This window comes from Paenibacillus jiangxiensis, from assembly GCF_046098255.1.
GTDB classification, from domain to species: domain Bacteria; phylum Bacillota; class Bacilli; order Paenibacillales; family Paenibacillaceae; genus Paenibacillus; species Paenibacillus jiagnxiensis.
Window position 1 is genome coordinate 57672 of sequence record NZ_JBJURI010000023.1, and the last position, 57671, is coordinate 115342.

The following is a 57671-nucleotide window of genomic DNA, read 5'->3' on the forward strand; positions in this document are numbered from 1 at the left end:
GCACCATTATCCGTACTGTTCCCGCATGCGGCTGTCGTAAGCGCCAGCAGTGAGACCGAACCGATCAGCACTGTCGATTTCATTTTGTTTAACCATTTCATATTGCAGCCCCCGTTTCTGAATTTGATTGCAATCTGACACTAAATGACCTTTTTTATATCATCAGAAGCTTACAATCAAATTATATATGTTATATTTTTTCCGCTACATCCCACAAAACATCAATTATATCCTAATTTATTGAACTTAATTTCAGATATCAGGTATGATATCATGAAAATGAGTTATGAAAGTTTACATTTATCACTTTCGATGGTAAACGCTTACAACGCGATGTAAAAGAAATACCGCTCACAAACGGCATTCCATATTAAGTTCAGCCTGCAGGCTGCTGCCGATTCCCCAAACCATATATTGCCTTGCTGCAGGCCATACCCTCAAGCCAATTGCTTTACTGCGGTTCGTTTAAAATATAATCCACCAATTCGTCCAGCGGAACGGTCGCCAGCGCGATGGCCGTATCCGTCACACCGTAATAGATATATAGCAGTCCGTCTTTAACAACATTGCCCGTTGGGAAAACGACGTTCGGGATCTGATAACCGAATTTCTCGTAATAGGTTTCCGGCTCCATAATGAAGTTGCGGGTTCTGGCAATGATGATTTCGGGATTTTCCAGATCAAGCAGCATCGCCCCTACGCGGTAAACCGTATTTTCATCCACGCCATGGTACAGCACGAGCCAGCCTTTGTCCGTACGTACCGGAGGTGTGGAACCGCCAATTTTCTTGAATTCCCAGCTTTCATTTTCGGCTTTCGCCAGCAGTTTCGGTTTGTCCCAATGGATCAGATCGTCCGAATACGTGATCCACATGGCGGCCTTCTCCGTGCCGTATTCATCCCCGATGTACTCTTCCGGACGGCGCAGCAGAGCGAATCTGCCGTTAATCTTTTCCGGGAACAAAATATTGTCACGATCATTAATATCAAGCTCGGTTGTGTCACACAGGTAATCCCAATGAATCAGGTCTTTGGAAGTCGCAATACTTGAACGAGTCAACCAATGACCGGGATCTTCGCCCCAGCCGTCCGGATATTCAGGAATGGATCTTTCCGGTACTCCCGCTCCGGTCGGGTAATAGCTCATGGCACACGGACGCAGCGCATAATTCAGATAGAAGGTGTCATCGATTTTAACAATCCGCGGGTCCTGCACACTGCCGTAAGGAAAGCCCAGCTCATCCGGCGTGAGGATCGGCTCATCCTTAACATGTGTAAAATGAACGCCGTCTTCACTTTCCAGTAAACCAAGATAATTTTTGCACGGAGTCAGCGAGCCCGCCGTACGTTCAATCATGTAAAACTTGCCGTTATCGATGATGACGGCGGGATTGAATACGGTTACTTTTCTCCATTCGAACAAGCCTGGCACAACAATCGGATTTTCCGGATGTCTCGTGATTTTCATGAAAAGCCTCCTAATCAAAAGCTGTTTTCGTGTGTAAACCTATACATTGACCTAATTATAGCCTTGGATCAAGCGCCATAATATCCGATAAAGTTTAGAAAACATCCGAAAGAATTGTGTTGATTTCCGATCCTCTATAAAACGCTTTCAATTTTTAGTGCTTGTGGAAATCATTAAGAAAAAACACCCTGTCAGTTTGCCTGACAGGATGCCAGAGTTGAATATTAATTCTGTTAGCGCTTTGAGATGAACAGAGCGTTTGCTTCCCCATTTATTTTAGAAGCCAAGATATCCTTAAAAGCACGTGCAATTTCTTTCCCCTGTTTGAAGTTAAATGTAGATGGATCACCAAACATATTTGTGAATTTTTTCTTGAATATTGTCCTTATTATTATCAGATCTAACGGGAAATTGGCTGTTAAATAAAATTCTGCAGCACTCTGAGCCTGGTCTAAACCTCCAAACCGGGATTCAACAAATCTGGATATTCTGTTACTCAGATTGGATGTATCCGAATAGTAATCCTTTATTACCTTATTAATCTTCAATTCCGCATTGTTCATCAGGATATCCGATATATTGATCGCATCGGCATCCGCCAATAAATCAGTTATCCCAAACGTACCTTTATCTTCTGCTGAGCCAATTAAATCTAATGCTGCTTCATAGACAGAAGAATAAAGTCCCCGCTCAACCGTAGCGGTAGCGTCACCAGCCGAGGTTAATAAATCACCAGCCCAATTTGCAAGATCTCTAAGCTTACGATTTTTAGCTCCCCTTCTAGTATGAGCGTTTATTGAGACCATTAAATGAGGAACATCAGCTTCAAAACCTGTCATGATGTCATATAAATTTTCTAATTTAACAGAAGGATATTTTTCGTTAATGAAGTCTACAAAACCATCATCAATAGGCCCAGCAGCAATATCCCACAACACCCCGTCATATCGCTTGCTTCTATATAATTGTTGAATAAGTTGATTGGCTTGATAAATATCATTAGAGGCATAATCCATTGCTTCTTTGTATACAACATCTAGTTGTTGAAAGAAAACAGTATTTTGAAATGAAGGATTTTGAGAAACAGTTATGCTCATCACCTCATTCATTAGATCCGTCCTCTTTCTTATTCATTGAAATAATATGGAATAATAAAATATTACTGGAAAATTATAACCAAGTAAATAGGACAATGCTACAAACAAAAAGGCATCCAAGTGAGTTATCCTCACCAGGATGCCAGTGTGAAATTATAGATACAAATTATTGCTGCTCAGTATCTGCCTCTTTGTTAAGATTTTTCTTCGGAACGCCGTCCAGCCCGTATTCTTCATCATAAGCTTCAAATATCTTTCTTGCGATTGGGCCGGCGCTGTAGGCACCAAAGCCGCCTTCAGGCACGACGACCGCTACAGCCAGCTTCGGATTGTTGCGCGGTGCGAAAGCGATAAACACCCCGTTATCTTTCAACTGGCCGCCGACGCTCTGCTGCGATGTGCCTGTTTTCCGCGCAAAATCATACGGAAAGCCGTTAAACGCAGGTACATCCGTAGCCATCCCGCTCAGTATTTCATTCCAGTAAGCGGACGGAAAATCCACCTCGTTCAGTACCTTGGGCTTGAACGTTTTCACGACATTGCCTTCATCGTCCTTGATCTGGCTGACCATATGAGGCTCCATCCGTTTGCCCTTTGTTGCCAGCATAGCTGTATACTGAGCAAGTTGCATGGTCGTATATTTCCCCTGCTGACCGAAAGAGGCATAGGCCAATTTGGAGAGGGCTGTCTCGGTACCACCAATATACTCTAGCCTACCCAGGAATTCACTTGGTAAATCTACACCAGTAGATACTCCCAGGCCGAATTCCTTCATGTATTTATCCCAGACTGCAACACCTTGGTCCAATTCCGAATTCGTACGATACTTGTTATAAAGTCTCTCGCCGATCATATCCACCATGAACGCATTGGAGGAGTGCCTGATCGCGGAAGCCGGGTCCAACCCACCATAAACGTGACCTGAGGAGTTGCGCACCCGTGAGGAATCATTTCTGCCGAATGTAGCATAACCTCTATCCTGATAATAGGTCGTGGTCGTAATCAGATTTTCCTCCAAGCCGATCAGTACAGAGAGCGGCTTGATCGTTGAACCAAGCAGAACAACGGATTCCGGATGCTCTCCCGGCTGTCCCGAAGGGAATGAACGGATCGTACCGTTTAAATATATATTCTGGATTTTCTTGTAATTCGCTGTACTTATACTTCCTGAACTCCAGTAGTTGGTGTCATAGTCTGGCATGCTAGCCATTGCCACCACATTGCCGGTATCCACTTCCATGGCTACAGCAAAACCGGTTTTGGCATAGGGATGCGTTCTGCCCGAAACCGCGTGAGAGTGTAACCAGCTCAGTTGGTCCATGATCGCTTGCTCGGTCTTCACCTGTACATTTTTGTTAATCGTAGAATATACGTTATAACCTTTGACCGGAGGTGTTACAGATTCTACACCCTGCGGCATGTTACGTGGATCGACAGGCACTGTTTTGTAGCCGTTTTTGCCTCGCAATTCTTCCTGATATTGATACTCCAGACCGTCGAAGCCAACCGCTTCATTTTCCAGATATACAGTTCCCGGATTATTTTCGGCAGAGTTCGTTTTCTGAATCTCTTGATACTTCTTGAGGGACTTTGCCTGCCGGGCGCTGCTGTAGTTCTTCACATAACCGACAGCCTGCACCGCAACGGTATCCGGGTCATAGTGCCGCACGCTTTCTTCAACGACCTCGACGCCGGGGAACTCGTCCTTATGCTGCAGAAAATAAGCTATCTCTTTTTCGCTCAGATCCGCCTTGATCAGGCGCGGCGTAAAGCCGTTGGCTTTGCGGTAATTGCGGTCCATCGCTTCCAGAATCATATCCGGGGTAAGCTTCTCCGCCTTCGGGTCACCATATTGGTTAAACCGGTTGGCCAGCTTCTTCGCCATCTGCTCAAGCTCGGGAAGCAGCTTTTTATCCGAATCCCGCAGGCTTTCCGCGCTGTCGCTGTAATTTTTGTCCAATGTAATATACAAGGACTGAATGGGGGTAGAATAGGCCAGCTTATTCTCTCCCGTAGCGTCATAAATCGTTCCTCTGATAGGAGGGAGCGGTACGCTCTTGGTAATGCTGCCGGTCTCTTCTTCCTTTAACTGGGGACCTTCTACAAACTGCAGGATGGCCAGTCTTACAATAATGACGGTGAAAATAAGAAACGAACTGAAAAAGAAAAGGTTGATCCGGAAGCTGAACCGTTTACGGCCTTCGGCTTCGCTGTGCTTTTCCTGTTCGCCGTTTATCTGTCTCATACGGCTCCGATCTCTCCTTTTTCAGGATAATAACGCTGAATATTCTAACATAATTTGCTTAAGCTAACCTGAAAGGCAGCTTAAATCAGCCTATCTTCGATATGGGTCTGGGCAAAATTCGGGGGATTGAACCAATCTCCGCTTTGCGCCCAGGTCGGATCCAGCGGCACCCACTTCTTCTGCTCCGCGAGATATACCTCGTTCCAGGCATGGGGTCCGTATCCGCCCTGGCCATTGTAACCCAGTCCGGTGACCACTTTAACATCAAGGTTCTGGGAACGGGCCATTACCGCATATAAGCGCGCATAATCAATACATACACCCTTGCGGGTATCATACGTATCCTGTGGCGTCTGCTCATGCCACTCACCGCGCTGCTCATAAGCTTCGACCTTGCCATAATCATACGAAACTCTCGTGCCCACCCAATCATACAGCCGGCGGGCCTTCTCCTCGTCGCTGGTAGCTCCGCTTGTAATCTGCGCGGCGGCCGCCCCGATATCATTGGGGATGCTGCGGTCGATGATTTCGTATCTGCGCTGCAGAATCCCGCTGAGCTCCTGCTCCGCCGCCCGGGTAATGACAGGCAGCTTGTCCTTGACCAGTCCGCCGGTAAGCGGGGCGATGACCGTCTGTGCCCCTTCCCTGTACACCGGGGAAGCCTGCACGTAGCTGCTGAAGCTGCTTTCCGGGTACAGGCTAACACCGATAAAGAGCACCGCAATGATCATAATGGCCCGTACACTTCCGATGAGGGCGCCGATTACGGCTCCAGCCAGCCTGCTGAAGAAGCCTGTTCTGCTCCGTTCAGGGTCTGAAATCACCGCCCTGCGTCTGCCCATCAGGACTGCATACAGCAGATTCAGCACAAAGCGGACGATCAAATAGCTCAAAAGGAACAATGCGGCAAAACGCAAAAGCGGAAAGATCTGCACTAGATGAAGCGCCGTATACCACAGCTGCTCGGCAGTGCTCAATTCCCGCTTCGGCATTTCCTCAGCAAAGACGGCAAGCCGCTGCTGAACAATCGGAGAGAGCCATGCAGCCAATCCCAATGAGCCCACAACAGCGGCGGCGGCAAGGATGCCGTCGACAAACAAATCAAACAGCGCTCCCGCCGATCTGGACGCGCCGCGCCACCATCCCTGTATAAACGACAACAGCACGATGGCGATTAAAGCCACCGTAATCCCATTCAACCGGAGAATGCTCTCCAGCCACTGACTATCCATTGCTTTCCTCCTCGGTTTGCCTCACTACTGCGCCGCCGAGCGGTTCTTCGCGCTTTGCACGTAATCGGCGACGGCTTCCGTGACACTCCACTCGCCAAGCGACACTCCCCGGAACGATACCTTCACTTTATCGCTGCCGGCTTGTCCCGTTACTTCAATATTGCTGCTCGACACGGTGTAGGTACCGTCATCGTTTGCTTTATACTGCGCGTCCTTCGCTTCTTTCACCATCATATTCAAGGCCTCGGTCCGTACCGTATCGACAGCCTCGTTGCGGACATTTGTCACTACTTCACTGATCTGTTCAATGGATATGCCGCTATAGATCAGCAGAGCTGCTACTATGACAGCCGCAATCAGCCACTTAACCAGCGTCTTCACCAGGTTCAGCACCGCGAACAGCACGATCAGGGCTATCAGAATGATCAGCCAGTTCTGTTTTAGAAACTCCATCCAGACATTTGCATCCATTTTTATAAACACTCCGCTTCCTGCTGCAATCCGGCGTACTGCCGGTATGGTCGGCCACGGTCTATTAAACGGCCGATAAGTAATTATACATGATTTTATGAGGCTATGTCAGCCGCGCTCCGTCCTTGCGAAATATACGGTCTATGTTTGTCCGCTCAGGCGTAAGATGTACAACGGGCAACTTGTGCCAAGCTATCTGTGAGAGAGGGGTATTCGGCATGAAAACAGCGCTGTGGCTGTATCTGTTTCTGTTCATTGCTTTTTTCGATCTTCACGCCCAGTATCCGATGCTTACTCCCTATGCCATATCCTTAGGCGCTGCGCCTACATTTATTGGCTGGATGATGGGTATCTATTCACTGACACATCTGCCGGGCAACCTGCTGGCTGGCCCCGGTGTAGACCGCCATGGCAGCAGGCGATATATTATGATGAGCCTTGTGGCTGCAGGAGTTATACTGATCTTTCAGGCTTTCATCCAATCCCCTTGGGAGCTGCTGGTACTGCGGGCCCTCAGCGGATTTGTGCTTGCATTCCTGTCCCCCGCCTGTCTGACGATGCTTGCGCGGCTGTCCAATGATCCTGTCACACAAGGGAAATATATGTCTGGGCATGGTGTTATACATACCTCCGCGTCGGTGATTTCTCCGGCGGCCGGCGCATTCATTGTCGCCAGCTTCGGATTCAGGACAACCTTCGGGTCGCTGGGGCTTATCCTCATTGCTACCGGAATCATGGCTTATTTCTCGCTTCCCAAGTCCAGACCCGCCACCGCAGTGGCCGCTGAACCAGCGGGTGCGGAGACAGGGCGTACTGTTCCCGACTGGCGCTACTTCCTGCCGCCCTTCGTCATTGCCTGCGCCCAGGGAATTTTGTTCTATGAACTGCCGCTCCACGGGGCGGGCAGCGCCTCCATCATGTCAACGGGTATTCTGTTTTCAATTATCAGCCTTGGGGCTCTGCTCACGCTCAGCATGCTCTTTCTAAATCGCTATTCACCGATCCGCCGGCTCATCATCGGCATATTTCTGATGGCCCTCTGCTTCTATTTGATGGCGGTAACTGAAGCGCCTCTCGGTCTTCTGCTGTTTCTGCTTGGCACCACCAAAGGCGTTATATTTCCGGCAATGGCATCATTGTTCATCACCCTGGGCGGCTCGCATCTGGGCAGAACCTTTTCGCTGCAATCCATTGTGACCTCCATCGGCTCATTTATCGGCCCGGTCTTGGCAGGTCAGATGCACGGCTATTTATCGCCTTTTTTTGCCGCCTTCCTGATTCTTATGATCGGACTTGCATTTACTCCCTTGCGGCGGATTCCCCAGCCTGTCTCCGTCCCATCCGCCAAAAAAGCCGCCTAACAAAATGCTATAATAACAATTATTAAAAGCTGCCCGGTAAGCGGTTGTAAATTGCATTAACGGCGTCAAATTACGTAAACCATCCTGGTAGCAGGCAAACATAAAGAGCCACAGGCCGAGAACAAGAGTAATTTGCTCCTGTTCTCGGCCTTTCTTGCCAGTTAGAAATCGCAAGGGAGTGGCGATTTCTACTTTCCATTTTATATTATTAGGCCAGCCAGAAGCTTTCGCTTGGCCTCATTTTCTAAGTTGAAGTATGCGCAGAGCAGCGGAGAGAACGAAGCAATTCCGGAAAAGCGATAGCGTTCGCCTTTGACCCCAAATTTCTTCCTCATGAAGAATAATTCATCGAAATTTGGGGTTAACAGCGATTGTAGGAATGCTTCGTTCTCGGAGCGTCTCAGAACATATAATATCAGGCCATTGAGAACCCTCTTGGCAAGCCTCTTTTTTTGCTTTTGCATGATCCCCAGCTTTGTTGCTACACTACAAATATATAACCATTCATCATTTCCCGGGGAATCACGACAAGCTACTTACTTGAGGGGGGTGTGCCTGATGCCTGTCACCATTATCGTCGAGGGTAAAAACGACCGCAGCAAGCTGCGCAGACTGCTGGATCCCGAAGTACGCATTTTATGCACCTTCGGCACACTGAACACGATGAAGCTGGACTCCCTGCGCAAGCAGGCCAAGCACGATGAGGTTTATTTATTTATGGATAACGACAGCTCGGGCAAAAAAATCCGCGGCCTGCTGCGCGATTCCTTCCCCGACGCCCTCCATATCTATACAAGGAAAGGTTATGCGGGGGTCGAGGGAACGCCTGACGAGTATCTGATCGCCCAGCTTGAGAAAGCCGGGCTGGATGAATTTATCCTGTATCCTGAACCGTCTCCATTGGGAGAAGCCATCGACGACGAGCGCACAAAAAAAGAGTTCCGCTAAGCGGAACCCCTGCCGAAACTTATCAAATTTTATGAACCGTATTGAAAATCATCAGCAAAAAGCTGATCGTCAAATAATTAATGGAGAACAGGAACACTTTCTTGCCCCAGGCATCGTTATCGTTTGTTTTAAAGCCAACCACGGCAAAGATGAGCCATACCAGCGACAAGAGCAAAGTAACAACCATAAAGACCCAGCCTGTGTATCCGTAAACATACATCAAAATCGGAACCGGAATCAGCAGAACCAGGTAAGGGATACACTGCCATTTCGTGCGTTCCACGCCTTTAACCACCGGCAGCAGCGGAAATCCTGCAGCACGGTATTCCTCCACACGGCGGATCGCCAAGGCCCAGAAGTGCGGCGGCTGCCAAAGAAAGAGCAACGCGAACAGCAGCCAGGCTCCTGCATCAATCTTGCCGGACGCAGCCACATAACCGATAACGGGCGGCATTGCGCCGGAAATGCCGCCGATGGACGTGCTCCAGGTGGACGAGCGTTTCAGCCAAAGCGTATAAATAACAACGTACACGAACATGCCCAAAATGCCGAGCAGTCCCGCAAGCACGCCTGAGAATAAGAACAGGACCGCCAACCCGGCAATACCCAGAATTATTGCATAAGTAAGTACAGCAGCAGGCGTAAGACGTCCGGTTGGCAGGGAGCGGTTGCGCGTCCGCTCCATCTTCATATCCAGTTCACGGTCAAAATAGTTATTGAACACGCAGGAGGAAGCCATGACAAGCACGGTCCCCAGCATCGTAAGAATCATTTTAATATAATCAACATCCCACTGGGAGGCCAGCCAGAAGCCGCCAAAGGCAGCGACCAGATTTGTCCGCAATATACCCGGCTTGGTTATGGTAATATAATCCTTCCATGTCCCGGCCTCACTGCCGGGCGGCTTGGAAGATACCGTAACAGCAGCCGCATCCGAGGGAGCTTTGTATCCAAAGTCACTCATGTTAAGTTACTCCTCCTTTATATGATCAAGAAGAAAACGTCTACCGCAGTACTTTCAAAGGGGACAGAACGCGATATCCGGACGTTTCTCCGCGACTATAGAATGGCTCGAGTTCCACCAAAATTAATAATTCTATAATCTTCTGAACATCGGAGGAAGTCCGCCTCCGAATATAAATTTTATCACATCGTCATCCCTGAGAGTTTGACAAAGATCGTACATTTGCGCTTATCTCTTGGACTGATCTCATAAATATTGCCATGTCACCCGTTTTTCTATACCTGTTTTCCGAACCCGGTGTTTAAAAAAATGCAGCTGTACAATTATGTAAGCGCCCTCTTGACGTATTCATTCATCTGATTCACAATACGTGATAGACGCACAGCAAACAAAGAAAAAGCCGGAGCGATAACGCCCCGGACTTTCGTCCATTGGTGCTTTCAGGATTTAAAAGGATCCTGCTCGTGTCTGCTTGGTGGAACCTGTTAAATGAAACGTCCAGCAGATCCTTGAGTCCCGGCATTTCCTGCCAGGGAGGCTTCCGCTTGTTGAACCAGCCGTTTCGTGATGTATCCTCCAAGGGACCCGGCTTCGCGGGACACCATGTTGCCGTAGTAACCGTCTTGTGGGATTGTGATGCCCAGCTCTTGAGCCGCTTCAAATTTCAGTTGATCCAGAGCAGCACCAGATTGTTGGATAATCAATCCTCTTGAACGACGACGTCCTGCCATATTGGAATCTCCTTTCAGTCTTCTGGATGAGGTTCATTGCAAGCTTGCAAACTTATTATGGCTCTCACACATCAACTTATTCCCGTAAATAAAATATTTAAGGTTGGAGGTTTTTCCCATGAACAAGACATTGTCCTTGTGGTTTGCCGCTTCATCCATTTTGTTGCTGACCGCCGCCGCCATTTCCATCAGTCACTCCGCATGGCTTGCCCTCGGCCTGGGCCTTGCATCCGTGCTGAATATCGGCTGGGGTTTTGCAACCAAAGCGAGACAAAACCGCTCCTGATAGAGCCATGGCTCTATCAGGGCTTACCGGCTGTCTTCATCGGCTGTTTTATCCCTTTTCAGCCTTTCGGCATTAGAAATCCCATACGTTCTTTGACGGCAGCCAGTGTAACGGCTGCCGTTTCTCTTGCACGTTCGGCAGACCGTGCGAGAATGCGGTCCATCTCACCCGACTCGCGAATATCCCGGTAGCGCTGCTGCAGAGGCTCAAGAACGGAGACTACAGCCTCCGCCAGCTCTTTCTTGAATGCCCCATACATTTGACCCTCAAAACGCTTCTCCACCTCCGCCAGCGATAAGCCCGTGCATTGGCTGAAAATCGACATCAAGTTGCTGACCTCAGGTTTGGCCGCCGGATCATAGCGGACTTCACTGCCCGAGTCCGTTGTTGCGCGGCTTATTTTCTTGCGGATGACGGCTGGCTCATCCAGCAGCGCAATATAGCTTCCCGGATTCGGATTGCTTTTGCTCATCTTTTTGGAGGCGTCATCCAGCGACATCACGCGTGCCCCTACTTCAGGAATATAAGGCTCTGGTACGGTGAAACACTCTCCGTAGCGGTGATTAAAGCGCCCTGCCAGGTCGCGTGTCAGCTCAAGATGCTGCTTCTGGTCCTCACCTACCGGAACCAGGTCTGCATTATAAAGCAGAATATCGGCCGCCATAAGGGACGGATACACGAACAGACCGGCGCCTACAGATTCTTTTCCCTCTGCTTTATCTTTGAACTGAGTCATTCTTTCGAGCTCGCCCATAGACGTAAGCGTCGTCAGCAGCCAGCCCAGTTCAGCATGCTGCGGAACATGGGATTGCATAAAGACAGCCGATTTTTCAGGATCAATACCGGCAGCTACAAAGAGCGCAGCGACTGCAGCGGATTGCTCTCTAAGCAGTGCGGGCTCCTGCGGCACGGTAATAGCGTGAAGATCAACAATCATAAAATAGCAGCGATGATCCTCCTGCAGTTTAACAAAGTTTTTCATTGCTCCAATGTAATTACCCAGCGTCAGCTGTCCGCTGGGCTGAATCCCCGACAATACGGTTTTCATTGTGCTATTCCTCCTGCCATTTTCTTCTCAACATCCAACGAAGCCCCGAAACGCAAAAAAGCCCGCCATCCCCCAAAAGGGACGCGAGACCGTGGTACCACCCTTATTCACAGATGGTCAGCAACCTAAAACATCATCCATCTGCCTTAAGGTTCCTGTAACGGGGAACAGCCGTCCGGCATACTGGGGAGAAAACATCTCCGTTCCGCTCGGCACTCCAAGGTCCATTCGGCAGTCAGTCCACACCGGTTCGCATCAGCCACCGGCTTTCTGAAGTGTATCCCTGAATGCTTACTTGTCCTTATCACTGCATTGGCATCTTGTTTGTATTCATGATAATTCCGGAGGAGTTTATTGTCAAATCTCGATTTTGTACTTGCAGACGCAAAATCTGTTATCATAATATTGTACGGTGAAGAGCCGATTACAGTGGACAAAGGAGCATGGATATGAAACAAGTGACCAAAGGGCAATGGAACGGTTACGACACTTACATTTTACATAGCCGGGAACTGGAAGTCACGCTGCTACCGCGTTTGGGCAATAATGTTATCTCGATGCGGGATAATATAAACGGCCGGGAAATCCTGCGCAAGCCGGCCGAGGAGGATTTATCCTTTTATCTGCAAAAGCCGTATCACTTCGGTATTCCCATGCTGATTCCGCCGGGCAGGATCCGCGGAGGGCATTTTGTCTACGACCAAGTGGAGTACCAGTTCGACCGCAACACAGCCAACGACAATCATATCCATGGACTGCATCGCACCCAGGCCTGGTGTGTCAGTGACATTGAAGAAGACGATGATTCCTGCAGCATTACCACTGAGTTTTTAACCGACAATGATGAAAATTGGATGAGACAGTTTCCTGTTCCGCTTCGCCTTGAAATGGTGTTCCGTCTTGAAGGAAGCAGCTTCAGCCAGACCTTGAAGGTTGCACATCGGGGTGAAACGGCCGTTCCGTTCGGCATCGGCTACCATACATGGTTTCTGCTCGACGGGGAACCGGAGAGATGGTCGATCAAGCTGCCGGTTAATGGAATATATGCGATGGACGAACAGCTGCTGTCCACCGGTGAGGTGGAGGAGCTGGGGGCGCTCGCGCAGTTGCCGGAAGGAATATCCCTGAAGGGACTTAATCTTGATACGCCTCTGCGCGCCGCAAGCGGCCAGGCCGTTGCCCTACTTGCAAGGGATGACGGGTACAGCATTAAATACAGTGCGGACGAACAGTTCTTTAAGCATTGGGTTTTATATACGAAAGGGGAAGCAGATCAGTTTTTGTGCATCGAGCCGTACACCTGGCTGCCGGATGCTCCAAATCTGAAGCAAGGAAATGATTTTACAGGCCTGATTCGCCTGGAACCCGGGCAAACGATTGATCTGAATACTCGTCTTGAAATTGTTTTCCCCTAATTTACCTCTTTTTTTCTCCCTCCTTCGGCGGATATTTTCATAATCCCGTAGCATACTAACCTCACCACAGCCGAAGGAGGTGAGCATCATGTACGAAACGAATCAAGGCGGACGTCGTCGTCGCAGCAACAACCTGGTCGTACCTCAAGCTAATGCGTCGCTGGAGCAGTTGAAATATGAAGCAGCTCAGGAGCTGGGCATTACGATTCCACAGGACGGCTATTATGGTAATATGCCTTCCAGAGAAGCCGGTTCGCTCGGAGGTTACATCACGAAGCGTCTGGTACAAATCGCTGAGGCATCCATCGCAGGCCAATCCGGTAAAACCGGTCTGTAATCGTAAAATGAGATCATATGAAGAAAACAGGAAGCGGCCCTCTACAGGCCGCTTTCCTTGTTATGAGAAGAATTAAAAATTTAAGATGATTCCGTATTCGCTTCCTGATATGTATGGTGCTTAGGATAACGTATCATAAGATTAGCCATGTTATAATTGGATTCCATCGTGGTATCAACGACGATCATCCCCTGCCTGACCGCAAATTCGTACGAAATTTCCCCGTGCGTCCATTTCTGCTTCAGCTTCAGCGTCTCCAGCGCCATGCTGCGAAAGGACGAGCGCTGCTGCGCATTTAAGCCTGACCCCGGCACCTGCATACGGCCGCCCCTGCTTTCCACCGGATAATGGCGGATACCAAACTTACCAATCACGTTATTGCGGATTTGCAAAAACACAATTCCCGAATCCATACCCGATAATTCGTCATCCAACTCTCGAAAGACCATATCTACCTGTCTGGCCAGCGATAGCTGCTCCATCTTAATCATACAATACCTCCTTAAGTCTTATATAAAACCATTATTACTAGGTCTTATGTCTCATATTATATGTGAGTATCATGACCTATTCAATATACAACGACATAAATGGGAGTTTATCCCTAGACCACTCTCATATTTATACATGATTTGTGATTTTGGACATCAGATTGCCACATAAATCGACATAATTTGCTAAAGACGCCAATATTCCTGATGTTTCCCCATGAAAAAACAAACAGGGAAATCCCCTTAAATAGGGATCTCCCTGTCGTTTTATTCCGTCATGCTCAAAAATAACTCGATATCCTTCACAGCAAGTTCTGCCGCCCCGCGCCAGAAATCCGGTTTGGTCAAATCGCTTCCCAGATGCTTGCTTGCCAGATCTTCTACCGTCATACGGCCGGTGTCGCGCAGCAGTTCATCATATGCTTTGGCAAAATTGCCGCCGCTCTTCTGCGCATGGGCATAAATTCCCGCACTGAACATGTAGCCGAATGTGTAAGGGAAATTATAGAACGGCACATCCGTAATATAAAAATGCAGCTTGGACGCCCAGAAATGCGGATGTATCTCAGCCAGAACACCACAGTATGCTTCCATCTGCGCCTCGGCCATCAGTTCGCACAGCTGCTTCGCTCCTACGATGCCTGGCTTGCGCTGCTCATAAAACCGGGTCTCAAACAGAAAGCGTGCGTGAATATTCATAAAGAACGCGACGCTGCGTTGAATTTTATCCTCTAGCAGCGCCAGCTTCTCCTGCTCGCTTGCAGCTGCTTCTACCAGTGCGTCGGAGACGATGAGCTCAGCGAGTGTTGAAGCGGTCTCCGCCACATTCATGGCATAGTTCTGATTGAGCTCAGGAAGCTCATCCATGACATGCTGGTGATAGCCATGCCCCAATTCGTGGGCCAGGGTCGATACATTGCTTGCCGTGCCCGCATAGGTCATAAAGATACGGGTTTCTTTGCTTACAGGCAGCGAGGTACAGAATCCACCCGGACGCTTGCCGGGGCGGTCCTCCGCTTCAATCCAGCTTTTCTCAAAAGCCATCTCGGCAAAAGCGGCCATATCCGGACTGAATTTGGCAAATTGCTCAACAATGGTCGCAGCCGCCTCGTCATAGCTGATATGCTCCGAGGAGTCTCCAACGGGAGCTTCAATGTCATGCCAGGATAAGCGCTCGACACCCAGCAGCTTTGCTTTGCGCTCAAGGTATTTGACCAGCACAGGCTTGGTCTCCACAATAACCTGCCACATCATATCCAGCGTTTCTTTGGACATTCTGTTGATGCTGAGCGGCTCCTTGAGCACGTCGTTCCAGCCGCGGTTTTCATACAGCTTCAGCCTGAAGCCGCCCAGATGATTAAGGGTATCCGCGCAATAGTCCTCCACGTCCGTCCAGGCTTTTTCCCATTCGGCAAAAACCTTCTCCCTTATCGACCGTTCGGCATGATGAAGCTTGTTCGCGGCCTGTCCTGCGGACAGATGAACAACTTTTCCGTTCTCTTCCACAGGAATGGATACCTTGCTGACGATCGTGTCATAGAAGGCACCCCAGCCATGATATCCGTCGACAGCGAGATCAAGCGCAAGGCTCTCAAGCTCTGGTGCCATTTTCTCCCTGGCCTCTTCGCGGCTCTCATTCAGCACGAATGCAACCGGCTTAATGTTGTCTCTCTCCAGCCAGCGGGCCCATATGTCATCATCCGTCATGCGGAGAAGGTTCTGATAAACCGTGCGCGCTGTCTCCAGCAGAGCTCTGAGAGAACTGATGCGTGAGCTGAGCCGGACCGCTTCCTTGTCATCCTGGTTCTGTGCCCCCAGGCACTCGACAAAAGCGGTAGCCTGAGAGGCGCGGCTGCCACAATCCTGCAACAGTTCCAGTATTCCGTCCAGACGCTCGGTTTCCGGAAGCGTTTGTGGCGCTTTCGCGGCTTTCACCTCGGCGAGCAGTCTTTTGATATCGGCTTCCAGGGCATTCAAGTACTCAGCAAATGCAGGAGAGGAAGATCCCCCGCTGAAAATAGACTCCAGGTCCCATGTTTGCTGTAACGGAGTTTTCATCTTGTCTCCACCTTTCACAGAAATGGTTAAATGGTTGATAAAAGGACAGCCGGCATTTGAACTGCCCCCATATAAAGTGTATAACTAAGTAGAATAACCCCATGAGAAAAACCGGTATGTTCCCGATTATAAGTATGTAGGAGGTAAATTCATGAGACCTTTACAAATATCGCCCGAAACGGCCATCAAGCTGTCAGAGAAGCTCGGTGTGCCCATTGAAAATCTGATGCATATGCCGCAGCATATTCTGATGCAGAAGCTTGCGGAGCTAGCAAAGACAGAGTCGGAAGGCGACAGCGGCAAGAAAGAGGAATCATGATTCCGTTCGAACGCACCTGGCCTTACGATGTCGTCATGGGGGACGTATACGTTCAGGACTGTCCTTTCTGTGGTACGGATCACGTCCTGCTCCCCCTCAAGCCCCGCGAACTGAAGGAGATTCAGGAGGGCAAGAAAAAGCTGCTCGTCTTCCCCTGCTGTCACAGCAGAGTTACTCTGGTTGATTGTGACGGGGATTACCTGTTGGCCGATGTTCCGCTCCGGAATCAGCTGAAATGATGGCGGTGCAAGGAAACTTCAGTACCGGGACTAAACAGACAAGCTCCCGGTACCTACTTTTCCCTCGCCCGATGCAAACTGGGCGAAGCCTAATCAGGAAGGCTCCCGCATTTCGTCCGGAAGGCCGATATTTTTGGCCAGCATCTGTTCGCGCAGGACGCCCCATTGCTCACGGGAAGCCCTGATCATGGCTGCATCGATAATGCTCTTGTCGTTAATAACCCGCGAGAACCACCTCACGGCTTCGTGAAAATTGCCCGTTCTGCGGTGCAGCTCGCCGATCAGATACAGCAGCTTCGCATTGTTGCCCCCCACACCCTCAAGCTCATACACTTTGATATAGGATTCAAGGCTGAATGTCAGGAAGCGCATCTCCTCCGTCTCCATGGCTTCATACCGGTACAGCCACGCGATATGATGCAAAAGACTGGCAATGACACGTTCCTTTTCACCAATGACTTGCGCGCATAGCAGGGCCAGCTTGTAGGTCTCCAGCGCATTTTTCCATGTACGCTCGCCGCCATAATCCCTTTTCTCCCATCTGCTGCCGATCTTTTCGGCAAACTGTGTCCTTTGCGCATCATTAAGCTTGTCCGTCGAATGCTCCGTGGAAGCAAAGCCGCAGTTCGGACATATGCGGACTACATAATAGTCGGGATTTTCGTTTTTGTAATAACTGCAAAAATCGGAATCGGTGCGGACCGCCTTTTTCAGGCTGGGTCTGACTCTAGATGTCTTATACTCCTCCGAACAATACGCACAGTTCAGTTTGATCGTGTATAAAGCTTCCATTTCCAATGACTACATCCCTTTCCCGAAAACACCGTGATCAACCAGGGGTATTTACAAAATGATAGGCAGGCCCCGACAAACGCTCCAGCACAAATGTTCGAAAGGGCTCCTCCACACCAACTTCCTCAAGCGCTCCGGCCATGCATTCAAGCCAGGCGTCCGCTCTTTCCACCGTAATTGGAAAATTCATATGACGCGCCCGCATCATCGGGTGGCCGTATGCCTCGGAGAAAAGGGGAGGACCGCCGAAAAACTGGCTGAGAAACATATACTGCTTCTCCATCACGGGACGAATATCTTCCGGGAACAATGGAGCGAGCAGCGAATTTTTTTGAACCCGCGGATAAAAGGCTTCCACCAGGGCACGCACACCCTCCGCTCCGCCAAGGTTATCATAAATGGATAAGTTAGGATTCACATATCCGCCAACTTTCTTAATTAGAATCAAAAATGCAAGACGCTTATATTATAGCACTAAAAAACAAAAAAATGGCGCCGACAGCGCCATGATCTAGAAATATTAGTAACTCCGCCAATCCTCTTCACCGGGATGGACGAGAGAGGCACGAATGACATATACAAACGCACAAACCAGAATACCGGCAACGACACTCATCTTTATCACTCCATCCTCAAGAGTTTTATCGTTGGTTTCATTATTTTAACACACTAAAAACAAAAGTACAGCCATTGAACGGACTTCATCCGTCTTTTTTGTACTCTTTGTCCAGCCCGGATCATATGGTGAACTAGGCCCTTTTATTATGTCAAATCCATGGGCCCAAGGAGGGATTCCGTGCCTGTCTATCGGCAGTGGTCCGTTATCCTGCTCAGCGCTTCCCTGTTCATTACATGTTTACTTATGGCTCTTCACCCTCTGGCTACACTTCAGGCCGGTGTACGGGGGCTTGCCATTTGGTGGGATGTGCTGTTTCCATCTCTGTTTCCGTTCTTCGTTATATCGGAGCTGCTGCTCGGCTTTGGCATTGTACACGGAATCGGTACATTGTTGGACCCGCTGATGAAGCCTTTGTTTCGCGTACCAGGCTGCGGGGGGTTCGTAGCAGCCATCAGCTGTGCATCAGGTTATCCGATCGGAGCCAAGCTGACCGCCAAGCTGTGGCAGCAGAAGCTGCTGACCCGTGAAGAGGGCGAACGGCTGGTCGCTTTTACGACTTCTTCGGACCCCATATTTCTGATCGGAGCTGTGTCTGTCGGATTTTTCCACAATCCGTCCATCGCCGTAGTTATCGTCCTGTCCCACTACCTCGGGGCGCTTCTGATCGGCCTCCTAATGCGTTTCCATGCGCCCCACGCTCCGGCTTCTTCAAGTCCAAACGGAAAGGGACGAGCCGGGTGGCGCGAGGCTTTGCAGGCAATGCATCAGGCGCGCCTGGAGGATGGACGGTCTTTCGGAGAGATGCTGAGCGACTCCGTGAAATCTTCCCTGAAGCTTATTATTGTCGTCGGAGGCCTTGTCGTATTCTTTTGCGTGCTGCTTGAATCCCTGAGCCGCTCGGGGCTAATGCAATGGCTGTACAGATGTGCCGACATTGTATTGACAGGTTTGGGGATGCCTGCTGCTCTTGGGGATGCCATCGTTGGCGGAATTTTCGAAGTGACCTTGGGCGCAAGCTCGGCAGGTGCCGTGTCAGGCGTTCCGCTGGCCTACAAGGCTGCGGCAGCAGTCTTTGTGCTTTCATGGGGCGGCCTATCCGTTCATGCGCAGATCACCAGCATCCTGAACGATACGAATCTCCGTTACCCACCTTTTCTGCTGGCCCGCGCGGTTCACTCCGTGATCTCCCCCGTTTTGCTGCTTCTGATGTGGAAGCCGCTGATGGGAAATGGCGAAGCCGCCGCGGTGTTCTATTCCCTGTGGCCTGCTCCGGTCCAAGGCGGTTCAGCTCTTATAGCGTATTTGCCGTTTCTCTTTGTACTGGTGCTTTCTGTTCTCATTGTGCTTGCCCTGCTGGCGCGGATTTTCTTCAAGCCGATACAGCGGCCGGAATGATATCAGAGCTAATCTCATAGAAAAAACGCCGGTTCATGGATTGCATTTGCGTTCAATTGCAATTATGATCGATATATATACATGACAAAGGAGCTTTTCACCTTGAGATATTATGTTCTGGATCGCGGGGATAAGCGTTCCATTGAGCTGAGTCAACAGTTTCACCGTCTTGCGGAAGGTAAGGGTTTCAAGCTTGATGCGGAGTCTCCGGAGATCGTGGTTTCTATCGGCGGAGACGGCACCATGCTGCATGCGTTTCACACGTTCACGGACCAGATTCCGGACATTGCGTTTGTGGGTGTGCACACGGGACACCTCGGCTTTTACGCCGACTGGCGGGCGGACGAGCTCGAAGAACTGGTGGAGCTGATGAGTGTCAACGGGCCGGAGGGCTACGGCAATCCGCGAATTATGAAATACCCCCTCATTGAGCTGGAGATTCACAAGAAGTCGGGAAGCGCCTCCTTTATTGCTCTCAATGAGTTTACATTGAAGGGTGTGGACGGTACAGTTGTCGCCCAGGTTGATATTAACGACACCGCCTTTGAAATGTTCCGTGGCGACGGAATATGCATATCCACGCCATCCGGCAGTACGGCTTACAACAAGGCAGTGGGTGGAGCGGTGGTGCACCCGAGCATCGAAGCGCTCCAGTTGGGCGAGATCGCTTCCATCAACAACCGCGTCTTCCGGACGCTGGGCTCTTCATTGATGCTGCCCAAGCATCATCATTGTGACATTATCTCCCGGAAAGAGCAGCGGCTGCTGCTGACCGTGGACCATTTGAATATCCAGCTTGACGATTTGGTGTCCGTAAGGTGCCAAGTGGCGAAGGACAAGGTCAGCTTTGCCCGTTACCGTCCCTACCCTTTTTGGGATCGCGTCCGTAACTCATTTTTGAATTGATACTTAGCCTGAAGCACAAACAGCGGTTCCTGAAATCAGGAACCGCTGTCGCTTTTGGCGCCATTATGTTCTTGGGTTTGCCTTTCACTACGTTTCTCCTGCTGAGCCGGAGGGTTACCCTGCTCCTTTGCAAAGCGCGGCTGCCTTTCCCGCTGATCCGCATTCCGATCAAAACGGCTGACTTTTACCTCCCGCTGATCCTGGGACTCGCGGCCTGAGCGCGGCTTGCTTTTGTCCGGGCTTTGACGGTGTTCCCGCTGCCGCTTGAAGTCCCGCGGTTCTCGTTCGCGCCGCTCCCGATCGCGAGGCTGCCTCATATCACGGTGCTGGTGCTCACGCAGCCTTGGCTCCTCTGCATCGGTCCGCTGCACAGCGCCCTCTTCCTGAAGCTCCTGTTCACCTGTTCCGGCGGCATCCAGCGGTTCGGCATAAGCATTGGGCGCTCCCTGAACTCTATGAAGCACAAAATAAGCACAGCCAAAGTTGCAGTATTCATTGATGTAGTCTGACAGAACGCTGATGGAGGTATCCTTGTTCGCCTTGGGGTGCCCTTCCCGGTAAAAACCTTTTAGCCGGAGCTGGTTATAACCCCAATCTCCGATAATGTAATCATAACGGTCGAGCACTTCGCTGTACCGGTCCCGAAACGCCTCGGGATTCCATCCATTTTTATAGTCCTGTACAAGTTCGTATATTTTGCCGCCAATCTGAAACAAGGTCACATACCGCCTTTCCCCGATCAAGCCTGCGAAACGGCGCCTTCTTCCTTATGCTGAGCGGCCGATTTCACCTGCTCATGCGCATGGTAGGAGCTGCGTACCATCGGGCCGGATTCCACGTGGCTGAAGCCGCGCTTCAATCCTTCTTCCTTCAATTTCGCAAAATCCTCAGGAGGATAATATTTTTTCACATACAGATGCTTATCGGACGGCTGCAAATACTGACCGATCGTCATAATATCGCAGCCAACCGCCCGCAGATCATCCATCGCCTGCAGTATTTCATCCCATTCTTCGCCCACACCGAGCATAATACTTGATTTGGTAGGAATGGACGGCTGCATTTCCTTGGCACGCTGCAGCAACTCGAGGGAACGGCGATACTTGGCTTTGGCCCGCACGGTATCCGACAAGCGTTCGACGGTTTCAATATTGTGGTTCAAAATATCAGGCTTGGCATCCATTACGATTTGCAGAGATTCTCTGCTTCCCAGAAAGTCCGGGATCAACACCTCTACAGTGCACAGCGGAAGACGCTTGCGGATGGCCTTAACCGTTGCGGCGAAAATGGAAGCTCCGCCGTCCTTGAGATCGTCACGCGCTACGCTTGTCACGACACAGTGACGCAGGTTCATCTGCTCGGCCGCCTCTGCTACACGTTCCGGCTCCTGCAAATCAAGCTCGGTAGGCATCCCTGTGTTCACCGCGCAAAAACGGCAGGCCCGGGTGCAAATATCCCCCAATATCATAAATGTTGCTGTTCTGTTCGCCCAGCATTCGTAAATGTTAGGGCAGCGCGCCTCTTCACATACCGTATGCAGTGTCTTTGAACGCATCATGCTTTTAATTTCCTGATAGTTGTCCCCCGTAGTCAGCTTGATACGGATCCAATCGGGTTTAGGTTCTTTTACTTTTTTGGACAATGTCATGAACCTTCTTTCTAATGAGGTTACTGTCATTGCCCTATATTATAACATGAAAGCGATGGGAAAGCCTCCATTCTTTGTTTTTAAGCGAAGCCCCGCCATTTTGGATAAAATGCTTCTTTTAGGATAAATCTAATGAAAAGCACTGCCTGATCCATGAACCGCGGCAGTCCTATCAAAACGGGCAACAGGCCCGGCCGGAAGGAGGAGTGTGCTTTGCCTTTCAACCTGAACACAGATCGCGTGCCGCTGCTGCTGACGGTCCTGTTGGCCGGAATTTTGCTTTTTGTATGGACGGCCTCGCCTGCAGCGGGAGCGGTAGCCGCAGCACAGCCCGCTGCGGAGAAAGTGAGTGGAGAACGGCTTTACGACGCCAGGATCGCTCTGTACCGCCACATGCAGAAAGCAACAGGCGTTCCCTGGCAGCGCTTGGCGGCCATTGATCAATACGAGCGTACGCTTACCCTTGCCCATCCGAAGGACAGAAAGCATAACGAGCGGATCACGGGAATTTATATCAGTGAGATGGCCTGGTCCGGCTGGCTTAATCCCGATCATGGCGACAGCAATCCAGCCTCGATCGATTTTTTTGACGGCTACGGTCAGGACGGTTCAGGCGACGGCATAGCCAGCCGGGACAACGATAAGGATCTTCTGTACACCATGGCGTCCCATATCGCATCATTCGGAAAATCAGAGGATCACTTCAATATTGCTTTGTGGGAGTATTATCATAATCCCCGTGCTGTTCAGCGGATTCAACAGTTCACCAAGCTGTACCAGACGTTCGGCACCCTGGACCTCCACAAACACGCATTTCCCCTGCCGCTGGGCAGTGACTATTCCTATCGCAGCACGTGGGGAAGCGGGAGAAACTGGGGGGGTTACAGAATACACGAAGGAACGGATTTGTTCGCTGGATATGGCGTACCGGTCCGCAGCACCTGTTACGGAGTGATTGAAGTCAAAGGCTGGAATCCATTCGGCGGATGGAGGATCGGAATCCGGGATATTGATAACAGGTACCATTACTATGCTCACTTGCAAGGCTTCGAGAAAAACCTTCATAACGGGGATATCGTAAAGCCAGGCCAGACTATTGGCTGGGTAGGAAGTTCAGGATACGGCAAGCCCGGCACACAGGGCAAGTTCCCGCCCCACCTCCATTACGGGATATACCGGGACAGCGGCTTGACGGAATGGTCCTTTGATCCGTACCCGCTGCTCAGGAAATGGGAGCAGGAAGAGAAAAAAGCGTTAAAGGCCAATAAGAAGGCAGCCTCTTGAGGAGTCTGCCTTCTTTCATTTCAGACTAAGCACTGCAAAACAAAAGTCTTCTTACCGATAAACCAAGTACAAGCGTATATTTATGACCACATATTCAGGAGGATTACCGACAACATGAGAAACTGCAGCAGGAAATGGATCACCCTGACCATTGGAATGGCATTAACGTCCTTTAACGCCGGTACGGCCGGTGCAGCTTCTTCCCCATCAGAGCTGTATCAAGTGAAGCCAGGCGATATTTTGTGGAATATAGCCAAGGCCAACAACGTTACGGTGGTGGAGCTTAAGACGTGGAATCAATTGCAGGGAGACATGATTTACGCAGGTCAATCCCTGCGTATCCACGCCGCGGCAGCGGAGCAGACCGTCTCCATTGCACAAAACGCCCATAAAACCGAAGCCGAAGCCCCCAATACAGCGGCAATGGGCCATTTTACGGTACATAAGGTCAGCAAAGGAGAATCCCTCTTCCTGATCGCCCAAAAATACGGGCTTTCCATTTCCGTCCTGAAACAGGATAACGGACTGCAGAGCGATCTGATTTACGAAGGGCAGACCTTGAACATACGAACTGGCTCCCAAACAAGCTTTGCTGCAGTTGCTTCGAAACAGGCTAATCTCTCCAATAATGACTCAAATAATGAGACAACTGCTTCAGCAGCTCTCCCTTCTCTTTCACAGGGATCAGGCGGGACGCCGCAGGAAGAGGCAGATGTGCCTGTTTTCTGGGAAGACGGGCTGTTCCCTTTAGCCATGAATACGTACAGCTCTTTCAGCGATACGTGGGGCGATGCCCGCAAATTCGGCGGCGACCGCCATCACGAAGGAACGGATATTCTGGCTCCCCTGGGAACACCGGTCTATTCCGTAACGGACGGCGTGGTCACCAATTACGGCTGGAGCACCCTGGGAGGCTGGCGGTTGATGATCAAGACCGCGAATGGCTATTCGCTTTATTACGCGCATTTGAGCAAATATGCAGATAACGTTGCCAAAGGCTCTGTTGTGAAAAAAGGGCAAATGATCGGTTATGTAGGTAATACCGGCTATGGTCCGGAAGGGACCTCGGGACAGTTTGTCCCTCATCTTCACGTCGGCATCTACGATGCCAGCGGGGCGGTCAATCCCTTTAACTCCTTGAAATATTGGGAGATCCAGCTGAAGCAGCAGAATCAGAAATGGTAAAAGCAAAAAGGATCGCATAAGCTGCACAGCTTGGCGATCCTTTTATATGCAGATCACAGGTGTCGGCCCTTGCCATAAGGAATGCAAAGTGGTGTGCCGGAAATCGGGTCACTAAGAACCTCGCACTCTAATCGGAATACGTTACGTACAAGCTCCTTATTAATGATCTCTTCCGGTTTTCCCTGGTCATACACCTTACGATCATGAACAGCTATGATATGATGAGCATAACGACAAGCCAAATTTAAATCATGCAATACCATGACAATGGTTCGTTGATCGTTCTTATTTAGCTCAAACAGCAAATCCAGAATCTCGATTTGATGGGTCATATCCAGGTATGTGGTCGGTTCATCCAATAAGATAATATCCGTATCCTGCGCCAAAGTCATCGCAATCCAGGCTCTTTGCCGCTGGCCGCCGGACAGGGACTCTAAAAGCCTGTCAGCCAGGTCCGTCATGGCCGTAACCTCAAGTGCTCTCCGGACACTCTCCTCGTCCTTTTCAGACCACTGCTTCAACCATGTTTGATACGGATAACGGCCCTGCTTCACAAGCTGCAGGACAGTCAGACCTTCCGGAGCAGATGGACCTTGCGGTAAAATCGCAAGCTGCTTGGCCACCTCTTTGGTCGATTGTGCCTCAATTGCATTCCCGTTAAGAAAAACCTTACCCGTAGCAGGCTTCAATAGCCGGGCCAAAGAACGGAGCAGCGTTGATTTTCCACACCCGTTTCCTCCAATGAGCACAGTGATTTTGCCTTTGGGAATGGATAACTCCAGTTCGTCAATAATAATAGAGCCACCGTATGACAATGTTAGATCCTTCGTTTCCAATACATGCATAGCTTCCCCGTCCTCTGCTTACTCTTTATGAGTTTCTGCTTTTAAACAACAAGTAAATAAAATATGGAGCCCCGATCGCAGCTGTAAAAACACCCGTCGGTATTTCCAAAGGTGAAAATAGAGTTCTGCCAATTAAATCAGCAGCCATCACGAGTAATGCCCCTATCAGTGCAGCTGCGGGAATAAGCGCACCATAAGCTGAACCAACAAGCTTACGCGCGATATGAGGTGCGATTAATCCAACAAAGCCAATCCCGCCTGCAAACGCAACCGCCCCTCCCACCAAAGCAGTACAAAGAAGCAGCAAATAGAGTCTCTGACGTCCGACATTGCTTCCCAGTCCGGTTGCAAGAGAATCCCCCAGCTGCTGTACATTTAACTTGCGTGCAGCAATCCAGGTCACCAGGCTAATGACCGTGATCCAGGGAGCCAGTACGGCAATATCCCCCCAATTCGTTCCATTTACCGTACCAATCAGCCAAATATTCGCTTGACTGGCTGTGTGTATAGGGCTAAGAATCATAAAAAATGTCGTGACCGCCTGCATCAGTGCGGCAATGCCAATCCCGATCAGCACCAGCCGCAAGGGCACCACCTCTCCATGCTTATAAGAGAGCAGATAAACGATAAAGGCAGTTAATGTCGCGCCAATAAACGCACCGAGCGGCAGCCACTCAATACTGATCAGCAATGATCCGGTATCCCGATCGCTAAAAAAAGCCAGAAACAAGACCACCGCAGCGCCTGCTCCCCCTGTTACTCCAATAATTTCCGGTGAAGCCAGCGGATTACGTACAAGCCCCTGTAGAATACTGCCTGCTATAGCCAGACCAATACCAACAAACAATGCCATTAAAATACGGGGAAGACGAATGGATGTAACAACGAGTCTCTCCATGTCGTCCCCTCCGCCAAAAATAGCTTGTAGGACCCGAATAGGAGAAATATTCATATCCCCCATTCCTGTACTCAGCAAGAACAGAACGAATGTTAAAATGAGCAAACATACCGAAGTAAGAAGTGCTTTCTGATTCAGCAATAATGAAACGCCAGAACCGATTCGTAGAGCTATTTGCTTTTTCATTTTGTTAGGACTCCTCTACGAGCAATATAAATAAAAAACGGCGTTCCAATCACGGCTGTCATTACACCGACAGGAACCTCCTGCGGCATCAATATAAACCTCGCCCCTATATCGGCAGCCAGCAACAATATTGCACCAAATACCCCGCTGTAAGGAATAACCCATCTATAGTCTGTGCCCACAAATGCACGGGCAAAATGCGGGATAATGATGCCCACAAAGCCAATCGGTCCAGCAATTGCGACTGAACTTCCGGCCAACAGCACAACGATCAGCACCAGTGTCCCCCTCACAAGCTGCGTACGCTGACCTAATCCCCGTGACACATCATCACCAAGCAGTAAAAGATTTATTTTTCCTGCCATCAGCATCGAACCAAGCCAGGCGATGATCAGATAAGGAAGCACATGGATTAACGTTTCCAATTTACGTCCCTGCACAGAGCCCGCGAGCCAGAACAATACCTCGTCAAGCGCCGTCTCATTTAAGGTAAGAAGTCCTTGCGTCAATGATGAAAACACAGCTCCGATGGCAACCCCGGCAAGCGTCAATTTAATAGGAGTGAGTCCTTCCTTGCCGATGGAAGCGATCATGAACACCAGTGATGCGGCAAAAGCCGCGCCAAGGAAGGCGAGCCAGGAAAACACCTGAAGCGAATGAACTGAGAAAACAACAACAGCACAAACAATAAAAAAAGACGCTCCGGCGTTAATCCCCAATATCCCGGCCGAGGCGAGCGGATTTTTGGTCAATGCCTGCAATATTGCCCCTGCTATGGCAAGGCTTGCTCCTACGGCTGCCGCAATCAGAGCGCGCGGAATGCGGACATTCTGAACAATAATATGTTCGTTTGAACCATTAAATTTTGTAAAAGAGTCTATTACCGTACTTGGATTTGTATCTACATAACCGTATATGACACTTGCCGCCAGGCAACACATAAGTAAAAAGCCAAATAGTATTAATCCTGCCGTTTTCTTTGGTGTGGTTTGAAAAATCATGTTTATGTACCCTTTCTGCTCATTATTTTCAGTCTAGTAAAATTGAGATAATAGTCAATGAGAATTTTTATCAATAAAACAATTGACATATCTACTCTTCGAATTATATCATTCTTTTTGTAATTGAAAATCATTATCAGCGACGGGGGTTACATCATTGAAGAGGGTTTCTTGGGGTCTACTTATGCTGTGTCTTACCTTATCCCTGCTATTAAGCGCTTGCGGGACAAAGGAAGAGCCAAAGAATGAAGCTGCAGCAGCAACAAACGAAAAATACACGGTAGAGCATGCGATGGGCAAAACAGAGATAACAGGAACACCGCAGCGTATAGTTGTGTTAACCAATGAAGGCACAGAGGCTCTGCTTGCCATGGGGGTAACTCCGGTTGGGGCTGTGAAATCATGGACCGGGAATCCATGGTACGAACATATCCAGGATAAAATGAAAGATGCGAAGGTTGTTGGCACAGAATCCGAGGTAAACGTTGAGGCCATTGCGGCGTTACGGCCAGATCTGATTATCGGAACCAAAATGCGCCAGGAAAACATTTATGAGCAGCTGCAGGCGATTGCTCCTACAGTTTTCTCTGATACATTAAGGGGAGACTGGAAAGATAACTTCAAGTTATATGCAAAGGCTTTGAATAAAGAGCATGAAGGCAATAAAGTATTGGAAGATTATGATAAGCACGTAGCACAGGTGAAAGAAAAACTGGGCGACAAAGTAAATCAGGAAGTATCGGTTATTCGTTTCATGGCTGGAAAAACCCGAATTTATTATACAGATTCTTTCTCTGGTGTTATTTTGAACGAATTGGGATTTAAGCGTGCTGCACAGCAAGAAGCGCTCTTTACTGATGATAATAAACTGGGAAAACTTGCAATCGAGGTAGGAAAAGAAGTGATTCCTAAAATGGATGGGGATATCCTTTTTTACTTCACTTATGCTCCGGATGGAGATCAGGAAGCGCTGGCTACGGAATCAGAGTGGACAAACGATCCGCTTTGGCAAAATCTAAACGCCGTTAAAAACGGAAACGCCCATCAAGTTAGTGATGTCATTTGGAATACTGCTGGTGGCGTGCTTGCGGCCAATCAAATGCTGGACGAACTGGAGAAGATCGTCCTGAATAATTAAATGAGAAAACCCTTGGTTCATCGGGAATGAATCAAGGGTTTTCGTCTTTATCACATCAAACGCTGCCTTTCGCGAATTTCCCGCCAGGTGACCAAGCGAATATCTTCTTCCCGCAATACGCGGATAACCTCCTCGTCACGAAATACATCATATTCGAAACGGCGAATCTGCCATGTATCCGTAATTGCTTTTAATTCTCCGGTATCCAGTGAGGGATGAAAAACCAGCTCGGTCAGGCCGGGTTTTAACGTCTTAATGGCGCGAATTGCCGCTTCTTTCGTAAAAGCATATGAGACCTCTATCCCGGCAGACGGCGGGGAAAAGGGAAGCATCTCAAAGTGATCGAGTATGAACACGCCCTTCTTCTCCGCAAGCTTCACCAGCTCTTTATGCCGGGGATGCTGGGAGAACAGTCCGCTATACTTGGCATATCGCAGCGGGAGCCGATATGCCTCGCACAGATCAAGCAGAATTTCAGTGACATGATACATCGAGCCCATATGGTTGTCCATGTGGGTAATATCGACTCCCATCCGCAGAGCGAGTTCAATTTGTGCAATCGCTTCTTCTCTCATCTCTTCAGGATCGGCATTGGAGATAACCGTACTTGTATCTGCCGGAAAATATCCGAACTCATCCGTCAACGTTGATAACTGACTGTTAAGCGGCCCCCATTTGTAATGCTCCCATTCACTTGTAAGTGTAAGATGAATTCCCACATCCGCATTCGGGTGCTGTTTTACCAAATGGACAGCCTCAAGCGCCCAGGGACAAGTCACCATGAGACTTGACGAAGCAATGGCACCTTGTGCCAGCAGCATGCCTATAGCATGATTCGTTGAATGACACATGCCGAAATCATCTGCATTAATGATTAATAAACGCTCGTTGGACATTTCTGATCCTCCTTGCATACCGGAAAATTAAAACTATTCTATGCTACATTTAATTACGACACAACAAGCAGGTCAATCCCAGGATTAGCAAGAAAAAATCTGTGATATAATAATGATCTGCAAATATGAAACGGAAAAGAACAGCTTCAAAATGCACTCAAACTTTATGAAGAAGTATGACGGACTGTTGTCATACTTCTTTTTTTACAATGATATCAGTTACATCGAATTCGATTGCATAGATAAGGAGACGATATAAAATGAATTATCCTGTAAAAATGTATGAATATCACGTCTGGGCCAACCAAACGATCTTGGGCAGAATCAAGGAACTCCCGTCCTCTGTACTGAGTCAAGAAGTAAACAGCTCTTTTTCCACCATCGCCCATGCTCTAAGTCATATTTATGCGGTTGATAAGTCGTGGTATCTTGTTTTAACAGGCACTGGAATGCCAGAAGCGCTGCAAGCATGCATGCCGCTAAATAAGAGTACCTTGTATTCTGTGGATGAATACGCCAACTCCTTTGATGAGTTAGCTGAACAACACAGAGAATGGTTCCGCAGCCAACCCGATTTGGAGCAAACCATTCTGCTTGACAATCCATACGCCGGAATCCGTCAAACACGCTTATCGGAAATCGTGCTGCATGTGGTCAATCATGGGACCTATCACAGGGGTAATGTTTCCACAATGCTGCGTCAATTGGGCCATGCATCCACCATGAATGACTATGCACTTTTTTGGTATCAAGAGCCGGCGGGGTCCATTTAATCTCTGACGCCGCAAAATTATGCCGATGATATCCTGTGAGGTATTGTAGCGTGTCGCAATTTATTCGGAAAATAGTCACCTTTGCATGCTCTGCATATCTGGAAAGGAGAATGTACTTTTATCCATGGAAATTGAAAATCTCATCACAGCAAAATCGAGAGAAGATTTGGGGATTTGGCTGCAGGAGAATTGCAAGACTGAAAAATTTTGTTGGGTCATAGTTAGTATGACACCAACTCCCGATACGTTGTTATATTTGGACGTGGTCGAAGAAGCTTTATGCTTTGGATGGATCGATGGAGTCAAAAAGAAAATATCTGAAACCGGACTGGCGCAGAGACTGTCTCCCAGAAGCAAAAAAAGCTCCTGGACTGAACTGAATAAAGAACGTGTCCGCCGCCTCGAAAAGTTGGGGTTAATGCGTGAGGAAGGAAGAAAGGTACTTCCTGACATGGACCATGATTCTTTTAAAATAGATAGGGTTATAGAACAAAGACTTAAAGAGGATAGTCAAGTGTATGAGAATTTTTTGGCATTTCCGGATCTTTATCAAAGAGTGCGAATCGACACCATACAAAGCGTTAAAAATCAGCCGGAATTATTTAAGAGCAGATTAGACAAATTTATAGCGAACACGAAAGAAAATAAAATGTACGGTCAATGGCATGATCATGGACGCTTGCTGGATTATTAAGTCTCCAGAGAAGCATAAAGGAAACGGCAGTAACCGATTTCGGCAGCATTCTTCATAAGTTCAAGATTTAGCCAAGCTGCAAGTTGATGAAACGGTTTATCGGTGAAAGGCCATCTTGTTCGAAGACTGGAAAGGAATTCATCATGAGTATCAAGAATTTCCCATGACCCCGCTTTTCTTATAAACCAAATGGCAGCAAATCCTTGTATTACAAGGACTTACTGCCATTCGTATGTCTCATATTCATGTTATGTTGAATTTTTTCTGCCGCATGGCCTCGAACAGCAGCACCGTTGCAGCCATCGCGGCGTTCAGGGATTCAGCCTGCCCGGCCATCGGGATCAGAATGCTGTCATCCACCATGGCGGCGACAGCTTCCGAAACTCCCTGTCCCTCATTCCCAATTACCAGCCAAACAGGCTGCCTGAAATTGTAGGAGTAACAGGAATCGTTCGCCTGCAGTGACGTGCTGACCACACGAGCCCCTGCAGACTTAACCGATGCCAATACCTCAGTAAGCTCAGCCTCTACAACGGGCAGGTGGAACATCGAACCCATTGTGGAGCGTATCGTCTTTGGGTTATACAGATCCGCACAGCCATGGCCCAGCACAACTCCAACCGCCCCCGCCGCATCCGCGCTGCGGATAATCGTGCCGACATTGCCCGGATCCTGCACCCCGTCCAGCACAATCACCAAGCCGGTCTGCTGATGGAGAAGCTCGTCCGCCGGACGACTTTCCTTACGCACAACCGCAAATACAGACTGAGGCGTCTTCGTCTCCGTACATTTTGCAATCACCGCTGCGGAGACGGCTGTCCATTCGGGCTTACGGTCAGGCAACTGTGCATAACTGCCAAGCTCGTGTGGGATTCCCTTTTCCATATCATAAGCGATACATTCCACGTCAGCCCCTGACCGGAGCGCCTCTTGTACCAGATGTACACCTTCTACGATATATTTTCCCTGCCGTGTTCGATGCTTCTTCTCCAGCAGCTGCGCCCACTCTTTCACACGCGGATTGTTCGGGGAAATCAGTTCCATGCTTGTTTCATCCGTTCCTTGTTATTCATGGCTGATCGGCAAAAGCCTGCTCCAGCTTGTTCAGATTATCTTTGTGCCCCACTACGATAAGAACATCTCCCGACGCCAGACGTTCATCAGGACTCGGGGAAATGTTCATTTCTTGTCCCCGGCGGATGCCCATCACGTTGCATCCATAGCGTGCGCGGATATCCAGCTCCTTCAGGTTCTTGCCGAGCATGGCTTTGGGCGCTCTCATATCAAAAATGCTGTAATCCTTCGACAGCTCAATATAATCCAAAATATTTGGCGAAGTCAGGTGATGCGCCACTCGCAGTCCCATATCCCGTTCCGGATAAACAACCTTGTCTGCTCCTATTTTTTGCAGCACCTTGCCGTGCAATTCATTCTTGGCTTTTACAATCAGCACCGGAACGCCCATATCCTTCAGAATCAGTGTCGTCAAAATGCTTGCTTGTATATCTTCACCGATGGCGACCACTACAACATCAAAGTTGCGGATGCCGAGCGCACGCAAGGCGTCTTCATCGGTGGAATCGGCCGTCACAGCATGGGTTACCATTTCGGCAACTTCTTGGGTACGTTGTTCGTTGGAATCGATGGCCAGTACATCGTATCCCATTTCACCGAGGGCATTGGCCACACTGGAACCGAAACGTCCCATTCCAATGACCGCGTACTGTTTTTTAGCCATGTCTTATCCTCCCGAAAATGTCACATTTCTACCGTCCTAGTATAGCATAACAAGACCCGCGGAGGCATCAGCACGGGCTTGACAATCCTGTACATACATACTTGGGGCAACCTCAGGGAAAGCTGAGTATGGATTCATTTAAATCAGATCATCTCAGGAGGGACAACATGATGCCCATCACGCTTGATTTACGCCAAGCCATTATTCACAAGGTGCATGGAGAATCGGAAGAAGACCTGAGGCATATGATCGAAGGCTCCATTCATGGGCCGGAAGCAGCCCTTCCCGGGCTCGGAGCCGTATTTGAAATGATCTGGCCCAACCTGGATCAAGGCCGGCAGAACGAAATGGTTCATATTCTGCACGAGCATCTGAAGCAGGTAAACCCGCAACCCTTAAAATGAATCCCCACAGGAAAGCCGGAGTCTGCAGCCATTACAGACTCCGGCTTTTTCCGGCAGTTAAATCGTGTCTGGTTCCCCGCAACAGCGCTATTATGGCGCCGTCTCCAGAAACTTCGCAGTCGGATTTTTCTCCATTGCCGTTCTCATCGCATATTCATTTTCAAACAGCACGACATAATTCCCTTTCTTGTCTTTGACAAGCGTGGAGTTAATGCGGAATTTGCTTGGATCGATGTTATCGTCTATGATCCAGCGGGCAAACTGATATGGCATTCTTTGTAGTTGAACGTCCACTCCATATTCGCCTTTCATGCGGTATTCAAACACTTCAAACTGGAGCTGACCGACAACCCCCAATAGCGTATCGTCAAAGCTAACGGTGTTGAACACCTGAATGGTGCCTTCTTCCGTCAGCTGATCGATCCCTTTCTGATACTGCTTATGCTTCAGCGCATTTTTCACCGTTACCTTGGCAAAGATTTCCGGAGAGAAGGTCGGGAGCTCGTCGAACACAATCTCACTTGCTTGACTCAGGGAATCCCCGATGCGGAAGATGCCCGGATCGAACAAACCGATGATATCCCCCGGAAATGCTTCCTGCACAATATCCCGGTCCTGTGCCAGAAACTGCTGCGGCTGCGACAGCTTGATTTCTTTTCCTACCCGCATATGCTTGACGCTCATACCTCGCTGGAATTTTCCTGATACAATACGCAGAAAAGCGATCCGGTCACGGTGCGCCGGGTTCATATTAGCTTGGATTTTGAAAATGTATCCGCTGAACTTCTCATCCGTAGGCTCAATCAAACCGACGGTGCTCTTGCGAGGCTCCGGTTTTGGGGCAAGCTTCAGGAAGTTCTCCAGGAACGTCTGCACCCCGAAATTGTTAATAGCACTGCCAAAGAATACCGGTGTCAGCTCACCGCGCTGTACCTTTTCCATATCAAATGGATCGCCTGCCACATCCAGCAGCTCAAGATCCTGGCAAAGCTGGTCATGCAGAAACTCGCCGGCCATCTCCCGGATGACCGGGTCATTGTAATCGTCGACCTTTTGCACCTGAATGGTGGAGTGATCGTCCCCCTGGAACAATTCCACCTGATTCAGCGTACGGTCATATACACCGCACAGGTCGCGTCCGGTCCCGATGGGCCAGTTCATCGGCACAGAGCGGATGCCAAGCACCTGTTCCAGCTCTTCCATCAGATCGAACGGACTTCTTCCTTCCCGGTCAAGCTTGTTAATGAACGTAAAAATAGGAATGCCCCGTTTGGCACAGACCTGGAACAGCTTAATCGTTTGCGCCTCCACACCTTTGGCCACGTCAATCAGCATCACGGCGCTGTCCGCAGCCGTCAGGGTGCGGTATGTGTCTTCACTGAAGTCCTGGTGACCAGGCGTATCCAATATGTTTATCCGATGGCCTTTATAATCAAATTGCATCACTGAGGAGGTAACCGAGATTCCGCGCTGCTTCTCGATTTCCATCCAGTCACTGGTGGCATGCTTGCTGGCTTTACGGGCCTTGACCGTACCTGCTTCACGGATCGCTCCTCCGAACAGGAGCAGCTTCTCCGTCAAAGTTGTTTTTCCCGCATCGGGGTGGGATATAATCGCAAAAGTACGACGCTTGTCGACCTCTTGCTGGAGCTGGTTATCCATTGTTTTGCTCATTTCACATTTCCCTTCGTCGCATAATCGCTATCGCAATCTATTCAAAACCAGGTCGTTCTCATCCGCTTTTCCAAATATCAAATCGGCATTAAAACAACCCTCGCTTATTTAAGAAATCATTATGCTATTATAGCATAATCTGAACGCAAATCATCCCCACCCGCCAAAAGACGAATGGGGATGCGACTCTGGTCTATATCATGCTTCAGATCTGGCTCAGGTGCGTCTGACCGCCTTATTCCCGCCCGCCAACCTTCCACACAACATTGTCTTCCTCCTGGCCGTTGACCGGCCACCATTTGAAGCCATCCTGCTCAATCAGCCGGTACGCTCTCTCCGGACCCCAGGTTCCTGCAGGATAGGTCTCAAGAGTGTCTGGTGTCTCCTTCCACGCCTTGGCGATCCGGTCTACAAAAGCCCATGCCGTCGACACTTCATCCCAGCGGGTAAAGTAGGTGGAATCCCCCTCAACTGCATCCTGCAGCAGACGTTCATACGCCTCGGGTGAATTGATTCCCACCATGCAGCTTTGGCAGAAATCCATGGCCAGCGGTTCGATTTCCGTTTCGGAGCCAGGCTTCTTCGCATTGATCTTTACGTAAATGCCTTCCATCGGATTCACGCGAATGACCAGCAAATTGGGCTCCAGTTTGTACTTTTTGCCCAGATATACGTTATTAGGCATGCTCCTGAATTCCACAACAACTTCCGTTGTCTTTACCGGCAGACGCTTTCCTGTACGAATATAGAAGGGAACCCCCGCCCAGCGAAAATTGTCCACGAATACACGTGCGGCAAAATACGTCTCGGTATTGGATTCCGGATTCACCTTGTCCTCCTGGCGGTAACCAGGAAGCTCCTTGCCCCGGTAGGTGCCAGCCGTATACTGTCCGCGGACCACGTTTTGCTTGACGTCTTCATTGGAGGCAAACGGACGCAGGGAACGAAGCACCTTCACCTTCTCATCCCGGATATCCTCCGGAAGCAGGCGGCTAGGCGGCTCCATGGCGATCATGGTCAGCATCTGCAGCATATGGTTTTGCCCCATGTCGCGCAGCGCCCCTGAATGATCATAATACTCTCCGCGTTCTTCCACACCGACCGTTTCCCCAAGCGTAATTTGCACATTGGCGATATGTTTGTTATTCCATAAAGGTTCAAAAAATGCATTCGCAAAACGAATGACCTCAATATTCTGCACCATCTCTTTGCCAAGATAGTGGTCAATCCGGTAAATCTCTTCCTCGGCAAACACCTCGCGGATTTCCTGATTCAAACGCTCTGCCGACTCCAGATCATAGCCAAAAGGCTTCTCGATGACGAGACGGTTCCAGCCGGTCCCTTCGAGCATGCCGCCTTCATTCAGACTGCTCGACACACTGCCAAACAGCTCGGGTGCCAGAGCAAGGTAAAACAGACGGTTGCCTGGGATGCCGAATTTGGCCTCAATCGCTTCCGTTTGCTGCCGAAGCTCATGAAAGCCCTCCACATTGTTGATATCCAGCGATTTGTACTCAAAATGAGAGGCGAATCTCTCCCAATCGCCGCTGTCCGCCACTTTATAACGGCAAAATTCCTGAACTGAATCATATAAATCATTATGAAATTCCTCCGGCGAGCGCTGACGGCGCGCCACACCGATCACAGCAAAATCCTCTCTCAGCTTGCCTTCCCGGTACAGACTGTAAATTGCAGGATAAAGCTTGCGGCGGGCCAAATCGCCCGTCGCCCCGAAAATGAAAAACACTGCTCCCGGAGTTTGCACTTCATTCATCATTTGATTTTCAGCCATAGCTCCTCATTCTTTCTTTGAAAGTTTTGTGGTGATGACCAAAAGCTCTGACGGTTCAAGCAGTGAATTCGTGATTTGATCCAGTTTAGCATATTCTGGGATCGGCAGCTATCCTATCTTCTATTTTACCCAATCTCTGCGTGTTCAACCAACAAGAGATTTTGTCAACAGCTCATGACTAAAGTCACGAGCTTGTCTCCGCCTACTTCATGAAAAAAGCCGCCGGACCTCAGTACAATACACTGTGGGTCTTGGCGGCTGAATTTACTCGGCCAATCCGTTCTTGTATGCGTAGATGGCTGCCTGTGTGCGGTCCTCGACCCCAAGCTTGGCAAGCAGATTGGTCACATGGAATTTCACCGTTTTAATGCCAATGATCAGTTCATCCGCAATATCCTGATTGGATTTACCCTGGGCGAGGAGGCGCAGCACCTCCATCTCCCTTTCCGTCAAATCGGCATGGGCAGGCGCCTCTGCTTGAGGCCTGCGGAATCTGTCCATCATTTTGGAGGCCACCTGGGATTCCAGTACGGATTGTCCCCGGGCAGCTGCGCGAATGGCATCGGCGATTTCGGCGGCACGTGACGTTTTGAGCAGATAGCTGAATGCACCCGCTTCAATGACCGGATACATTTTTTCATCATCCAAATAACTTGTAAGCACAATGACCTTGCATTGCGGGTGCTGCTTCAGCACCTGGCGGGTCGCCTCGATGCCATCCATTCCATCCATGACCAGATCCATGAGTATCACGTCCGGCTGATATTCAGCCGCAAGCCGAATGCCTTCCTCGCCGCTGCCGGCTTCACCAACGACTTCGATTCCGTCCTCCGTGCCGAGCACCGCCGCCAAGCCGATCCGCACCATTTCATGGTCATCGACCAAAAGCACTTTGATTGGATTGTCCGTACCGTTATCCATCGTTCTCGTTCCTCCCGCTCTCTTCGTTCATGACAGGAACCGAAATTTCAATACGTGTTCCCTTTCCCGGTGCCGTAATATATTGAATTGCTCCGCCAACCTCATTGATCCGCTCCTGCATGGTGGATAATCCATAGGAAGCCTGCTTTTTGTCATCAAGCTCGAAGCCGACCCCGTTATCACGGATCATGACGCGAAGCAGTCCTGACCGCTGCTGTATACGGATCTCCATCCTCGCCGCCTTGGCGTGGCGAAGCGTATTCGACATGGCCTCCTGAATGATGCGGAACAAATGATTTTCAACACCCTTGACGAGACGAATTCCGCTGTCCATCTCAAAATCAATCTCCATCGGCACTTTCACCTGCAGCTCGTTGACCAGCTCCCTGATCCCCTGCTCCAGATGCTTGCCTTCCAGGTAAACAGGTCTTAAATGCAGCAGCAGCGCTCTCATCTCCGATTGGGCCACCGCCGACATTTCCTCGATGAGGGCCACCTGGCGCTGAGCTTTGGCAAAATCCTTCTCCAGTGTTCTGCCTACAGCCGTGGCGGTCATGGAGATAGCGAAAAGCTGCTGTGAAACCGCATCGTGAAGCTCTCTCGCCAGCCTCTGTCTTTCCTCTACTATAGCAGATATTCGGGCCTGTTCAGCAAGCTGTGCATTATTTGTGGATAAACGCTGTAGCGAGGATACCTGCTCCTCCCACTTTCTCCCGATTCGGCCCAACTGCTCGCCGAGCCTGCCGATTTCATCTGACCCGAGCCCAGGCAGCTCTCTGGATGGACTGCCCTTCTCCCACATCAGCAGCGTTTCACGCATCAGTTCCAGCCTTCTTTTCACCCGGTAGCTTTGATAGAATCCGAAGGTTGCACCCAGCCCTACCAGCAGAAATAATAAAGCAGCCCCGAACTGCACACCCGCTCTCCACTCGGAGATGGGCTTCATATATCCATATGTATTGGCCATGTACAGGAAGACAGCCCCCACAACAAGAGACAGGAGGACGCCTTCACCCATGCTGCGGGTGACCATATTGGATGTTTTACGATCATTCATATACGGCTCCTCCTGTTCCTAAATAAATTGAAAGCGTACGTCACCTGCCACATAAGACACGATAAACTTGACCTTATATTCGCTCTCCGCATAGTTGGGAGACTTCCATACCAAACGGTTCAGCACACCCACATCCATATCGCGGCCGAGCTGAATTTGTCCGAACACCACAACGGCCTCAACCTCAACCCCATAATATTCAGGAATCCAGAAATCAATATCCCCCAGAATTCCCTGCATGTAAAACACCGTCTCCCGTTCCTCCGGCAAGGCAAGCGAAAGATCCGCGTCCATCTCGCCCAGGACATGCCATATGCTTGCATTGCGGAGAGTCCAGGGCACTTCATCCCATTTATAGTTGGACATGAAGTTCTGCTTGAACATTGCGGTGCCGCGCGGCTGTATCCTGCGGGATCTATAATAGAAAACCCCAAGCGAAATCAGGGTAATGCCAATGAATAACACCAGATTGTCCAGCACAAGCAGCACGCCGCCAATCGCCGCCAGCATATATCCTTTCTTGAGACGGTCTTTTTGCATTTTATATACGCCTGCAAAGATAAGGATCAGTGCGACGATGGTGAAAAAGCCTATAAATTGATGAAACAGCACAAGCAGACCAATGACGATCAAAACCCAGCTTGCCAAAGTCGTCTTTCTTCTCTCCATGCCGCACCTCCTTTCTTTCAGGTAGGAAAAGCCATAACGGCGTTCATAAGAAACGGCCGCATGGCTTCTCCCGATCATATGGAACGCTCTTCAGAGCTCATTCCATACAGCATATCATATTGTTACAATATCGAGTAGCTCTTCTCAAGCCTTTGGTTTGTCACTGCTCTTTTGCAACTTGCTTTTTAACTGCTCGAGCTGCTCTTCCACCTTCAGCTGCTTCTCGGTATCCGCCGGATTCACATATTGACCGGTTCCGGGGCGGTAGGGTGCCCGCAATACATCGGCTTCCGCCTCCATCTGCATGATTTTTTCCTCCATACGGTGGAAGCCGAGTGAAGCGCTGCCGCTCTCAATGGTATTCACGCTGCTGATTTGCGACATCTGCTTTTTGGCTTTGGCCATTTGGGCACGGGACACGAGCTCGTTGCGCTTGTTGCGCATTTTGTAAAACTCGTCTTTCATGTCATGCAGCTGTTGAACAAGGGATTTTACCTGCTCCGAAGATTGGGCATGAAGCTCCCGGTATTCGTCCTTCTTTTGTTCAAAGTAAATTTTCTCTTCCAGCAGCTTGCGTGCTACTTCTTCCTGGCCGTTGCGAAGGGCGGCTTCCGCCTGCTTCTCACGCTCATTGATTCCACGCTCCGCTTCTTCAAGACGCTGCTTCATGCGGCGCTCATTCGCCATTTGCTTGGCTACCGTCACTTCGGCTTCATGGATTTCACTCTCCATGTCGCGCAGGTATTGATTCAGCATAACTATCGGATCTTCCACTTTATCCAGCACATCGTTGATCGAAGCTCTCGTCATATCCTTCATTCTTTTAAAGATTCCCATTATTTACGTTCTCCCTTCTCTAAATCCGCAATTTTTTTACGCAGTTCCGCCAATTCCTTTTTCATGGCTTTTTTTTCGATATCTTCCATCATAGAGTCCAGATCGCTGCCTTTGTTGCCAAAGGAAGTTTGCTGTTGCTGCTGGCCGTGACCGTTATGAAAGCCTTGACTATGACCGTAATTTTGCTGATGCTCTCTGCCATATGGACTCCCATACGGCCCGCTGCCATATCCCTGCTGAAATGAGCCGCTTGAATGCCCATAGCCATTATGTGGCGGATAAGGCTCTTTAGGAATTACGAGTGCAGCGATAAAGTAAATGAGAATCGTCGCTCCCCCGGTAAAAGGAATGCTGATCAACAGCAAAATCCTGATCCAGGTAGAATCGATGCCAATGACATCGGACAACCCACCGCTCACTCCCGTGATCATTCTGTCCCGGCTTGACCGGTATAACTTGGTCATCTTCGTCTACTCCTTTCTTTCGTTATTCAGCTTTTGCTTTAGTCTTGCCAGCTCCTGATCCAATATGGAGCCATTGGTCTGCCCGCTGTCGGCATACCCGGCCTCGGAACGGCGCAGCTCCCGCAGACTGTAGGTCTCTGCTTCAATATCTGCAACCTTGTTTTCCAGACGGTCAAACATCCGGGGAAGATTTCTTCCGCCGTATGTACCCGCGCGCTCGTTCATTTGACGCTGCAGATTCAACGTTTCCATACGTGCAACATAATATTGTCTTTTGCTGTATACGGTTTGATACTCTGTCCGCAGCTCTTCTAGCTGATACTCAAGCTCCTGAAGAGATTCTCTGCTCTGCCCCCAAAGCTCCGTATACTGCTGCGCTTTTTCTTCGTAGAGCATTTTCTCTTGCAGTGCCAGCTTGGCGACATGATCCTCGCCTGCTTTTAATGCCAGCAGCGCTTGTTCTTCCCTTTTGTTCTGCATGGCCAAGGCTTGATCCATCTGCAGCTTCATTTGTCTTGTGTGCACTGAATATTGCTGCTGCAGCTTCTCTGCTTCCGCAATATCCCTCCGTGTGGAGGAAAGAAACTGGTCAATCATTCGAACGGGGTCCTGGCTTTGTTCCAACGCATCATTGAAAGTGGCCACTGTAATATCCCGCATGCGACGAAATACACTCATTTGCTATGCTCCCTTCCTAACATTTAATATCTGCGTCCACGACCTCTTAAGAGCGCAATCCCGAAAATGATAAGCCCGATTGCAAGAAGCGGACCGATCAGCCAGGACAGCTTGCCGATAAGGATCAGCAGACCCAGGATCATAATGACCCAGCCTATCACTGTATTGCCGCTTCTGACTCCGTAGTACCCGAGCACGATCATAGCGATCGGGATCAGGTAACCGATAATCTCGTGCACCAGAAAACCGAATGCCGGGATCAAGTTGAGCAGAATTAAAGCACCTACTACGATAAGCAGGATGGCCAAACCTTTGTTTCTATCCATTCTCATTGATTGCTCACCGCCTTTCGTTGTCTCTCTCTTATGTCTTTATTCTATACGTGTCCCCCTCTCGTTAAAACGGACTGCGGGCGGTTTTTAAACCTAGCCTTAGGTCTGGGTATGCTCTGGACTGGAAAATATCCTTCAGAAAAAAATAAGCAACCATTCCCCGATGGATTACCGGGAAACAGTTGCTTCAATTGAACCTTCCGCGTAAGACCATTACACCTTGCACGTCAGACCGTCCCTTATCAATGCTTCTGATCACCCAGGATGGCGTAATAACCGGAAAGGGACCAAAATCGCGACCAGAAGGATTGCCGTTGCAGCTTGGCGGCAGTTACCCAGGACAAATCTTCAATTCGGACATCGACAGCCCCTGCCTGACGCCAAATCTCGGCAGCTTGATCAGGATGACTAATGTTGGAGAGAGGGGTCGCTTCTTTTGAAGTGAACGGCAAGCTCTCCTGATGCGATCTCCGGTCAATACCGAGAAACCGGCGCACAGCGGACTGCTGTCGGGACATGCGGTTTCTGTGATCCATACGCCGGGTGCTGTCAATCGCAGCTATCCGGCCGCCCGGGCCTGTCAGGCTGCACCAGCATTGCACCGCTTTCAGCGGATCGGGAAGCAGCCAGATCAAGTTGCGGCTGATGACAGCATCGACCTCTCCCTGTTCAATAGGAGGGTTAACCGCATCACCCAACCGCACTTCCGCATTAGGATAACGAGCCAGTCTTTCCTTCGCCAGTTCAGCACGGCTGGCCGCATACTCCACGGCAATCACTTCATAGCCCAACTTTGTCAGATGCTCTGCCATAATGCCGGTCCCGCTGCCCATATCGGCGACACGGCGAATGATGCGGCCCCCGGCCGGCTGATTCAGCAGCACAGGTATCAGTGAAAGCCAGATCGGGTGCTCCCTGAAGCCCGCGCTGCCCCCGAACCTCTTTTGTTCATTCAGCGTTTCGACTTTACCTCTTTGATTCCAGTAATGCTGAATTTCACTTTCCAATCCTTTCATAAAATACTGAAGACCTCCTTCTTTATTTAGGGCAATCTAGGGGCAAATCGATCAGCCTTTCCGTTTGGCGTTCATCCACAACAGGAACAAGAAATAAGGGCCGCCTATAGCGGAGACGATCAACCCGGCCGGAATTTCAAGCGGAGGCAGCAGCCCTCTGCCCAGCGCATCTGCCATTAAAATAAACAGTCCTCCCAACACCGCGGCCACAGGAATAAGAACCCGGTGCCTTGGGCCAACGAGTCTCCGGGCAATATGGGGGGTGATAAGACCAACAAATCCGATCGTACCAACAGCAGCAACTGCCATTCCCGTCAGCATCACCGCGATGGCCAAAAACAGCAGTCTTGACCGTTCGATACGAACTCCCAGATTTTTGGCCGTCGCATCTCCCAGACGCTTTATGTCCAGCCGTAACCCCAGCATCCATACCAGCGGGATCAAAATAAGCAGTCCGGGCAGCATTTGAGTGAATTGGCTCCATGATCTTCCCCACAGGCTTCCTCCGAGCCAAATCAAAGCAGAACTGACGTTGGATGCAGATCTTGAAATCAACAATTGTATACCCGAAGAGCAAAATGCGCTGACCGCAATTCCGACCAGTGCCAGCCGGACCGGAGCGATTCCTTTTCGATAGGCAAGCAGATATACAGCAACAGCGGCGGCAATGCCTCCTCCAAAGGCAGCCATTGTAAGAAGTGACGAAGATTGTCCCGGAAACAGGATGGTGACCACGACGGCCACCAGCCCCGCTCCACCCGTCAGACCCAGTGTATCCGGTGCGGCAAGCGGGTTTCTCATGATGCTCTGGGCAATGACCCCGGCAACGGAAAGGCATGCTCCGGCAGCCAGCGCCATCGCGACACGAGGCAGCCGATAATTGAAAATGATATCAGCCGTCTGTGGATCACCTGCACCTATCATAAATTTAAAAATTTGGACATAACCGATCTCGGTTTCGCCAAGCTTTACACTGGTCATGGCAGCGAGTACAGTCACAAGCAGGCATACGCCAAAGATGATCCGGTTGCGGATGACACTCTTGTTGTTCATTGGGCCGCCGCCTTTCTTTTCTTCCTTGCCAGATATATGAAATATGGAGTCCCGATAAGTGCTGTGATGACCCCTACCGGCGTCTCAAAGGGGAACATGACATATCGTGAAATCAGATCGGCAAACATTAACAGAACCGTTCCGATCAAGGCGGACAAGGGCAAAATTTTACGATAATCGTTTCCAATGAGGTAACGCACGATGTGGGGAACAATGAGCCCGACAAACCCGATGGGTCCGGCGACGGCCACTGACGCTCCGGCCAGCATGATAACAACCAAAGCAATAAGGCTGCGCGTCAGTCGGATTCTTTGACCCAATCCGCTTGCCAGCTCCTCCCCTAAACTCATCACGGACGCAGCCCTGCTCAGGCAAAATGCGGATATAAGAGCGGGAACACTCCATAACAGCAATGTCTCGGCATGCTCCAGCTTCCGGGATGCTACCGAACCGGCGAGCCAAAATAAAATTCGGTCCATTTGCGTTTCATTAAAAATAATCAGCGTTTGCGTGAGCGAGGACAACATCGCCTGAATGGCAACTCCGGTCAGCGCCAGATTAACCTCCGAGTGATTGCCCTTAAATACGGAAGACATGCCATAAACAATCAAAGCGGCACATGCTCCACCGGCCAAAGCGGCATATACGGTCTCCTTAGCTGTTACATAAGGCATCCATACCGTCAGCATCACCACGGCTGTGGATGCGCCTGCATTGACGCCGAATATGCTTGGAGAAGCCAGCGGATTTCGCGTTACTGCCTGCATGAGCGCACCGGCAACGGCCAGGTTGGCACCTACCAGCAGGGTGACCAGCAAGCGGGGAAGCCGAACCGTTCGAATAATGACATGCTCCCTTGAGCCATCGAAGTGAAATAGGCCTTCCCATATCGTTGACAGGCTCATTCTGTTGGCTCCGAGAGACATGGACAAATACATACCAAGAATGAGCAGGAACAAGCCTGTAATCCAAATGCCAAACAAATAAGGTGTATATTTACGGTTTAGATGCTTCATAATTCCGCTACCGGATGATATCCGAGTCCAGCTGATCCATAATCTGATTGGCTCCCTTTATACTTCTGCGCAAAGACCATGTATAACGGTTGACGTCATACATCTTGTTGTTTTTTACGGCAGATAGTTCATTCCATAGCGGATCTTCAAGAATGGGGCGTCTTCCTTCCTCATCCTTCTTATCAACCTCCCCGGACATCAGCACGATCATATCGGGGTCAATATCCAGAAACTGTTCGATGGTCATTTTGACATTCCCTTTTTGACCGGTAAAGGCGCCGACATCATCCAGGGCATAACGGTAACCAATCGTTTTTAACAACTCGGCTGTGAAAAATTCCGTATTGCGGACGGTGATTTCGCTGTCCGTGTTACCGACCAGCACAAGACTATTTTTATCCTTGGTTACCTTGCTTTGAATCGCCTTCAGCTTCGTCTGATGCTCTGCAACTACTTCTTCCATTTCCGCCTTTTTGTTCACCGCTTCGCCGATCGTTAATGCCGCCTGAATCGTATCTTCGTAACCGGCATCCAGATTGTTTAAAGCTATGGTTGGAGCAATTTTGGACAATTCGGCATATGCACCGCTATGACGGCCGGTATCCGCTATAATCAGATCAGGCGACAACAATTTAATCTTCTCCAGACTTGGTTGTGACCGCATGCCGACGGAGGTATATCCTTCAATTTGCGTCAAGGCGTCATCCAGGATAAGACTCGGTTTATTGTCATCAGCCACGCCGATTGGCTTGATGCCAACGTCGAGCAATGCATCGATAAAGCCCAGCTCGAGAACAACCACTTTTTCCGGCGTGCCTTGAAGGACTGTCTCGCCCAGATCATGCTTGATCGTCCTTGATTCCACGGAAGCATCACCCTCCACTTTAACGGGATCGTTTTGTTCCGATGCTGTGTTTGATCCTGCGCTCGTTGCAGATTGACCGCCGCTGCCTGCTCCACAGCCCGTAATAAGCGTTACCAGCAATATAATGAAAATAAAACCAACTGAAGTTCTGCGTAACAAAGTTATCTCCCCCGCTTTATTGATAATAATAATCAATATCAATAATAGGTTATAACTTCCGTACTAACCATGCAGAATTCTCAGGATTTTTGAAAATGGATTATTTTTAGGGTACACATTCCGTTTTATTTCAGAGGGGTTTCGTTAACAAGTCGACAGCCATCTTTAATTGGCGACCGATAGAGTATGGAGCATACACAATCCATTGACTCCAGTCGAGCGTGTACACTTGTTTTAATTTTACGGCAGGATAGGTCTCCCACCCTGGGTATGATTGCAGTTGCCGCAGCTTCTGAGCTGCCTCCTTCTTTGAACGTGTCACCAGCAGCAAATATTCGGACGGAAAATCAAGCACAGATTCCAGCGGTATTCCCATCCAGTTCACCTCAGTCCCCGGGTCCCGCCGATTAAGCACAGCTTGAAGACGCTCGGGAGCCCGCAGTCCCAAAGAGCGATAGAACACATGCCCCATATTGCGGTCGGCGTAAATTCGGCACTCATCTCCGAAAACACTGCAGATCGTGACTGATGCGTCACCGATAACTGCTTTCACTTTTTTCCGCGCTTGCTCTACATGGTGCTCGTGACGGTGAATCCATTCCACGGCAGCCTTCTCCCGATCTACAAGTGCGGATATTTCAGCCAAGTGGGCAAAAATGTCTTTTTGCATCCAGGGAACGACGATGACAGGAGCTATATCGCCAATGTTTTCACGGGCCTGAAGGGATATATTTTCCTTACATACGACCAGATCAGGCTTAACCTGAAGCAACGCCTCCCGCCGCAAATCCCAGGATTCCGCACGAACCAACGGAATAGGCACCCGCCGAGCAATAGAGTCAAAGCCTTTATCAATCTGAGCGGCAGAAGGAATTACACCTAACGTAAACAAATGATCTGTATAGGCGTAGGATAATGGAACGATGTTGCTGTACGTGCTCTGCTTGATATAAACGGTGGGAGCGATACCATATTGTTCTTTGAACCTGCGGCTGAAATAAAACTCGTCCTTGTAGCCGACCTGTCGGGCTATATCACGTACTTTATCACCAGTTTTAATAAGCAGCTCTTTCGCACGATTCATCCGAACGGCCGTTAAATACTCAATAGGCGTTCTGCCCATTTTCAGTTTAAACATGCTGGAATAATAAGTTGGATGAACCCCCGCAATTTGAGCCAGCTTGTGCAGCGCGATGGGCTTGTCAAACTCCTTTTGCAAAAAACGGATGGATTGCTGAAACGAAGGCGGCATAAAGATAGGCGGATTCCCGATGTTTTTCGGTGTCAACTCTTCAATGATCTCTTGCATCCATGCGTGTTGGCGGGAAAACAGATGCTCTCCCTCTCCATGTTCCCTGCCAAGCTGGTGCATTAAACGCTGTATTCGAATGTAGGAAGCAACCGGCACAGCACCAACAAACGGAAGATTGTTGACCCTGGAGTATGTAAGGGATTCGTTTGTCCGTGCAGACAATCGAAACATTTCAAAGGTAATGCATTGCAGCTCCAGCTCAGTGCTTGTGTAATTTTTGATTTGCGCCTTGATATGATCTGGAAGCAGAAAAGCTTTATTTCGGGATAACATATCATGATGTCCGGTAGCTCTGAGTTCTCCTTTCCCCTTGACGATGACAATCAGACGGAGAAAGCTGATTTCGGGCATGTCCAACACTCCACCGGACTCAACCCGTATATGTTGAAAAGTGTTAAGTTCAAATAGCGTCGATAGCAAAGGAAAACGATGTTCTTTCATGACGTTACCCTCCATACTGATTAAAGAGTTTGCGATTTTTAGATGATAATGATTATCATTATTACATATAAACTCAAATATTTATAGGCATCGTCGTCATGAATGTTTGCTATTTCTTATTATCACGAATTGACAGTTTTGAATTGTAATAAATCATTCAAATTAATAAAATGAAATATTTTTTACATCAATTAACGTTGCGATAATCTTAGCTTAATAAAAGCTTCCTATACTGAGGTCAACTTCATAACTTAGGAGGCTTTATATTTCATGAAAAAGAATCTCCGTTGGACAGGCATGGCTTGTACGCTCATCCTTTCGCTTGCCCTGACTGCGTGTGGAGCGTCAACCTCCCAAACGGCATCCCCTTCCGCTTCACCATCGGGATCAGATACGCCGGAGGCAGCTGCGTCTGCCAATGGCTGGCTAAAGCAAGCCGGACTGGACCTGGCAGAAACCACTGAAAAATTATATGAAAAGGCCAAGCTGGAAGGCAAGGTAACAGTTTATTCGCAATCCAGCCGCATTAAGGATGTTAAAGCAAGCTTTGAAGCGGAGTATCCCGGTATTGAGGTAGAAGCCTACGATATGTCCACCAACGAAATGATCGAAAAGCTGGTGCGTGAGCAGGAAGCGGGCCTTTATAACGCGGATGTCGTGTTTATCAAGGACGCCGGAGGCACGGTTTCTCAGGAACTGGTTGCTGATGGCGCGCTGCATGCCTACATGCCGGAGGACATTGTCAGCAAGCTGGCACCTGGTTTCGAGTCCTCTCCGGGCTTGCCGTTTTACTTCTCTACGCGAACCATTTTTTATAATACAGAGGTATATAACGAGGCGCCTGTCAGCAACTGGTGGGATTTGACGGATGAACGCTGGAGGGGCAAGGTCGTCATCGATGACCCGATGCTCTCGGCCGACACGATGGATCTGCTCGTTACCATGGTCGCCAACAGCGACGACATGGCCGCGGCCTACAAAGAAAAATACGGCGAAGAGATCGTGCTGGACGGCACCGAAAATGCCGGGTACGAATTCATCAAGCGTCTGCTCGCCAATGATCCGGTGTTCGTTAAGTCCAGCGATGACGTGGTGACTGCTGTTGGCACGCCGGGCCAACAGGACCCGCCTTTGGGCGTTTCGACCTCCAGCAAGTCGCGCAACATCGTCGACAAAGGCTTCAAGATGCAATTCATTTATGACACCGTACCTAAAATGTCGGTAGCAGGAACGTCTTACCTGTACGTTGCCGATCAGGCAAGCCACACAAGCGCAGCCAAGCTGCTGATTCGCTGGATGGCCGGTGAAGCGGACGGCAAGGCTGAGGGTTTCCGTCCTTACAATGTGCTCGGCTCCTGGTCCACCCGGACGGATATTAACTTGACCGAGCAGCGTCCGACAAACGAGCTTAATCTGTGGGAATACGACGGCGAGTTTCTTTATCAAAATACACAGAAGGTCATCGATTTCATACTCGCCAATCAATAGCAGGGATGGTGTAAAAGGTGTCAGTATCCAATGAGGGGGCTCAGTCCCCCCGTTCTTTTTATCGTCTGCAGCGTCTGTTTAATCGTTTGAAGCGTTATATAACAAGCCCGTTGTATGTCATTACGGGCTTGTCGCTCGTATTTTTGGCTTATACGGTGGTACTGCCCCTGTGGGAAATCGTGCTGCACAGCCTGCAGTGGACGGCTGGTGATGCCCGGCGCGTCGGTGAAGCCATTCCGGGAGAGTTCACCCTGTATCACTGGGTACGGGTGCTCACCAGCGAAATCAGTCAGTCACTGTTGTACAAGCCATTGCTGAACTCGATAAACATCAGCGTGTGGGTATCCTTGCTTTCGATGGTGATTGGCGGCGTGCTCGCCTGGCTGACTACCAAAACCAATTTGCCATTCAAGAAGACACTCGTGTTCCTGGCGATCATTCCCTATATGCTTCCTTCCTGGATTACTTCCTTTGCCTGGATTTCAATCTTCAAAAATGACCGTATCGGCGGAAGCCAGGGAATCGTTCAAATGCTGTTTGGCATCAGCCCGCCCGACTGGGTTTCTTACGGTTTTTTGCCGATCGTTATCTGTTTAAGCCTTAATTACTTTTCGTTTTTCTTTTTGCTCATTTCGGTGACGCTCTCGTCAATCAACAGCAGTCTGGAGGAAACGGCAAGCCTGCTTGGCGCCAGCCGCATGACGGTGCTGCGCAAGATTACCTTTCCTCTGGTGATGCCAGCTATTTTGTCGGCCTTTATTCTGACCTTCTCCAAGGCGCTTGGCTCCTTCGGCGTTCCGGCATTTTTGGGATTGCCGATCAAATATTACACAATCTCAACGATGCTGCACGGGAGCATGCAGAACCGGATGGTTTCGGAATCGTATATTCTGAGCTTGATCTTACTGTTCGTGTGCGCGTCTACCATTTATATGAATCAAAAAATGATCGGTCGCCGCAAAAGCTACGCCACCGTAGGCGGCAAGGATTCACGCAAATTTCTGTTTGACTTGGGACGCTGGAGAATACCGGTAGCGATTATGGTGATGTGCTTTATGTTCGTCATTGCCATATTACCTATGCTGATTCTGGTCTTGCAGTCGTTCATGCTGGCAGACGGTGATTTTAGCTGGAGCAACTTCACCCTGCACTTCTGGACGGGCGAATCGAATCCCCGGATTGCATCGGGGGAGGTAGGCGTGCTGATTAATGACGGCATCGTTCAGGCGCTGGGCAATTCCCTGCACATTGCGCTCGTGGCCGCTGCCGTCGCAAGCGTAATCGGTCTTTTATTCGGCTACATTATCGCCAAGCGGCGCAACTCGCTGTCAGCAAAGCTGATCGAGCAAGTATCGTTTCTGCCTTATCTGATTCCCGGTATTGCACTGTCGGCCATCTATCTGTCCATGTTCGCCCAACCTACGCTGCTGTTGCCCGCGCTGTACGGAACGATGACCCTGATCATCCTTATTTCGATCGTTAATGAATTACCGTTCGCTACACGGTCCGGCGCCAGCACGATGTACCAGATCGGAGGCGAACTGGAGGAGGCGGCCCAAATGCAGGGAGCCAACTGGTTTAAGCGGTTCACGAAAATATTGCTGCCGCTATGCCGCAAAGGATTGTTCGGCAGCTTCATGCTGCTGTTTATCAGTGTAATGAAGGAGCTGGACCTCATTATTTTGCTGGTGACACCGCAAACGGGTACACTCACTACGCTGATCTACAAATACGCCGAGCAGGGCTTTCAACAGTATGCCAACGCCATTATGATCATTATCGTAATCATCATATTAATAATGTACTTTTTGGCGAGCAAATTCGGCAAAGCGGACCTCACTAAAGGAATTGGAGGCTAACGATGAATTTGATTGAGCTGAAGCAAATCAACAAGCAGTTTGCAGGCCAGCCCATCTTGAAAAATATTGATCTCGTGGTGGAGGAAGGGGATTTCATGACCTTTCTCGGACCATCGGGTTGCGGCAAAACAACGACCCTTCGCGTCATCGCCGGACTGGAGAATCCGGAGCGAGGCGTGGTTCGCATTGGCGGCGCCACGGTCGCCGACGGGGACAAGCTGCAGTTCGTCCCTCCCGCCAAGCGCGGGCTTAATCTCGTCTTTCAAAACTATGCGCTTTGGCCCCACATGACCGTCATGGATAATGTTGCATTTGGTCTCGTGATGAAAAAAACGCCCAAAGCGGAGATTCGCCAAAAGGTGGAGGCTACGCTCGAAAAGCTGCACATTCTCCCCTATAAGGATCGTTACCCGTCCGAACTGTCCGGCGGACAGCAGCAGCGGGTGGCGATCGCCCGGGCCATCGTGACGGAGCCGCGCATTCTGCTGCTGGATGAGCCGCTGTCCAATCTGGACGCCAAGCTCAGAGTAGAGATGCGCTCGGAGCTGAAGCGGCTGCATCGCGAGCTGAACACAACCGTTATTTATGTCACGCATGATCAGGCGGAGGCGCTCACGCTATCGACCAAGGTAGCGGTGTTCTTCGAAGGAAGGCTGCTTCAGGTGGATACGCCGCGCAACCTGTACCGCCGTCCGCAGCATCTGCGTATCGCCGATTTTATCGGCAATCCCAAAATCAATTTCTTGCCGGCAAGCTATGTGCAGGATGCAGGCGCTGCGGGCGGCACCTGCATCGACTCTCCGCTTGGAAGACTGATGCTGGATGGCCTGATTCCTGAAGGAACGGGGGAAGTTACGCTGGCGCTACGGCCTGAGGATCTTGTCATTTCGCATGAGCCGGTCAAAGATGCTATGCCGTTTCGCGTTTATTCCGTGCTGCCGGCAGGCTCGGAAACGCTCATTCAGCTGCAGAGCGGGGATACGCAGTTGCTCGTCAAAGAGATTGGCGAAAGCGACTATCCGCTCGATTCGACGGTATGGCTGCATATCGACCGGTACAAGCTGCTGGTATATGACCGTGGGAGCGGCGAGCTGCTGTCGCAGGAGCCGCCGACAGGCGACGCCGCATTGGAGGCCGGGCCGTATGCCGCATCAAAGCATGGGACTTCTGCATCTGCGGCAGCCCCTTCCCTGTCCGGTCGGACTCATGCTTCAGGATCTGCCCAGGGCAAAGACGATTTGCGGAACGCCTCAGCTATTTCGGGATAAGCGACGCATACTGCTTGCGCAGCTGATTTAAATAATTGAGCTTGGGAATGATGTTCTCCTTCTCGGCTTGTCCTACGCCGACGATCAAGCTTTCCACCAGTACCGTCGGAGCTACCATGGAGTGAAAATCGCTCAGCTTGCCGCGATAGGTGTACAGGACAATATCCGCCTCGTTGAGCATGTCCGATACCATGAAATCGGTGATAAATACGGTTTTGTAGCCCACCTGCTTGCCGATCTGCATAATGGCTTTTGTTTCAGGGAGGATATTGGAGAATCCGAATACGATCACTACGTCTGCAGGCTGCAAATGCATCAGCGATTCGTACATTTCGTGTCCGCCCATCCCCATGTTAATGATGTGCATACCATAGCGCTTCAGCCGGAAGGACAGCAGCTCGCCCAGACCTTGCGAAGGGCCGGGAGCGTACACATAGATACGCTGCGCATCGCGCAAGGCGGAGATCGCCCGGTGGAAATCGGGGCGGGAGAGCGCATCTGCCGTTTCGGTGAGATACTGGACGCCCAGCTTCAGCATTTGACCGGGCAGGTCTTCCCCATCCACCTTGTTGATCAGGTTTTGGATTTTGTATGCGGGCGTAATGTCGGGATTGTCGGCCAGCATCTGCTTGAATTCCTTGAAGTTCTTGTAGCCGATCACCCGCCAGAAGCGGGAGATGGAGGCGATGCTGACGCGAACTTGATCCGCCATTTCCTGTTCGGTCAAATAAGCGATGCGGTTCGTGTTCTTTTCGATAAAATTGGCGATTTTCTTCTGGTTTTTGGACAGCTTGTCCAGATCCCAATCGAAGTGTTGATTCACAAGTGCGGTCTCCTTTTGGCAAGCCGAATACCTTCGGCAAAGTGGTGTCCTTATTATACTGCAACAGTTCACGTAGTGAAAATAATTTTACATTGTAAACAAAATGTAAATTACTATTAAGTAATATAATGAGCTATTAAATTCAGCCAAAACATACTCAGCAAGGAGCCTTACAATGATGAAAATCGATTTCCATATCCATGTTAAATTATCTAAAAAGGTCTCGTTCTCCCCCGAATATTTTCAAGCCATGATCGCCGAGGCCAGACAGGAAGGGCTGCAAGCGATCACGATGACCGAGCATTTCAATACGCTCCGCTTTAACGATATCTATGATGAGTTGGACCGGAGCTATGCTTACCGCAATCATTATTATGACGTGGATGGTTTTAAGGTATTTCCCGGCATGGAGGTCGATGTGGCGGAGGGCGGACATATTCTCGTGATAGGCACGCGGGAATCCATCCGGTCGGTGCGTGGGCAGTTGGCAGAGCACACGGCTGCCGAATCTTTTATTCCCTTTGATCGGCTTATGACGATTTGCTCAGAGCATGAGATGCTGATTATCGGCGCTCACCCCTTCCGTTCCAGCAATTCGCTGCAGAGCTTGAGTCAGCAGCAACTGAGCCAGTTGGATGCGGTGGATCTCAACGCCAAGGACCTGCGCAGCTATGGAGTGGAAGCGATGCATTCGCAGATGAGGGAATATGCAGCTCAAGCAGAATTGCCGCTGGTAGGTGGAAGTGACACACACCACCCCCTGCAGGTTGGCAGTATTATCAACACGCTTGGACGTACCTGTGAAACGGTCGCCGATTTGAAGCGTTGTATCAAAGAAGGTGACTATTCGGTAATCATCTCGCCGTGTCTGCCGGTAAAGGTACGGGCCGCAGATGAAGTCAAGCAGCTGCTGCAGGCCGATCTGCTGCGCCAGAGCGTATGAGGACGGGAGCTCAAGCGCAGGCTGGACAGGCCGGCACAATGAAGGCGGCACACACCGTCATTATCAGCGACTTGGACGGAACGCTGTTGAACAGCAGGCAGCAGATTAGCGCAACGAATGCGGAGGCGATCTCCCGCTTCCGGCGGGCCGGTGGCCTGTTCGTGATCGCCACCGGCCGTCCCTGGCAGTCGGCGCTGCCATATGCGCGCGAGCTTGGGATTGAGCAGCCGCTGATCGTGTGCAACGGCGCCCAGTTGTATTGCCCGGCCACCGGTACCGTGCTTCGCACGCAGCAGCTGTCTCTGCAGCCAGAACTGAGCGCCTGGTTGTATGAGCAGCAGGTGCAAGGCGAAGAAATTGGGCTGCTGCTGTGCACGGGTAAGCGGATGTTGACCCCGTGCCGCAATGAGCTGATCGTGCAGCATGATCGCAAGGACGGCTTGCAAAGCACGGCGGTTAGCCTTGCGCGGTGGCAGGAAGCGGCTCAAGAAACGGTCAAGCTGCTGGCGGTAGCAAGTACTCCTGATACGGCGCGCTTGCTTGAGCAGCAGTTGGACGGCCGGCTGCCTGGCTGCACGATCGTATTCTCCGAAGCGAATTATTTAGAGCTGCTGCCCGAAGGTTGCTCCAAAGGAGCGGCGCTGGAGCGATTGGTATCGTTGCTGGGCTGGCAGCACAAGCATCTAATCGCCGTCGGCGATCAGATGAACGATGCCGAGCTGCTGCAGGCAGCGAATATCGGCATCGCCACGGGCAATGCGGCACCGGCGCTGCAGCGGCTGGCGGGTGCCGTAACCGTACCGCATGAGCAGCACGCACTGGCACAGATCATCTCCGAATGGCTTGATACAGAGCCTCCGGAGACGCAGAGCTTTACGATTGGAATAGAACGTTGAGTCGAACCTACTATCTGGAATATAGAGGAAATAAAATCCAAGAAGAGGAATTTAAAAACCGCTAAGAAAACGGCCTACAGTCGTTTCTGCAAATGGAGAGACTCCGGACTCCTTATCGCCATCTTCCAAGCCCTTCACATCGAACCCGATTTTGAAAACTTGAGCATCGATTCTACATCGGTCAAAGCCCACCAACACAGTGCCGGTGCAAAAAAATCGCAGATGGACACGAAGTAAACCAACACATCGGCGTCAGTCGTGGCGGCAAGCACTTACACCATTCCGCCTAAAACGAATAGTCAACATCCATGGAAGGTCGATTGGTATCGGTACAAAGAACGCCACTTGGTTGAATGCTTTTTCAATAAAATCAAACACTTTCGCCGTGTGGTCACTCGTTACGATAAGTTGGCTAAGTCATTCCTCGCGTTTATATACATAGCTTCCATTTTTAAATTGACTCAATGATAGTTTTCAGACACGCCCTAAATGACAATGTTAAAAAAAGTGGCGTAATGGCCTCCTCCTATGTAGGTGGGCTTAATAGTAGAGCCTTTATTCCGGTCAATGAAGATCACGGCATGATTCAAGCAGTTCAGCGGGGTACCCTTACACTAGAGAAGCTGGAAGCTATGACCTTTGGTCGAATTTGGCGGCCTGCTCGGATATGCACCAGTTATAGCAGTAAACGGCTTCAACTGCGCGAACTTCGTTAATCGTGGCGGACGAATCTCAGCTCCAATTCATAGCTTTAAGGATTAATTGAAACCTCAAACAGCAAGTCCCTATTTCACTTAGGAGACTTGCTGTTTTTTTGTGTTAGTTGGTCAGTCGTAGAAAAAAACTTTAGCTGAATGAAGAGGCATATCATTTGATATACCCCTTTATCCATCTTATTGCAATTAAATCAAACCGTTTCCATTCTATTTGAACTGGAACCAAGTTAAATTTGCAACTGTGGTTGAATCTGACTTAACAAAAGTAACATATACCGTATGGGTTCCTACAGCTGTCCCGGCATTAAGCGGGATATTCTTGACTGACCATGTCTGCCATCCGCCTGTGCTTTCTGCCGTCCAATAACCCAGCATAGTGCCTGTAGGACTGTCCAAGTGGAATTCTATCCTTCCGCCGGAATTAGCGGATGCAACCTTCAAATCAATACTTGTTTTAGCTGTACTACCAAAGTCTACATTTTTAAATGCTATATAGTCGCCATTACTCCCTCCACCAACATCCAGCCCACCATCAGTGCTTGCCTCATAGGATATAACACCTGAACTAAGGTTATAACCTTCCGCTTCAAATTTCAATGTGTTGAATTTGGGAGCTGCAGCATAGCTGTTAGTATCTGTTATTTTCAATTCTGCGAGTGTAGTTGCCGCAACTCCACCGACGCGAACATTGTTTAATGTAACTCCGGAGACAGTAGATGTGTCACTCCAACCCTTCATTATTGAAATTTCACCTAAAGCGCGTAAATTGATATTATTATAGACCACATTTTTTATCGGACCGGTTTTTGCAGAAAGATCAAACCACCTGGAGTGAACACCGGATCTTGGCCAGAAGCCTTCTACATCTATATTGTCAAATATGATGTTTTGTGCTGCTGGAGTCCCATAAAGATGACCTACCGCTAAAGCGCGCCAGCATCTGTATACATAAGAGTTTTTAACAACTATGCCATCCTGAAGCTGTTTCACTCCATCTCCAACCTTGAATGCTCCACATCTGCTCCAAGCCAAAGCATCATCCACAACTACATTTGACTGGTTTTCAGGACTTCCCGGCCAGTTTGCAGCTATATCCGTAGTTGCTACATCCCATGTCTTAAATGAGTATGTGTCATCCTCCGATACTGCTACCGTGTGCTTTATGAGTACATTCTGGCTCTCTTGAATGTCTATTGCATCATTTTCATAATCAAGTTCATTGTTGTTGAAGTGCTTTGTATTCTGGAATGTTACGTTATTAGATCTTGTAACGATTGTAGCCCAGCCACCGCTGTCTCTTATGGTTATGCCGTCAACCGTGAAGTTGCTGCACTGCAAGGGTACAAGAATATTGTTCAAATAATTGTTTGTATTTCTCATATAATGGCCATTGCCGTCAATAGTCCCCCTGCCGTATATCTTAATATTGTTTGCATTTGTTTCGGTATAAATAAACCATGTTCCATCCTTATTCAGAGAATTCTTATGAAAATGAGTAGTGTAATCGCTTGGATTTCCTGAACCCCTTATAACAGATCCACCCTCCAGATAAACCGAAACATTGCTTTTTAGAACAAGGTTTCCGCTCTTGTAAACTCCGGCTGGAACGTATACGATACCGCCACCTGCTGCGTTAGCCGCATTTATGGCGTTTTGTATTGCAGTTGTAGCCATAGCGGCACCGGTACTGTCGGCACCGTATTGAGTTTTAACATTGTATATACCTGTACCGGATGAAGCCGGAACATTGGTTTCAAGAGCATCTGCCGCAATAACCAGATCTTTCAGGTTATTGATTTTAACTATAAGATAGGTTGGTGATGAAAGTGTAAATGTAAGTGTATTTCCGCTCTTTGTTGCAGTGATTCCCAAAGCTTTGGGAGAAATATTATAGGTATTGATTGGCTCGCTTGCTGTTATTGTGATTGTAGTAGTACCTGAAAAAGAGAAATTACAATAATTATAGTTTACAAATACCGCCGAAGTGTCGATTACCGGTATATTGGTAGAGTCTGCTGTTACCGTGTATTGACTGGTCGTGGTATAGATCGACGGTAATGGATAGCTTACAATTGTACCCGCCGCACTTGCTGTCAAAGGAACGACAGCTACAAGACTGGCGAGCATACAAACAATTAAACTTAAAAACTTTAACCGTTTTAACATAAATAAACACCTCTTTCATATTTTTTAGAAAATACTCTGTCATCAGTGAATAATGATTTCACCAGTGATGCTCTATTACTCTTTTCATAAAGTCGACATATTCCTGTTCAGCTT

General features: G+C 49.5%; 57 protein-coding genes, 1 pseudogene and 1 other annotated feature (1 of these 59 only partly in view). Of the genes and pseudogenes, 21 read left to right on the plus strand and 37 right to left on the minus strand.

The window, feature by feature from the left end; genetic code table 11:
* The 6 genes from ACI1P2_RS20845 to ACI1P2_RS20870 form a co-directional block, all read right to left on the minus strand.
* Positions 1–101, minus strand: partial view of an extracellular solute-binding protein gene (locus ACI1P2_RS20845; RefSeq protein ID WP_355322246.1) — the 5' end (the start) only. 1210 nt of this gene lie to the left of the window's left edge; the window shows 101 of its 1311 coding nt (coding positions 1–101); the start codon lies at positions 99–101; its stop codon lies off the left edge, out of view.
* A gap of 350 nt (positions 102–451) precedes the next feature.
* Complete coding sequence (locus tag ACI1P2_RS20850) at positions 452–1468, minus strand: glycoside hydrolase family 130 protein (RefSeq protein WP_355322248.1); 1017 nt, start codon at positions 1466–1468, stop codon at positions 452–454.
* 233 nt (positions 1469–1701) lie between these two features.
* The gene (locus ACI1P2_RS20855) at positions 1702–2577 is read right to left on the minus strand and encodes a hypothetical protein (RefSeq protein WP_355322250.1); all 876 of its coding nucleotides are present in this window, start codon (positions 2575–2577) and stop codon (positions 1702–1704) included.
* A gap of 154 nt (positions 2578–2731) precedes the next feature.
* Positions 2732–4810, minus strand: a complete 2079-nt coding sequence (locus tag ACI1P2_RS20860; RefSeq protein WP_355322252.1) for a peptidoglycan D,D-transpeptidase FtsI family protein — start codon at positions 4808–4810, stop codon at positions 2732–2734.
* Between the two features lie 80 nt (positions 4811–4890).
* Positions 4891–6042, minus strand: a complete 1152-nt coding sequence (locus ACI1P2_RS20865; protein ID WP_355322254.1) for a transglutaminase domain-containing protein — start codon at positions 6040–6042, stop codon at positions 4891–4893.
* A gap of 24 nt (positions 6043–6066) precedes the next feature.
* Positions 6067–6513: a hypothetical protein gene (locus tag ACI1P2_RS20870; RefSeq protein ID WP_355322256.1), complete on the minus strand. Its 447-nt coding sequence runs from the start codon at positions 6511–6513 to the stop codon at positions 6067–6069.
* A 218-nt stretch (positions 6514–6731) separates the two neighbouring features.
* On the opposite strand from ACI1P2_RS20870, the gene ACI1P2_RS20875 reads away from it, so the two are divergent.
* Together ACI1P2_RS20875 and ACI1P2_RS20880 are read left to right on the plus strand one after the other, a co-directional pair.
* Positions 6732–7874, plus strand: coding sequence for an MFS transporter (locus ACI1P2_RS20875; protein ID WP_355322258.1), 1143 nt, complete (start codon positions 6732–6734; stop codon positions 7872–7874).
* 558 nt (positions 7875–8432) lie between these two features.
* Positions 8433–8822 carry a toprim domain-containing protein gene (locus ACI1P2_RS20880; protein ID WP_355322260.1) on the plus strand — a complete coding sequence of 130 codons (390 nt, stop codon included), beginning with the start codon at positions 8433–8435 and terminating at the stop codon, positions 8820–8822.
* A 22-nt stretch (positions 8823–8844) separates the two neighbouring features.
* On the opposite strand, the gene cyoE is transcribed toward ACI1P2_RS20880, so the two are convergent.
* Together cyoE and ACI1P2_RS20890 are read right to left on the minus strand one after the other, a co-directional pair.
* Positions 8845–9786 carry a heme o synthase gene (gene cyoE / locus ACI1P2_RS20885; RefSeq protein ID WP_355322262.1) on the minus strand — a complete coding sequence of 314 codons (942 nt, stop codon included), beginning with the start codon at positions 9784–9786 and terminating at the stop codon, positions 8845–8847.
* A gap of 485 nt (positions 9787–10271) precedes the next feature.
* Entirely contained in the window at positions 10272–10517 is a 246-nt protein-coding gene (locus ACI1P2_RS20890; RefSeq protein WP_355322264.1) for an alpha/beta-type small acid-soluble spore protein, read from the minus strand.
* 118 nt (positions 10518–10635) lie between these two features.
* Here ACI1P2_RS20890 and ACI1P2_RS20895 point away from each other — a divergent pair, with 118 nt between their 5' ends.
* On the plus strand, positions 10636–10803 hold the full coding sequence (locus ACI1P2_RS20895) for a hypothetical protein (RefSeq protein WP_355322266.1): 168 nt from the start codon (positions 10636–10638) through the stop codon (positions 10801–10803).
* A gap of 58 nt (positions 10804–10861) precedes the next feature.
* On the opposite strand, the gene trpS is transcribed toward ACI1P2_RS20895, so the two are convergent.
* Entirely contained in the window at positions 10862–11851 is a 990-nt protein-coding gene (gene trpS / locus ACI1P2_RS20900) for a tryptophan--tRNA ligase (protein WP_355322269.1), read from the minus strand.
* Positions 11852–11925: 74 nt separating this feature from the next.
* Positions 11926–12168, minus strand: a binding site (T-box leader).
* 132 nt (positions 12169–12300) lie between these two features.
* On the opposite strand from trpS, the gene ACI1P2_RS20905 reads away from it, so the two are divergent.
* The gene (locus tag ACI1P2_RS20905; RefSeq protein ID WP_355322271.1) at positions 12301–13266 is read left to right on the plus strand and encodes an aldose 1-epimerase; all 966 of its coding nucleotides are present in this window, start codon (positions 12301–12303) and stop codon (positions 13264–13266) included.
* 88 nt (positions 13267–13354) lie between these two features.
* Positions 13355–13603 carry an alpha/beta-type small acid-soluble spore protein gene (locus tag ACI1P2_RS20910; RefSeq protein ID WP_355322273.1) on the plus strand — a complete coding sequence of 83 codons (249 nt, stop codon included), beginning with the start codon at positions 13355–13357 and terminating at the stop codon, positions 13601–13603.
* A gap of 80 nt (positions 13604–13683) precedes the next feature.
* Here the strand turns inward: ACI1P2_RS20910 and ACI1P2_RS20915 are convergent, their stop codons facing one another.
* Together ACI1P2_RS20915 and ACI1P2_RS20920 are read right to left on the minus strand one after the other, a co-directional pair.
* Positions 13684–14094, minus strand: coding sequence for an O-methyltransferase (locus ACI1P2_RS20915; protein WP_355322275.1), 411 nt, complete (start codon positions 14092–14094; stop codon positions 13684–13686).
* A gap of 267 nt (positions 14095–14361) precedes the next feature.
* Positions 14362–16152, minus strand: a complete 1791-nt coding sequence (locus ACI1P2_RS20920; protein WP_355322277.1) for a M3 family oligoendopeptidase — start codon at positions 16150–16152, stop codon at positions 14362–14364.
* Between the two features lie 151 nt (positions 16153–16303).
* On the opposite strand from ACI1P2_RS20920, the gene ACI1P2_RS20925 reads away from it, so the two are divergent.
* A complete protein-coding gene (locus tag ACI1P2_RS20925) occupies positions 16304–16471 on the plus strand; it encodes a YycC family protein (protein ID WP_355322279.1) in 168 nt (55 codons plus the stop codon).
* Positions 16468–16710 (plus strand): hypothetical protein, encoded by a 243-nt coding sequence (locus ACI1P2_RS20930; RefSeq protein WP_355322281.1) that lies wholly within the window; start codon positions 16468–16470, stop codon positions 16708–16710. Before ACI1P2_RS20925 ends, ACI1P2_RS20930 begins: the two co-directional genes overlap by 4 nt.
* Positions 16711–16803: 93 nt before the next feature.
* Here the strand turns inward: ACI1P2_RS20930 and ACI1P2_RS20935 are convergent, their stop codons facing one another.
* Positions 16804–17508: a DUF2225 domain-containing protein gene (locus ACI1P2_RS20935; RefSeq protein ID WP_355322283.1), complete on the minus strand. Its 705-nt coding sequence runs from the start codon at positions 17506–17508 to the stop codon at positions 16804–16806.
* Between the two features lie 31 nt (positions 17509–17539).
* Positions 17540–17920 (minus strand): globin domain-containing protein, encoded by a 381-nt coding sequence (locus ACI1P2_RS20940; RefSeq protein WP_355322285.1) that lies wholly within the window; start codon positions 17918–17920, stop codon positions 17540–17542.
* A gap of 378 nt (positions 17921–18298) precedes the next feature.
* Between ACI1P2_RS20940 and ylbJ the strand changes: the two genes are divergently transcribed.
* Positions 18299–19516, plus strand: a complete 1218-nt coding sequence (ylbJ, locus tag ACI1P2_RS20945) for a sporulation integral membrane protein YlbJ (protein ID WP_355322287.1) — start codon at positions 18299–18301, stop codon at positions 19514–19516.
* A gap of 102 nt (positions 19517–19618) precedes the next feature.
* A complete protein-coding gene (locus ACI1P2_RS20950) occupies positions 19619–20422 on the plus strand; it encodes an NAD kinase (RefSeq protein ID WP_355322289.1) in 804 nt (267 codons plus the stop codon).
* 35 nt (positions 20423–20457) lie between these two features.
* Here the strand turns inward: ACI1P2_RS20950 and ACI1P2_RS20955 are convergent, their stop codons facing one another.
* Both ACI1P2_RS20955 and lipA read right to left on the minus strand, forming a co-directional pair.
* Positions 20458–21138 carry a YutD family protein gene (locus ACI1P2_RS20955; protein WP_408976290.1) on the minus strand — a complete coding sequence of 227 codons (681 nt, stop codon included), beginning with the start codon at positions 21136–21138 and terminating at the stop codon, positions 20458–20460.
* 23 nt (positions 21139–21161) lie between these two features.
* The gene (gene lipA / locus ACI1P2_RS20960) at positions 21162–22064 is read right to left on the minus strand and encodes a lipoyl synthase (protein WP_355322293.1); all 903 of its coding nucleotides are present in this window, start codon (positions 22062–22064) and stop codon (positions 21162–21164) included.
* A 219-nt stretch (positions 22065–22283) separates the two neighbouring features.
* On the opposite strand from lipA, the gene ACI1P2_RS20965 reads away from it, so the two are divergent.
* Both ACI1P2_RS20965 and ACI1P2_RS20970 read left to right on the plus strand, forming a co-directional pair.
* Entirely contained in the window at positions 22284–23354 is a 1071-nt protein-coding gene (locus tag ACI1P2_RS20965) for a M23 family metallopeptidase (RefSeq protein WP_355322295.1), read from the plus strand.
* Between the two features lie 114 nt (positions 23355–23468).
* Positions 23469–24539: a LysM peptidoglycan-binding domain-containing protein gene (locus tag ACI1P2_RS20970; protein WP_355322297.1), complete on the plus strand. Its 1071-nt coding sequence runs from the start codon at positions 23469–23471 to the stop codon at positions 24537–24539.
* 53 nt (positions 24540–24592) lie between these two features.
* Here ACI1P2_RS20970 and ACI1P2_RS20975 read toward each other — a convergent pair whose 3' ends face one another.
* The 3 genes from ACI1P2_RS20975 to ACI1P2_RS20985 are packed head-to-tail and all read right to left on the minus strand — an operon-like array spanning position 24593 to position 27469.
* A complete protein-coding gene (locus ACI1P2_RS20975) occupies positions 24593–25384 on the minus strand; it encodes an ABC transporter ATP-binding protein (protein WP_355322299.1) in 792 nt (263 codons plus the stop codon).
* 25 nt (positions 25385–25409) lie between these two features.
* The gene (locus ACI1P2_RS20980; protein ID WP_355322301.1) at positions 25410–26468 is read right to left on the minus strand and encodes a FecCD family ABC transporter permease; all 1059 of its coding nucleotides are present in this window, start codon (positions 26466–26468) and stop codon (positions 25410–25412) included.
* A complete protein-coding gene (locus ACI1P2_RS20985; protein WP_355322303.1) occupies positions 26465–27469 on the minus strand; it encodes a FecCD family ABC transporter permease in 1005 nt (334 codons plus the stop codon). Before ACI1P2_RS20985 ends, ACI1P2_RS20980 begins: the two co-directional genes overlap by 4 nt.
* Positions 27470–27653: 184 nt before the next feature.
* On the opposite strand from ACI1P2_RS20985, the gene ACI1P2_RS20990 reads away from it, so the two are divergent.
* Positions 27654–28607, plus strand: a complete 954-nt coding sequence (locus tag ACI1P2_RS20990; RefSeq protein ID WP_355322375.1) for an ABC transporter substrate-binding protein — start codon at positions 27654–27656, stop codon at positions 28605–28607.
* A gap of 50 nt (positions 28608–28657) precedes the next feature.
* Here ACI1P2_RS20990 and ACI1P2_RS20995 read toward each other — a convergent pair whose 3' ends face one another.
* The gene (locus ACI1P2_RS20995; protein WP_355322305.1) at positions 28658–29503 is read right to left on the minus strand and encodes a polysaccharide deacetylase family protein; all 846 of its coding nucleotides are present in this window, start codon (positions 29501–29503) and stop codon (positions 28658–28660) included.
* Between the two features lie 260 nt (positions 29504–29763).
* Between ACI1P2_RS20995 and ACI1P2_RS21000 the strand changes: the two genes are divergently transcribed.
* Together ACI1P2_RS21000 and ACI1P2_RS21005 are read left to right on the plus strand one after the other, a co-directional pair.
* Positions 29764–30276, plus strand: a complete 513-nt coding sequence (locus ACI1P2_RS21000) for a DinB family protein (RefSeq protein WP_355322307.1) — start codon at positions 29764–29766, stop codon at positions 30274–30276.
* 124 nt (positions 30277–30400) lie between these two features.
* Positions 30401–30970, plus strand: a complete 570-nt coding sequence (locus ACI1P2_RS21005; protein ID WP_355322309.1) for a YdeI/OmpD-associated family protein — start codon at positions 30401–30403, stop codon at positions 30968–30970.
* Between the two features lie 243 nt (positions 30971–31213).
* Here the strand turns inward: ACI1P2_RS21005 and ACI1P2_RS21010 are convergent, their stop codons facing one another.
* Together ACI1P2_RS21010 and ACI1P2_RS21015 are read right to left on the minus strand one after the other, a co-directional pair.
* A complete protein-coding gene (locus ACI1P2_RS21010) occupies positions 31214–32014 on the minus strand; it encodes a TrmH family RNA methyltransferase (RefSeq protein WP_355322311.1) in 801 nt (266 codons plus the stop codon).
* A 25-nt stretch (positions 32015–32039) separates the two neighbouring features.
* Complete coding sequence (locus ACI1P2_RS21015; RefSeq protein ID WP_355322313.1) at positions 32040–32708, minus strand: potassium channel family protein; 669 nt, start codon at positions 32706–32708, stop codon at positions 32040–32042.
* A 170-nt stretch (positions 32709–32878) separates the two neighbouring features.
* Here ACI1P2_RS21015 and ACI1P2_RS21020 point away from each other — a divergent pair, with 170 nt between their 5' ends.
* Entirely contained in the window at positions 32879–33112 is a 234-nt protein-coding gene (locus ACI1P2_RS21020; protein ID WP_355322377.1) for a small acid-soluble spore protein SspI, read from the plus strand.
* 90 nt (positions 33113–33202) lie between these two features.
* On the opposite strand, the gene ACI1P2_RS21025 is transcribed toward ACI1P2_RS21020, so the two are convergent.
* The 14 genes from ACI1P2_RS21025 to ACI1P2_RS21090 all read right to left on the minus strand — a co-directional run bounded on the left by ACI1P2_RS21025 (position 33203) and on the right by ACI1P2_RS21090 (position 47398).
* Complete coding sequence (locus ACI1P2_RS21025) at positions 33203–34786, minus strand: peptide chain release factor 3 (protein ID WP_355322315.1); 1584 nt, start codon at positions 34784–34786, stop codon at positions 33203–33205.
* Between the two features lie 235 nt (positions 34787–35021).
* Positions 35022–36578, minus strand: coding sequence for a glucose-6-phosphate dehydrogenase (gene zwf, locus ACI1P2_RS21030; RefSeq protein ID WP_355322317.1), 1557 nt, complete (start codon positions 36576–36578; stop codon positions 35022–35024).
* Positions 36579–36842: 264 nt separating this feature from the next.
* Positions 36843–37499: a response regulator transcription factor gene (locus ACI1P2_RS21035; protein WP_355322320.1), complete on the minus strand. Its 657-nt coding sequence runs from the start codon at positions 37497–37499 to the stop codon at positions 36843–36845.
* Entirely contained in the window at positions 37492–38556 is a 1065-nt protein-coding gene (locus ACI1P2_RS21040; RefSeq protein WP_355322322.1) for a sensor histidine kinase, read from the minus strand. Before ACI1P2_RS21040 ends, ACI1P2_RS21035 begins: the two co-directional genes overlap by 8 nt.
* An 18-nt stretch (positions 38557–38574) precedes the next feature.
* The gene (gene liaF / locus ACI1P2_RS21045) at positions 38575–39225 is read right to left on the minus strand and encodes a cell wall-active antibiotics response protein LiaF (protein ID WP_355322324.1); all 651 of its coding nucleotides are present in this window, start codon (positions 39223–39225) and stop codon (positions 38575–38577) included.
* A gap of 144 nt (positions 39226–39369) precedes the next feature.
* The gene (locus ACI1P2_RS21050) at positions 39370–40062 is read right to left on the minus strand and encodes a PspA/IM30 family protein (protein WP_355322326.1); all 693 of its coding nucleotides are present in this window, start codon (positions 40060–40062) and stop codon (positions 39370–39372) included.
* Positions 40062–40526 (minus strand): PspC domain-containing protein, encoded by a 465-nt coding sequence (locus tag ACI1P2_RS21055; protein WP_355322328.1) that lies wholly within the window; start codon positions 40524–40526, stop codon positions 40062–40064. The genes ACI1P2_RS21050 and ACI1P2_RS21055 overlap by 1 nt, the downstream gene beginning before the upstream one ends.
* 6 nt (positions 40527–40532) lie before the next feature.
* Complete coding sequence (locus ACI1P2_RS21060) at positions 40533–41204, minus strand: PspA/IM30 family protein (RefSeq protein ID WP_355322330.1); 672 nt, start codon at positions 41202–41204, stop codon at positions 40533–40535.
* Between the two features lie 23 nt (positions 41205–41227).
* Entirely contained in the window at positions 41228–41536 is a 309-nt protein-coding gene (locus ACI1P2_RS21065; RefSeq protein WP_355322332.1) for a hypothetical protein, read from the minus strand.
* 242 nt (positions 41537–41778) lie between these two features.
* A complete protein-coding gene (locus ACI1P2_RS21070; protein WP_355322334.1) occupies positions 41779–42552 on the minus strand; it encodes a class I SAM-dependent methyltransferase in 774 nt (257 codons plus the stop codon).
* Between the two features lie 51 nt (positions 42553–42603).
* Positions 42604–43605: a FecCD family ABC transporter permease gene (locus ACI1P2_RS21075; protein ID WP_355322336.1), complete on the minus strand. Its 1002-nt coding sequence runs from the start codon at positions 43603–43605 to the stop codon at positions 42604–42606.
* Positions 43602–44621: a FecCD family ABC transporter permease gene (locus tag ACI1P2_RS21080; protein WP_355322338.1), complete on the minus strand. Its 1020-nt coding sequence runs from the start codon at positions 44619–44621 to the stop codon at positions 43602–43604. The genes ACI1P2_RS21075 and ACI1P2_RS21080 overlap by 4 nt, the downstream gene beginning before the upstream one ends.
* 7 nt (positions 44622–44628) lie before the next feature.
* The gene (locus tag ACI1P2_RS21085; protein WP_355322340.1) at positions 44629–45645 is read right to left on the minus strand and encodes an ABC transporter substrate-binding protein; all 1017 of its coding nucleotides are present in this window, start codon (positions 45643–45645) and stop codon (positions 44629–44631) included.
* Positions 45646–45775: 130 nt separating this feature from the next.
* On the minus strand, positions 45776–47398 hold the full coding sequence (locus tag ACI1P2_RS21090) for a helix-turn-helix domain-containing protein (protein WP_355322342.1): 1623 nt from the start codon (positions 47396–47398) through the stop codon (positions 45776–45778).
* A 270-nt stretch (positions 47399–47668) separates the two neighbouring features.
* On the opposite strand from ACI1P2_RS21090, the gene ACI1P2_RS21095 reads away from it, so the two are divergent.
* From ACI1P2_RS21095 to ACI1P2_RS21105, 3 genes are read left to right on the plus strand one after another with little or no spacing between them, the layout of a single operon-like run.
* Positions 47669–48886: an ABC transporter substrate-binding protein gene (locus ACI1P2_RS21095; RefSeq protein ID WP_355322344.1), complete on the plus strand. Its 1218-nt coding sequence runs from the start codon at positions 47669–47671 to the stop codon at positions 48884–48886.
* A gap of 17 nt (positions 48887–48903) precedes the next feature.
* Entirely contained in the window at positions 48904–50745 is a 1842-nt protein-coding gene (locus tag ACI1P2_RS21100) for an ABC transporter permease (protein WP_355322346.1), read from the plus strand.
* 2 nt (positions 50746–50747) lie between these two features.
* Entirely contained in the window at positions 50748–52013 is a 1266-nt protein-coding gene (locus ACI1P2_RS21105; protein ID WP_355322348.1) for an ABC transporter ATP-binding protein, read from the plus strand.
* Here ACI1P2_RS21105 and ACI1P2_RS21110 read toward each other — a convergent pair.
* Positions 52000–52836: a MurR/RpiR family transcriptional regulator gene (locus ACI1P2_RS21110; protein ID WP_355322350.1), complete on the minus strand. Its 837-nt coding sequence runs from the start codon at positions 52834–52836 to the stop codon at positions 52000–52002. The genes ACI1P2_RS21105 and ACI1P2_RS21110 overlap by 14 nt on opposite strands.
* Before the next feature lie 175 nt (positions 52837–53011).
* Here ACI1P2_RS21110 and ACI1P2_RS21115 point away from each other — a divergent pair, with 175 nt between their 5' ends.
* From ACI1P2_RS21115 to ACI1P2_RS21125, 3 genes and pseudogenes are all read left to right on the plus strand, one after another.
* Complete coding sequence (locus tag ACI1P2_RS21115) at positions 53012–53779, plus strand: PHP domain-containing protein (protein WP_355322352.1); 768 nt, start codon at positions 53012–53014, stop codon at positions 53777–53779.
* Positions 53776–54675 carry a Cof-type HAD-IIB family hydrolase gene (locus ACI1P2_RS21120; protein WP_355322354.1) on the plus strand — a complete coding sequence of 300 codons (900 nt, stop codon included), beginning with the start codon at positions 53776–53778 and terminating at the stop codon, positions 54673–54675. The genes ACI1P2_RS21115 and ACI1P2_RS21120 overlap by 4 nt, the downstream gene beginning before the upstream one ends.
* Positions 54676–55160: 485 nt before the next feature.
* A pseudogene (locus ACI1P2_RS21125) lies at positions 55161–55437 on the plus strand (DUF711 family protein); the annotation flags it as partial.
* 161 nt (positions 55438–55598) lie between these two features.
* Here ACI1P2_RS21125 and ACI1P2_RS21130 read toward each other — a convergent pair.
* Positions 55599–57557 carry a carbohydrate-binding protein gene (locus tag ACI1P2_RS21130; RefSeq protein WP_355322356.1) on the minus strand — a complete coding sequence of 653 codons (1959 nt, stop codon included), beginning with the start codon at positions 57555–57557 and terminating at the stop codon, positions 55599–55601.
* Positions 57558–57671 lie beyond the last annotated feature (114 nt).

Excerpts from the sequence above, each read along its gene's own strand:
- ACI1P2_RS20850 (WP_355322248.1), bottom strand. The coding sequence starts at position 1,468 with ATGAAAATCACGAGACATCCGGAAAATCCGATTGTTGTGCCAGGCTTG.
- ACI1P2_RS20855 (WP_355322250.1), bottom strand. The coding sequence starts at position 2,577 with ATGAATGAGGTGATGAGCATAACTGTTTCTCAAAATCCTTCATTTCAA.
- ACI1P2_RS20860 (WP_355322252.1), bottom strand. The coding sequence starts at position 4,810 with ATGAGACAGATAAACGGCGAACAGGAAAAGCACAGCGAAGCCGAAGGC.
- ACI1P2_RS20865 (WP_355322254.1), bottom strand. The coding sequence starts at position 6,042 with ATGGATAGTCAGTGGCTGGAGAGCATTCTCCGGTTGAATGGGATTACG.
- ACI1P2_RS20870 (WP_355322256.1), bottom strand. The coding sequence starts at position 6,513 with ATGGATGCAAATGTCTGGATGGAGTTTCTAAAACAGAACTGGCTGATC.
- ACI1P2_RS20875 (WP_355322258.1), top strand. The coding sequence starts at position 6,732 with ATGAAAACAGCGCTGTGGCTGTATCTGTTTCTGTTCATTGCTTTTTTC.
- ACI1P2_RS20880 (WP_355322260.1), top strand. The coding sequence starts at position 8,433 with ATGCCTGTCACCATTATCGTCGAGGGTAAAAACGACCGCAGCAAGCTG.
- cyoE (WP_355322262.1), bottom strand. The coding sequence starts at position 9,786 with ATGAGTGACTTTGGATACAAAGCTCCCTCGGATGCGGCTGCTGTTACG.
- ACI1P2_RS20890 (WP_355322264.1), bottom strand. The coding sequence starts at position 10,517 with ATGGCAGGACGTCGTCGTTCAAGAGGATTGATTATCCAACAATCTGGT.
- ACI1P2_RS20895 (WP_355322266.1), top strand. The coding sequence starts at position 10,636 with ATGAACAAGACATTGTCCTTGTGGTTTGCCGCTTCATCCATTTTGTTG.
- trpS (WP_355322269.1), bottom strand. The coding sequence starts at position 11,851 with ATGAAAACCGTATTGTCGGGGATTCAGCCCAGCGGACAGCTGACGCTG.
- ACI1P2_RS20905 (WP_355322271.1), top strand. The coding sequence starts at position 12,301 with ATGAAACAAGTGACCAAAGGGCAATGGAACGGTTACGACACTTACATT.
- ACI1P2_RS20910 (WP_355322273.1), top strand. The coding sequence starts at position 13,355 with ATGTACGAAACGAATCAAGGCGGACGTCGTCGTCGCAGCAACAACCTG.
- ACI1P2_RS20915 (WP_355322275.1), bottom strand. The coding sequence starts at position 14,094 with ATGATTAAGATGGAGCAGCTATCGCTGGCCAGACAGGTAGATATGGTC.
- ACI1P2_RS20920 (WP_355322277.1), bottom strand. The coding sequence starts at position 16,152 with ATGAAAACTCCGTTACAGCAAACATGGGACCTGGAGTCTATTTTCAGC.
- ACI1P2_RS20925 (WP_355322279.1), top strand. The coding sequence starts at position 16,304 with ATGAGACCTTTACAAATATCGCCCGAAACGGCCATCAAGCTGTCAGAG.
- ACI1P2_RS20930 (WP_355322281.1), top strand. The coding sequence starts at position 16,468 with ATGATTCCGTTCGAACGCACCTGGCCTTACGATGTCGTCATGGGGGAC.
- ACI1P2_RS20970 (WP_355322297.1), top strand. The coding sequence starts at position 23,469 with ATGAGAAACTGCAGCAGGAAATGGATCACCCTGACCATTGGAATGGCA.
- ACI1P2_RS20975 (WP_355322299.1), bottom strand. The coding sequence starts at position 25,384 with ATGCATGTATTGGAAACGAAGGATCTAACATTGTCATACGGTGGCTCT.
- ACI1P2_RS20980 (WP_355322301.1), bottom strand. The coding sequence starts at position 26,468 with ATGAAAAAGCAAATAGCTCTACGAATCGGTTCTGGCGTTTCATTATTG.
- ACI1P2_RS20985 (WP_355322303.1), bottom strand. The coding sequence starts at position 27,469 with ATGATTTTTCAAACCACACCAAAGAAAACGGCAGGATTAATACTATTT.
- ACI1P2_RS20990 (WP_355322375.1), top strand. The coding sequence starts at position 27,654 with ATGCTGTGTCTTACCTTATCCCTGCTATTAAGCGCTTGCGGGACAAAG.
- ACI1P2_RS20995 (WP_355322305.1), bottom strand. The coding sequence starts at position 29,503 with ATGTCCAACGAGCGTTTATTAATCATTAATGCAGATGATTTCGGCATG.
- ACI1P2_RS21000 (WP_355322307.1), top strand. The coding sequence starts at position 29,764 with ATGAATTATCCTGTAAAAATGTATGAATATCACGTCTGGGCCAACCAA.
- ACI1P2_RS21005 (WP_355322309.1), top strand. The coding sequence starts at position 30,401 with ATGGAAATTGAAAATCTCATCACAGCAAAATCGAGAGAAGATTTGGGG.
- ACI1P2_RS21010 (WP_355322311.1), bottom strand. The coding sequence starts at position 32,014 with ATGGAACTGATTTCCCCGAACAATCCGCGTGTGAAAGAGTGGGCGCAG.
- ACI1P2_RS21015 (WP_355322313.1), bottom strand. The coding sequence starts at position 32,708 with ATGGCTAAAAAACAGTACGCGGTCATTGGAATGGGACGTTTCGGTTCC.
- ACI1P2_RS21020 (WP_355322377.1), top strand. The coding sequence starts at position 32,879 with ATGCCCATCACGCTTGATTTACGCCAAGCCATTATTCACAAGGTGCAT.
- ACI1P2_RS21025 (WP_355322315.1), bottom strand. The coding sequence starts at position 34,786 with ATGAGCAAAACAATGGATAACCAGCTCCAGCAAGAGGTCGACAAGCGT.
- zwf (WP_355322317.1), bottom strand. The coding sequence starts at position 36,578 with ATGGCTGAAAATCAAATGATGAATGAAGTGCAAACTCCGGGAGCAGTG.
- ACI1P2_RS21035 (WP_355322320.1), bottom strand. The coding sequence starts at position 37,499 with ATGGATAACGGTACGGACAATCCAATCAAAGTGCTTTTGGTCGATGAC.
- ACI1P2_RS21040 (WP_355322322.1), bottom strand. The coding sequence starts at position 38,556 with ATGAATGATCGTAAAACATCCAATATGGTCACCCGCAGCATGGGTGAA.
- liaF (WP_355322324.1), bottom strand. The coding sequence starts at position 39,225 with ATGGAGAGAAGAAAGACGACTTTGGCAAGCTGGGTTTTGATCGTCATT.
- ACI1P2_RS21050 (WP_355322326.1), bottom strand. The coding sequence starts at position 40,062 with ATGGGAATCTTTAAAAGAATGAAGGATATGACGAGAGCTTCGATCAAC.
- ACI1P2_RS21055 (WP_355322328.1), bottom strand. The coding sequence starts at position 40,526 with ATGACCAAGTTATACCGGTCAAGCCGGGACAGAATGATCACGGGAGTG.
- ACI1P2_RS21060 (WP_355322330.1), bottom strand. The coding sequence starts at position 41,204 with ATGAGTGTATTTCGTCGCATGCGGGATATTACAGTGGCCACTTTCAAT.
- ACI1P2_RS21065 (WP_355322332.1), bottom strand. The coding sequence starts at position 41,536 with ATGAGAATGGATAGAAACAAAGGTTTGGCCATCCTGCTTATCGTAGTA.
- ACI1P2_RS21070 (WP_355322334.1), bottom strand. The coding sequence starts at position 42,552 with ATGAAAGGATTGGAAAGTGAAATTCAGCATTACTGGAATCAAAGAGGT.
- ACI1P2_RS21075 (WP_355322336.1), bottom strand. The coding sequence starts at position 43,605 with ATGAACAACAAGAGTGTCATCCGCAACCGGATCATCTTTGGCGTATGC.
- ACI1P2_RS21080 (WP_355322338.1), bottom strand. The coding sequence starts at position 44,621 with ATGAAGCATCTAAACCGTAAATATACACCTTATTTGTTTGGCATTTGG.
- ACI1P2_RS21090 (WP_355322342.1), bottom strand. The coding sequence starts at position 47,398 with ATGAAAGAACATCGTTTTCCTTTGCTATCGACGCTATTTGAACTTAAC.
- ACI1P2_RS21095 (WP_355322344.1), top strand. The coding sequence starts at position 47,669 with ATGAAAAAGAATCTCCGTTGGACAGGCATGGCTTGTACGCTCATCCTT.
- ACI1P2_RS21105 (WP_355322348.1), top strand. The coding sequence starts at position 50,748 with ATGAATTTGATTGAGCTGAAGCAAATCAACAAGCAGTTTGCAGGCCAG.
- ACI1P2_RS21115 (WP_355322352.1), top strand. The coding sequence starts at position 53,012 with ATGATGAAAATCGATTTCCATATCCATGTTAAATTATCTAAAAAGGTC.
- ACI1P2_RS21120 (WP_355322354.1), top strand. The coding sequence starts at position 53,776 with ATGAGGACGGGAGCTCAAGCGCAGGCTGGACAGGCCGGCACAATGAAG.
- ACI1P2_RS21130 (WP_355322356.1), bottom strand. The coding sequence starts at position 57,557 with ATGTTAAAACGGTTAAAGTTTTTAAGTTTAATTGTTTGTATGCTCGCC.